This is a genomic window from Acidovorax sp. GW835-FHT14G06, assembly GCF_058793595.1.
In genome coordinates this window covers 1-55353 of sequence record NZ_JBXAGA010000014.1, presented here as the reverse complement: position 1 = coordinate 55353, position 55353 = coordinate 1, and the positions used below count along the sequence as shown (strand labels likewise).

Here is a 55353-nt window from a genome sequence, read left to right as displayed (position 1 = left end):
AGCAATGGCTGACGAAAAGCGGGTGTTCTGGCCCGAAACATCGGTTTAGACTGCGGCCTCCACACAAACCCAGAGGAGACCGCCATGACAAAACAATGGCAACTGCGAGCGGCCGGCATGGTCCTGGCGCTGGCGGCCAGTGCAGCCAGCCATGCCCAGATCCTGATCGGCCAGACGGCAGGCTTCAGCGGCCAGGTAGCAGCCGGCGTGAAGGAAACCACGGACGGCGCGCTGCTGTACATCGACGCCATCAACGCCAAAGGCGGTGTCAATGGCCAAAAGATCGAACTGATCTCCCTGGATGACAAGTTCGACCCCAAGCTGGCGGCGGAAAACGCCCGCACGCTGATCGAAGACAAGAACGTCTCGGCCCTGTTCCTCAACCGGGGCACCCCCCACACCGAGGCCATCCTGCCGCTGCTGGACAAGCACGGCGTGGTGCTGGTGGCGCCTTCCACCGGCGCGATGGTGCTGCACCAGCCGGTGCGCAAATACATCTTCAATGTGCGCGCCACCTACCAGCGAGAGGCTGAAAAGGCGATCACCCACCTGGCGTCCATGGGCATCACCCGCGTGGCGCTGGTGTACGCGGACGACAGCTTTGGCGCCGACGGCATTCAGGGCGCACAGAAGGGCCTGGCGACCGCCAAGCTGACGGCGGTGGTGTCCGAAAAGTTCGACCGCGCCAAGCCCGACTTCACCCCCATCGCTGCCAAGGTAACCAAGGCCGATGCGCAGGCAGTGCTGATGGTGGCCTCGGGCTCTGCGGTGGTGGATGCCACCACCGCACTGCGCACGGCGGGCTCGGCCGCGCAGATCGTGACGCTGTCCAACAATGCCTCCAGCGGCTTCATCAAAAGCCTGGGGGCCAACGCGCGGGGCGTGATCGTGACCCAGGTGTTCCCCAACGAACGGGCCGTGACCTACCCGATGGTGAAGGAAGCCCAGGAACTGGCCAAGACCAAGGGGCTCACCGAAATCAGCCCCGCCATGCTGGAAGGCTTTGCCGCCGCCAAGGTGCTGGTGGAAGGCCTCAAGCGCGCGGGCCCCAAGCCCACCCGCGAGAAGATCCAGGTCGCACTGGAGAGCATCAAGAAGCTGGACCTGGGCGGTCTGGAGGTGAACTTCAGCCCCGAGGACCACACCGGGCTGGATTTTGCCGACCTGTCCATCATCGGCACGGACGGGCGCTTCCGCCGCTGAGAGGTCCTCATCGCGCTACGGGTGATGGACCCACCACCCGCTCCACCCTGGCGCAGGTGGTGAGCCCCTGCCACCGGGCCTACGCGTTTTTACAGTTGTCCCGCGCGGGGGCGTCCCTACACTCGGGCGCTCCACACGCAGGAGATAACCCCATGAAGAAGATTGGCCTGGCCGGCGCGTTCTGCGCCCTGGCCGCAGCCCTGGGCATCGGTTCAGCCCACGCACAGATCCTCATTGGCCAGACGGTGGGCATCACCGGATCGGCCGCGGCCACCGTGGCCGAGTCCATGCAGGGCGCAGCCCTCTACATCGACCATGTCAACGCCAGGGGCGGGGTCGGCGGGCAGAAGGTAGAGGTGCTGTCACTGGACGACAAGTTCGACCCCAAGCTGACCCTGGACAACACCCGCACGCTGATCGAACAAAAAGGTGTCATCGGCCTGTTCATGACCCGTGGCACGCCCCACACCCAGGGCATCATCCCGGTGCTGGAGCAGCATGGCGTGCCGCTGGTGGGCCCATCCACCGGGGCGATTGCGCTGCACCAGCCAGTGAGCAAATACGTGTTCAACGTGCGTGCGCCCTACCAGCGCGAAGTGACCAAGGCCATCTCGCACCTGCACACACTGGGCATCCAGCGCATTGGCGTGGTGCATGTGGACGACACATTTGGCGCCGACGGGCTGGCCGGCGCACAGGCGGGGTTCAAGGCAAACAACATCGAAGCGCTGTTCATCGAAAAATTTGACCGCACCAAGCCCGACTACAGCGCCATCGCGCCCCGCGTGGCCGGCAAGCAGCCCCAGGCCGTGATTTTCATCGGCACCGGTGCGGCGGTGGTTGATGGCATCAAGGCCTTGCGCGCCGCGGGCGTTGCCGGCCAGATCGTCACGCTGTCCAACAACGCGTCAGGCGGCTTTGTGAAGGCGCTGGGCGACCAGGCCCGGGGCGTGGTGGTGACGCAGGTGTTCCCGTCCGAGCGCTCGCTCAACTACCCCGTGATCAAGGAGGCCATCGACCTGGCCAAGGCCAGGAACATCGGGGACCTGACGCCCGCCATGCTGGAAGGTTTTGTGAGCGCCAAGGTGTTGGTCGAAGGCCTCAAGCGCGCGGGCGCCAAGCCCGACCGCGCCAAGCTGCATGCGGGGTTGGAGAGCATCCACAAGTGGGACCTGGGCGGGCTGGAGCTGAGCTACAGTCCCACCGACCACAGCGGGCTGGACTTCTCCGACCTGTCCATCATCGGCACGGACGGCCGCTTCAAGCGCTGACACGGCACAGGCGCCCCGCGCCACACGAAGACAAGACACCAAAAAAAGGCCCTGCCAGCAATCGCTGGCAGGGCCTTTGTCATGCCGGGCAGTGCGCTTATTGCGCGCTGGCAGCCGATGCGGGGGCAGCAGCTGGCGCAGGTGCCGCTGCGGGCGCGGCCGCACTGGCGGGTGTCTCGGGGGCATGCACCGCATCGGCACCGTGTTTTTCACCGCCCATGTCGGCCTTGTCGCCCGCCGTGATGATCACGTACATCGACAAGGCGGCAAACAAGACGAAGCCAACAACAATCTTCCACATATCAATATCTCCTGGGATGGGTTTGTTCAATCAAGGGGCCTGGCTGACGCGCAGGGTTGTGGGTTGTACTGGTGCGCGGCACAAGCCCCTTGATGGAACACAGGGCCCGACCCTTGCGGGGCGGGCCCTGTACACCGGTCAGTAACGATCAGTCGTTGGCGTAGATGTCCACGTCCTTGGTTTCCTTGATGAACAGGCCACCAATCACTACCGTGGCACCGGCGATGATGATGGGGTACCACAGGCCGTTGTACATGTTGCCGGTCTGGGCCACGATGGCAAACGCCGTGGTGGGCAGCAGGCCGCCGAACCAGCCGTTACCAATGTGGTACGGCAGGGACATGGACGTGTAGCGGATGCGGGTGGGGAACATTTCCACCAGCATGGCGGCGATGGGGCCGTACACCATGGTCACCAGCAACACCAGGTAGGTCAGGATGATGGTGACCATCACCTTGTCGATACGGGCAGGGTCTGCCTTGGTGGGGTAGCCCGCAGCCTTCAGGGCATCGGCCACAGCCTTCTTGAACTCGCCATCTTTCTTCTTGGCTTCGTCAGCGGGCAGGCCCTTGCTGGTGTACGAGGCGATGACGGTTTCACCGATCTTGATGGAGGCGGGGGTGCCCGCGGCGCCCACGGCGTTCTCGTAGCTCACTGAGGCGCCAGCCAGCACCTGCTTGGCGATGTCGCACGAGCTGGTGAACTTGGTGGTACCTGTGGGGTTGAACTGGAACGAGCATTCCTTGGGGTCTGCCGTCACGATCACCTGATTCTTGGCCTGGGCTTCAGCCAGGGCAGGGTTGGCCGCCTTGGTCAGTGCGCCAAACACGGGGAAGTAGGTCAGCGCGGCCAGCAGGCAGCCTGCCAGGATGATGGGCTTGCGGCCAATCTTGTCCGACAGCGAACCGAAGACGATGAAGAACGGCGTGCCAATCAGCAGCGACACGGCCACAAAGATGTTGGCAGTGGCGCCATCGACCTTCAGTGCTTGCGTCAGGAAGAACAGCGCATAGAACTGGCCCGAGTACCAGACCACAGCCTGGCCTGCCGTCAGGCCTACCAGTGCCAAGATCACGATCTTCAGGTTCTTCCACTGGCCGAAGGACTCGGTCAGCGGGGCCTTGGAAGTCTTGCCCTCGGCCTTCATCTTCTGGAACGCAGGCGACTCATTCATCGACAGACGGATCCAGACCGAGATGGCCAGCAGCAGGATCGATACGATGAACGGAATGCGCCAGCCCCAATCACCAAAGGCTTCTTCGCCCAGCACGGTGCGGGTGCCCAGGATCACCATCAGCGACAGGAACAGGCCCAGCGTGGCGGTGGTCTGGATCCAGGCGGTGTAGGCGCCGCGCTTGCCGTGCGGTGCGTGCTCGGCCACATAGGTGGCAGCACCGCCGTATTCACCGCCCAGTGCCAGGCCTTGCAGCAGGCGCAGGGCAATCAGGATGACGGGAGCGGCCACACCGATGGACGCGTAGGTCGGCAAGATGCCCACGATGAAGGTGGACAGGCCCATGATCAGGATGGTGACCAGGAACGTGTACTTGCGGCCGATCATGTCGCCCAGGCGGCCGAAGAAGATGGCGCCGAAGGGACGAACAATGAAGCCCGCCGCAAACGCCAGCAGCGCGAAGATGAACGCCGAACCGGCATCCAGACCGCTGAAGAACTGCTTGGCGATGATGGCTGCGAGCGAGCCGTACAGGTAAAAGTCGTACCACTCGAAAACGGTGCCGAGCGACGAGGCGAAGATGACCTTCCTCTCTTCGGGCGACATCGGCCGCGGTGCGGGATGAACAGTTGCCATGGTGTGTGTCTCCTATTGGTGTTACAGACCGCACTGCGGCGGGCTGCACGCATTCTTGGAGATGGCACTGACCACCCTCTGACGCGAAACCAACAAGAGCTTTCATCAAACTGACCGCTCTCTGACAACTTAGGGTGAAACCCGCATCACCCCTTTCAGCATCCGGAAATTACTCAGGGCTTGCCGGGTAAACCCGATGGGAGCTGGCTGACAGCGTCCCAGGCGGGGCCGTCGAACCAGGCGTCGCCATCGAGGTAGGCACGCAGCATGGGCAGGCCGTCCAGCCCCCAGAACAGCTTGCCGTCCACACCGAACGCGGGCACGCCAAACACACCGGCTGCTTGCGCGGCTTCGGTGTTGGCACGCAGCAAGGCCTTGGGGCCGTCGCTGTTCACGTCCTGCCCGGGGCGCACCTGCTCCGCCAGCGCCTCGGCCAGCGTGGCCAGGCGCGCAGGGTCCAGCGCGTCGGCGCCGCCTTGCCACACGTGCAGCAACACCGTGCCCGCCACGTAGCGGTTGATGCTGCCGTCGTCGCTGCAGGCCAGGGCCTGGCGCAGCAGGGGCAGCGGGTTGAACGGGTGGCGCGCAGGCATCTGCAGTGGCGTGCCTTGCGCATGGCCCAGCCAGGTCACATGGCGGTAGGTCCAGTCGCGCTTGGGGGCAATGCCCGCAGGGCCGGGGTTGCCGTGCTGCTGCAGCAGGGCACCCAGCAGCACGGGCTGGTAGGTCACGCTGTAGGTCAGCCCTTCCAGCACCTCGGGCAAGCGCTCAAACGCCAGCCAGGCATAGGGGGAAATGAAGTCCAGGTAGAACGTGATGCGCTTCATGCCTCGGTCTCCGGCACGGGCCATGCAATGCCGGCGCGTTGCAACAACTGCGCCCAGATGGCGCGCCGCTGCGGAGCGTCGGCACGCGACCAGGCGCGGATTTCATCCAGCGTGCGAAAGCAGCCTTCGCAGTGGCTGCGGTCGGGCGTCATGCGGCACACCGAAATGCAGGGCGAAGGCACTGGCTCGGCACTTTTGGGGTCAAATTGGCCGGTAGCGCTAGTCTCTTTTGCCTTGGCAGCTAGCAAATCAATAGCATTCATGAGGCCGCCTGGGGCGCAGACGCGTCCGCCACCGGTGCTTGCACCACGTCCACGACGGGTGCGCCCGTCAGGCGCTGCAGGTCGCTGGGGTGCAAGGGGAACACACCGTGGGGGTGGCCTGCTGCGGCCCACACCACGTCAAAGCGCAGCAGGTCCTGGTCGATGAGCGTGACGGGCGGCGTGGCATGCGCCACGGGCGACACGCCGCCAATCGAGAAGCCGGTGCGCGATTTCACAAACTCGGCATCGGCCCGGCCGATCTTGCCGCCCACATGGGCTTCCACCTTTTTCTCGTCCACGCGGCGGTCGCCCGAGGTAACCACCAGCACCGCAGCATCGTCGCTCTTGCGCCGGAAGATGATGCTCTTGGCCACCTGCCCCACCAGGATGCCCAGCGCATCGGCGGCCTGCTGTGCGGTGCGTGCGGCATCGTCCAGCATCTGCGGCAGGTGCGGGTGGCCGCGCCGCTGCAGTTCGGCAGCCACACGCTGTACGCCCTCGGGCAGGTTCTTCAGTTCGGCTCCACACATTCGCGTTGTCTCCAGCAGGTCCACAGGGGGGGCGTGATTCGGTCGGGTCTCCCTCCATTTTGCCGCGCGCCATGGCCTCCCTGGCACCCCGGCCCGCATGTCCCTGCACGGCGCTCCGGCACCGGGGCCAAATCCGGCCACTTTACAAACAGGAAATGTGTGCGCCCCACAATGCGCTGAACCTTCCCAACCCTACCGCTCCCACGCCCATGAACGATGCTGCGTTGTCCCCGCTGTGCCCGAGCCTGCCCGCGACCTCCCCTGCCAACACTGTGCCGGGCCGCCCCGCCCTCGGGGCATTGCCATGCCGGGGAGCGTTGCTGGGGCTGCTGCTGATCGCGGGCATCTTGTCCGGCTGCAGCAAACCCAACGAGGCCCCCGCACCGGCCAAGGCTGCCCCTGAAGTGGGCGTGGTCACGCTCAAGCAGCAAAGCCAGCAGCTCGAAGCCGCCCTGCCCGGCCGCACCCGCGCCTCGCTCACGGCCGAGGTGAGGCCCCAGGTGTCGGGCATTCTGCAAAAGCGCCTGTTCACCGAAGGGATGCTGGTGCGCCAAGGCCAGCCGCTGTACCAGATCGATGACGCCTCGCTGCGGGCCACCGAAGCCAGCGCTCAGGCAGCCCTGGCCAAGGCCGAGGCCACAGCGCGCACCCAGGAGGCCACGGCCAAGCGCAACGCGGAGCTGGTGAAGATCGACGCCATCAGCCAGCAGGCCTTTGAAGAAAGCCAGGCCGCCGCAGCCCAGTCGCGCTCCGACGTGGCCGTGGCCCAGGCCAACCTGGCTACCGCCCGCATCAACCTCAAGTACAGCCGCATCGAGGCACCGATCAGTGGACGCACCAGCCTGTCCAACGTGACGCCGGGGGCACTGGTCACGGCCAACCAGGCCGATGCGCTGACCTCCATCGTCCAGCTTGATCCGATGTACGTGGACTTCACCCAGTCCACCACCGAGCTGATGCAGTTGCAGCGGGACTGGGACGCTGGCCGCTTCCAGAAGGTCGAGGGCGACAAGATCCCCGTGCGCATCCGCCTGGATGACGGCACCGAGTACGCGCAACGCGGCCAGCTGCAGTTTGCCGGCGTGATCGTGAACGCCACCACCGGCACCGTCACGCTGCGCGCCGTGGTGCCCAACCCCAAAGGCACGCTGATGCCCGGCATGTACGTACAGGCGCTGCTGCCCACCGGGCTCGCGCCCGAAGCGCTGCTGGTGCCCCAGCAGGCCGTGACCCGCGACCTCACCGGCAAGCCCAGCGTGCTGGTGGTCAAGGACGGCGATGTGGTGGAAAAACGCCCGATCAGCATCGACCGGGCGGTGGGCAACCAGTGGCTGCTGCAAGGCGGGCTGGCTGCCGGCGAGCGCGTTGTGACCGAAGGGTTCCAGCGCGTCAAACCGGGCGACAAGGTGCGCGCGGTGGAGGTGGACCCCAAAGCACCCGCCAAGGGCCGCAAGGGAGCCCCAGGCGCCGACGCACCGCCCGCTGCAGGTGCCGCGCCCGCCTCGGCCCCTGCCCCAGCGGCCTCCCGCTGAGCACGAAGGACGCAGCACATGGCTCAGTTCTTTATCAACCGGCCCATTTTTGCCTGGGTCATCGCCATCATCATCATGCTGGGCGGTGCGCTGTCCATCGTCACGCTGCCGCTGGAGCAGTACCCCGACATCGCTCCGCCACGCGTGACCATCGGCTCGCAATACACCGGCGCCTCGGCCGAGACGGTCGAAAACTCGGTCACGCAGATCATCGAGCAGCAGCTCAAGGGCATCGACAACATGCTCTACATGAGCTCGACCTCGGATGCCTCGGGCCGCTCGCGCACCACGCTCACCTTCGCGCCCGGCACCAACATCGACGTGGCGCAGGTGCAGGTGCAAAACAAGCTGCAGGCCGCCACCAACCGCCTGCCCGACGCCGTCAAGAGCCGGGGAGTGTTCGTCAACAAGGGCGGGCAGGACTTCCTGGTCACTTACAGCTTCTTCTCCAAAGACCCCTCGATGAGCGCCGTGGACATCGGCGACTTCCTGACCAGCAGCCTGGTGGACGTGATCGGCCGCATCGACGGTGTCGGTGACGTGACGGTGTTCGGCACCAACTACGCCATGCGCATCTGGATGGACCCGGCCAAGATGGAGAAGTACGCGCTGATGCCGTCGGACCTGGTCAATGCGCTCAACGCCCAGAACGCCCAGGTGTCTGCCGGCCAGCTGGGCGCCCTGCCGGCGGTGTCCGACCAGCAGCTCAACGCCACCATCACTGCCCGCACCAAGCTCAAGACGGTGGAGCAGTTCGAGGCCATCGTGCTCAAGTCGGCGCTCGATGGCTCAGTGGTCACCGTCAAGGACGTGGCCCGCGTGGAGCTGGGCGCCGAGAACCTGACCGTGAAGGCCAAGCTCAATGGCATGCCCGGTGCGGGCATGGGCATCGTGCTGGCCGACGGCGCCAACGCCATGCAGGTGGCCGATGCCATTGCCGCCAAGCTGGCCGAGCTCAAGCCCTACTTTCCCAACCAGATCGACTACTTCGTGAGCTCGGACTCCACGCCCTTCGTGCGCGCGTCCATCAAGGAAGTGGTCAGCGCACTGGGCGAAGCCATGATCCTGGTGGTGATCGTGATGTTCGTGTTTTTGCAGAACTTCCGCGCCACGCTGTTCCCCGCCATTGCCGTGCCGGTGGTGCTGCTGGGCACCTTCGGGGTGCTGTCGCTGGCGGGGTATTCGATCAACACGCTGACCATGTTTGCCATGGTGCTGGCCATCGGCCTGCTGGTGGACGATGCGATCGTGGTGGTCGAAAACGTCGAGCGGGTGATGCACGAGACCGGCCAGTCGGCCAAGGAGGCCACCCGCCAGTCCATGCGCGAAATCACGCCCGCCCTGGTGGGCATCGGGGTCACGCTGTCAGCGGTGTTCGTGCCCATGGCGTTCTTTGGCGGCTCCACGGGCGTGATCTACCGGCAGTTCTCCATCACCATCGTGGCAGCCATGGCGCTGTCGGTGTTTGTGGCGCTGACCCTCACCCCGGCGCTGTGCGCCACGCTGCTCAAGCCCGCAGCCGCGTCTGCCGGGCATGACCGGCCCATCCGGCGCGGCCTGCTAGGCCTGAACGACCGGTTCTTCCGCTGGTTCAACCACCATTTCGACGCCACCTCGGCACGCTACCAGGGCACGGTGGCCTACACGCTGCGCCGCACCAAGCGCATGGTGCTGATCTTTCTGGCGGTGTGTGGCGTGGTGTGGCTGCTCATGGCGCGCCTACCCACATCCTTCCTGCCCGACGAAGACCAGGGCTTCCTGTACGTGAACGTGAACCTGCCCTCGGGCGCCGCCGATGCGCGGCTGCAGAGCGTGCTGGACCAGGTGCGCGACTACTTTGCGCAGCAGCCCGATGTGCTGAGCTTCTACCAGGTCTCGGGCATCAACGGAGACCAGGCCTCGGCCCGCGGCTTTGTGCGCCTCAAGCCCTGGGAAGACCGTACGCTGCCCAACCAGGCCGCCGCGCAGATTGCCTACAAGGCCACGCGCGACCTGGCCTCCATCCGCGATGCGCGGGTGCTGGTCGTCATGCCGCCGGCCGTGCGGGGCCTGGGCTCCAGCTCGGGCTTCAACTTCGTGATCAAGGACATGAACGGCCTCGGCCACCAGGCGTTGCTGGCGGCCACCAACACCTTCCTGACCGAGGCGCGCAAGCGGCCCGAACTGACCAACCTGCGCATGACCAACCTGGAAGATGCCAGCGAGCTGCGCCTGGAGATCGACGACCGCAAGGCCGCCGCGCTCGGGCTGTCGTACAACGACATCAACAGCGTGCTCTCCAGCGCCATTGGCGGCACCTACGTGAACGACTTCCTGAACAACGAACGGGTCAAGCGCGTGTACATCCAGGGCGACGCTCCGGCGCGCATGCTGCCGCAGGACGTGGCGCGCTGGAGCGTGCGCAACAGCAAGGGCGAGATGGTGCCGTTTGGCGCGTTCTCCACCAGCTACTGGGCCTACGGCTCGCCGCAGCTGCTGCGCTACAACGGCAACCCGGCGTACGAGCTGGAAGGCCGCGCCGCACCAGGCGTTAGCTCGGGCGCAGCCATGAAGATCGTGGAAGACATCCTGCGCACGCTGCCTCCCGGCATTGGCTACGAGTGGACGGGCGCCTCGCTGCAAGAACGCCAGTCGGGCGCCCAAGCCCCCATGCTGTACGCGATCTCGATCCTCTTCGTGTTCCTGTGCCTGGCGGCTCTGTACGAGAGCTGGACCGTGCCGCTGTCGGTGATCCTGGCCGTGCCGCTGGGTGTGGTGGGGGCGCTCGCCGCCACCTACACCCGGGGCCTCACCAACGACGTGTACTTTCAGGTGGGGCTGCTGACCACGGTGGGGCTGGCGTCCAAAAACGCGATCCTGATCGTGGAGTTTGCTGTGCAGCTGCAGGAGCAGGGCAAGAACCTGTTTGACGCCATCGTCGCGGCCGTGCGCCTGCGCCTGCGGCCCATCCTGATGACCTCGCTGGCGTTCGGCTTCGGGGTGATCCCGCTGGCCATCGGCACCGGCGCGGGTGCAGGCGGTCGGGTGGCCATCGGTACCGCCGTGCTGGGCGGCATGCTGGCTTCCACCGTGCTGGGCATCTTCCTGGTGCCGGTGTTCTTCCTGCTGATCCGCCGCTGGTTCAAGAGCCGGTCGCGCAGCGAAGACAACGCACCGCCACCGCCTGCCACCACCCTAGCGCACCCCACTCAGGAGAGCGCAGCATGACGCGCCCACCCTTTTCGCCACGCCGCCAGCGCCGGACTGCCGCCATCGCTGCAGCCCTGGCCACCACCGCACTGATCGCGGGCTGCAACCTGGCCCCCGTGCACCAGACCACCGCCCTGCCGGTGCCTGACACCTTGGGCACCACCAGCGGACAGCCGGCCGTGGCCAGCGATGCTAGCCTGCAGGCGGCAGCGGCGCTGGGCTGGGTGCAGGCCCAGCCGCTGCGCGATGTCATTGCCCTCGCGCTGTCGAACAACCGCGACCTGCGCGTGGCCGTCGAGACCATCGAACGGGCCCGCGCCCAGTACGGCATCACCCGCGCCGACTTGTTGCCCAGCGTCACCGCGCAGGCGCAGGCCAGCCGCGCGCGCACCGCCGCCGGCATGAGCAGCGCCACAGCCGCTGCGCAGGTGGCCACGCAGTACACGGCACAACTGGGGTTTGCCAGTTACGAGATCGACTTCTGGGGCCGCGTGCGCAACCTCAACGAGGCAGCGCTGCAGCAGTTTCTGCAGAGCCAGCAGAACCAGCGCAACATCCAGACGGGCCTGATCGCCGATGTGGCCAACGCCTGGCTCACCCTGGCCGCCGACGAAGCCCGGCTGCAACTGGCGCGCGACACCCTGGCCAGCCGCGAAAAGGCCTATGCGCTGACCGAACGCATCCACGCCATCGGCTCCACATCGGGACTGGTGCTGGCCCAGGCGCAGACCACGGTGGACGCGGCACGCGGCGATGTGGCGACCTACCTGGCGCAGGTGGAGCGCGACCGCAACGCACTGCAATTGCTGGTGGGCGGCCCGGTGCCTGCGGCCCTGTGGCCCACCGCCAGCACGCTGCGTGCTGACGCGCAGGCCCCGGCGGTCTTGCAGCCCGTGCCGGTGCCGCTGGCGTCCAACGTGCTGCTCGCCCGGCCCGACGTGCAGGCCGCCGAAAATGCCCTGCGCGCCAGCGAAGCGAACATCGGCGCTGCGCGGGCGGCCCTGTTCCCCACCATCAGCCTCACGGCCAATGTAGGCACTGGCAGCCGCGAGCTGGATGGCCTGTTTGGTGCAGGCAGCGGCACCTGGAGCTTTGTGCCGCTGGTCCGCCTGCCCATCTTCGACGCCGGCCGCAACCGCGCCAACGTGCAGGTGGCCGAGGCCAACCAGCGCATCGCGGTGGCCCAGTACGAAAAGGCTGTGCAGACCGCGTTCCGCGAGACCGCCGATGTGCTGGCCGACCGCGCGCAGTGGGACGAGCGCATTGCCGCACAGACGCGGCTGGTGGCCTCCACCCAGAAAGCGTTCGACCTGTCGGAGGCGCGTTTCAAGGCCGGGGTGGACAACTACCTCACGGTACTGGATGCGCAGCGCAGCCTGTATGCGGCGCAGCAGACCCTCATCGGTCTGCGCCAGGCCGAGCAGGTCAACCGCGTGACGCTCTGGAAAGTGCTGGGAGGCACCCCGGACGCCGGTTGACGACGGCCGGGTGCAGAGGGATCAACAGTCAGCCCGCGCGCTTGGTCAGCAAGGCATTGGCCGCGCGTGAGTTGGGCTTGCGATCCAGGAAGCCGCTGATGTAGGCCCCGGCATCGATGAGGAGATCCAGGTCGATGCCGGTCTCAATGCCCATGCCGTGCAGCATGTAGACCACATCCTCGGTCGCCACGTTGCCGGTGGCGCCCTTGGCATAAGGGCAGCCGCCCAGACCCGCCACGGACGACTGGAAGTTCCACACGCCCAGTTCCAGCGCGGCGAGCGTATTGGACAGTGCCTGTCCGTAGGTGTCGTGGAAGTGGCCCGACACATCGTCAATGCCAAAGTGCTGCAGCGTCGCCTCCAGCGCCTTCTGCACCTTGCGCGGGGTGCCCACACCAATGGTGTCAGCCACATCCACGCGCTGCACGCCAATGCCCTGGAGCAAGCCAGCCAGGTAGGCCACGCGCTCAGGGGCAATGTCGCCTTCGTACGGGCAGCCCACGGTGCAGCTCATGGCGCCGCGCACACGGATGCCGGCGGCCAATGCTGCCTCCACTACCGGGGCAAAACGCTCGATGCTCTCGGCAATGCTGCAGTTGATGTTGCGCTGGCTGAAGGCCTCGCTGGCGGAGCCGAAGACAACGATCTCGTCGGGCTGGTCCAGCACGGCCGCCTCAAAGCCCTTGAGGTTGGGCGTGAGCACCGAATACGCCACGCCTGGCTGGCGGGTGATGCCCCTCATCACCTCGTGGTTGTCGGCCATCTGCGGCACCCACTTGGGGCTGACGTAGCTGGTGACTTCGATCTCTTTCAGGCCGGCCTGCTGCAGGCGGTGCACCAGCTCGATCTTGACGGCGGCGGGCACCGGGGTCTTTTCGTTCTGCAGGCCGTCGCGGGGGCCAACGTCGATGAGGCGGACACGGGAGGGAATGCTCATGGGGCTACCAAGTGGTGGATCAAGGAATGCCGCCATTGTCTCGCCACCGCCTCCACAGGGCCACCCCATATCGTGCCAGACCATTCGCCGGACGCGCCATCAGCCAGCCCGAGTGTGATCACCCTCAACCTCCTGCCGCAGCAAGGCCACCATGGCCTGCGCCGCCAGCGACAGCGGCCGCCCGCGCAGCGTGATCAGCCCGATGGGCCGGTGCAGCACGGGCGCCTTGAGCGGGCGTGTGACCACCTCGGGCCGGCGCACCACCTGGGCGGCCAGCTCGGGCAGCGCGCTCACACCCAGCCCCGCCGCCACCATGGCCGCAATGGTGGCCAGGTGCTCCACCTCGTAGCGGGGTTCAAAGCGGATGCGATGCGTCAGCAAGGCCTCTTGCGCGTACTGCCGCACGCTGGTGCCCGCAGGCATGGAGATGTGGTGCAGCTCGGCCACCTCGGCCCAGGCGATGGCACCCCGCCCACGGGCCAGGGTGTGCGTGCGCTGCATCAGCAGCACAAACCGATCGGACACCAGCGGGGTGTAGTCCAGATCCGCATAGGCGGGGTTGGCGGCGGTGAGGGCAAAGTCCACGCGCCCGGCACGCACCATGTCAAACGCCGGGCCCGCCAGGCTGTCGATCAGCTCCATCTGCACGCCCGGGTGCTGTGTGGCGAACCGGGCAAACGCGCGGGGTACGGCCCCGGCTGCCAGCGACGGCAGCGCCGCCAGCGCAATGCGACCCACCTGCAGCTGCGCCACCTCCTGCACGCGGCGCACGGTCTCCTCCATCTGGTGGCGCAGAAACCGCGCCTGCTCGGCAAACACCTCGCCCGCCAGCGTGAGCTGCACGGTGCGCGTGGTGCGCTCAAACAGGCGCACGTCCAGCATCTCCTCCAGCCGCGCCACCGTGCCCGACACGGCCGACTGCGACAGGTGCATCTGCAAGGCTGTGCGCCGAAAGCTCAGCGTCTCGGCCAGGGAGAGGAACACATCCACCTCGCGGGCGGACCAATTGATCTTCATAGCCGATCAGTCTATCGAAAAAGACGTCTGGACCGCGCAATGCAGGCCCCCTAGACTGAATTCAAGGCAAGCACACCGCTTGAGCAAATTGAGAAGAACAAGGAGACACGATGGAGAACAGTTCGCCGCGCAACGCACGCACCGTGGTGGTGGGCGGAGGCACCATGGGGGCCGATGTGGCTGTGGTGCTAGCCCGGGGCGGCGCGCAGGTCACGGTGGTGGACCCCCACGCCGCACGCCGCGACTACCTGTTGCCCCACATTGCACAAGAGCTTGCCGCCGCAGGCCAGGCCACCCATGCCGGCGCGGTGCAGGTATGCGCCAGCCTGCAGGACGTTGACTGGAACGGCGTGGTGCTGGTGGTCGAATGCATCACCGAGCAACTGGCCGCCAAGCAAAAGCTGTTTGCCCTGCTGGAAACCGTAGCGCCCCCCAATGCCGTGCTGGCCAGCAACAGCTCGGGCTTTCCCATTAGCGCCATCGCGCAGGGCCTGGCCACGGCCCAGCGCATGCTGGGCCTCCACTTCTTCATGCCCGCGCACTTGGTACCGCTGGTGGAGGTGGTACTGGGCGAGCGCAGCGACCCGGAGCTGGGCACCTGGCTGCACGCCTTCATGCGCGGCTGCGGCAGCGTGCCGGTGCTGGTCAAGAAGGACAAGCCGGGCTTTCTGGCCAACCGCATGCAGCACGCCCTGTCGCGCGAGGCGTTTGCGCTCATCGACGAAGGCATTGCCTCGCCCGAGGACGTGGACGCCGCCGTGCGCTTCGGCTTCGGTTTCCGGTTCCTCGCTGCAGGCCCGGTGCTGCAGCGCGACCATGCAGGCATTGAGGTGCACACCGCCGCCGCAGCCACCATGTACCCCACGCTGTCCAACACGGACGTGCCCGCCCAGGCCTTGCGCGACAAGGTGGCCCAGGGCCAGCTCGGCATGAAGACCGGCAAGGGCTTTTTCGACTGGCCCGAAGACCGCAAGCTGGCCGAGCGCGCGCGCTACGACACTCTGCTGCGCCAGGGCCTGGCCCTGCTGGCCAGCGAGCTGCCCACCATCGAGGCCCCCACCAATACCTCATCGACTGACACCCCATCGACCACCGGAGCCCGCGCATGAGTGCATCGCCCGCCACCTCCAGCCAGTGGGCCGACCCACTGATCGTGACCGTGGCGCCCAACGGCGCCTACAAGCAGCCTGCCGACCATCTGGCCGTGCCCATCACACCGGCCACGCTGGCCACCACGGCCAAGGCCTGCCTGGACGCGGGAGCGGCCATGCTGCACATGCACATCCGCGACGCGCAAGGCCGCCACAGCCTTGATGTGGAGGGCTACCGCGAGGCGCAGCGCGTGGTGCGCCAGGCTGTGGGCGACGCGATGGTCATCCAGATCACCAGCGAAGCCGCAGGCGTGTACCAGGCCCCCGCGCAGATCGCCATGGTGGAGGCCCTGCAACCCGAGGCCGTGTCCATCGGCCTGCGCGAAATCGACAAGCCCGAGATCGGCGAAGCCGGTTTGCAGCGCTTCTTTTCAGACCTGGCGCAGCGCCGCACCATGGTGCAGGTCATCCTGTACGACGTGGCCGACCTGCGCCGCTGGCAGGCCTTGCGCGCCAGTGGCGTGGTGCCCGATGCGCCGTGGTTCCTGCTGTTTGTGCTGGGCCGCTACAGCGCGGGGCAGACCTCCAGCCCGCGCGATCTGCTGCCCTTCCTGGCTGCCCACGAAGGCCCGGAGCCCTGGGCCGTGTGCGCCTTTGGTGCTGCAGAAAACACCTGTATCACTGCCGCCACACTGTTTGGAGGACATGCGCGGGTCGGCTTTGAAAACAACCTGCTGTGCAAGGACGGCAGCGTGGCCCCCGACAACACCGCGCTGGTGCGCCAGGCCGTCGATGCCGCCGCCGCGCTGGGCCGCCCGCTGGCCACCGCAGCCGATATCCGGCAGCGTTTTGGCGCAGGCTGAGCTGCTCCGCCCGACAGCGCGCCCTATCCATTGACATCAACCCGCAGCAGACGGGCTTTATCCATCCCCCAGGAGACAGACATGCAACACCGCCCAATTTCCTCGCGCATGCCCCGCGCCACCCGCCGCACCGTGCTGCACGCAGCCCTTGCCGTCCCCCTGGCCCTAGGCCTGGCGGGCCAGGCCGCCGCACAGTCGACCGCCACCGCTTTCCCCAGCAAGACCATCCGCTTTGTGGTGCCCTACCCACCCGGTGGCCCCACCGACCTGATGGCCCGCATGCTGCAGCCCGAGCTGCAAAGCCGCCTGGGCGTGACCGTGGTGGTAGACAACAAGGGCGGTGCTGGTGGCAACACGGGCAGCGCCGAGGTCGCCAAGCAGGCACCAGCCGACGGCCACACCCTGCTGCTGGCCGCCAGCGGCCCGATGGCGGTCAACCCGTCGCTGTACGCCAGCATGCCGTTCAACCCGCTGACCGATCTGGCGCCGGTGATCCAGCTGTCGGCGTTCCCGTTGGTGCTCGAAGTGCACCCCTCGCTGGGCGTCAAGACACTGGCCGAGTTCCTGGCCATGGCCAAGGCCGGCAAGCCAGTGCTGAGCTACGCGTCTGCCGGTAACGGCACACCTCAGCACCTGGCGGGCGAGCTGTTCAACACCACGGCGGGCGTGAAGATGGGGCATATCCCTTACCGGGGCGCAGGCCCCGCGCTCAACGACCTGATCGGCGGGCAAGTGAACGTGATGTTCGACATCGTCGGCAGCTCGTTACCCCACATCCAGGCGGGCAAACTCATCCCGCTGGCCGTCACGTCGAGCGAGCGTGCCAAGGTCCTGCCCAACGTACCCACCATGGCCGAGGCTGGCATTGCGGGCTACCAGATCACGGGCTGGCACGGCATTGCAGTGCGCGCAGGCACACCGCAGGCCACCATCGACAAGCTCAACGCCACGGTCAACGCCATCGTCAAGGAGCCCGCCTTCCGCGCCAAATGGGAAGCCATCGGCACGCCGGTGGTGGCGGGCAGCGCGGCCGACTTCGGTGCACTGATCAAGGCCGACGCGCAGCGCCTGGGCAAGCTGGTGCGCGATGCTGGCGTGACAGTGGATTGAACACCGCGCGTCGGGGTTCTCTGGCTCAGTAGCCGCGTGCGGGGTTCACCACACCCGCCACGGCCTCGCCGTGCTGCAGTGCCACCATCTTGCGCGCAATCTGCGCAATGCTTTCGTCGCGCAGCGTGCGCGCCGAAGTGTGGGGCGTGATGGTGATGCGTGGGTGGTTCCAAAATACGTGGCCTGCGGGCAGCGGCTCGGTGCGGAACACATCGAGCGTGGCACCCGCCACGTGGCCGCCGCCTACGGCGGCGATCAAGTCTTCGTCCACCAGGTGCGCGCCGCGCGCTACATTGATCACGTAAGCGCCGGGCAACAGGCGGGCGAGCGTGTCTTTGTTGATGACGTTGGTCGTGTCAGGTGTGAGGGGCAGCAGGTTGACCAGCACGCGGCTGGCGGCCAGAAAGTCGTTGAACTGCTCCGCACCCGTGAAGGCGCGCACACCATCGATGGCCTTGGGGCTGCGGCTCCAGCCGTTGATGGGAAAGTCAAACAGTGCCAGCGTCTTGGCCACACGTTCGCCCAGTACGCCCAGGCCCATCACGCCGATGGGGAAATCGCTGCGCATTCGGGGCTTGCGGTAGCCCCAACGGCCGGCGGCCATGTCAGCCTCGTAGCCATCAAACTCCCGAAAGTGGCGGATGACCGCATGGCTCACGTACTCGGCCATCTGCACGGCCATGCCCGCATCGTCCAGCCGCACCACCAATACATGGGGTGGCAGGCGCAGCTTGAGCAACCCATCCACACCCGCGCCGATGTTGAATAGCGCCTTGAGGCCCGGCTGCTCGTCCATGAACTGCTGGGGCGGCGCCCAGACCACGGCGTAGTCGGCCTGCGGCGCGCCCGGTTGCCACACGGAAACATCAGCGCCAGGCAATGCGGCGGACAGGCCCTGGAGCCAAGGGTCGGCCTTGGTGTCGGTACAGCAAAAAGTGATTTTCATGGCGCCTAAGGGTAGCCGCATCGGGCACCTCGCGCTGTCACCTGCAGGGCGCCCTGGAGCCGATCAGGCCTTTTCGGCCGCCACCAGCTTGAGCAGCTCGGCCCCTTCGGTGACCTGGTCGCCGGGCGCGTACAGCAGCTCCTGCACCACACCGTCGGCCGGGGCGGCGATGGTGTGCTCCATCTTCATGGCCTCCATCACCGCCAGAGGCTGGCCTTTGGCGACCTTGTCGCCCGCCTTCACGGCGAACGACACCACCTTGCCGGGCATGGGGGCGGTGAGGCGCCCACCTTCAGCTGCGGCCTCGCCCGCGTGGGCCAGCAGGTCGATGGCGGTGATCTGCGTGGCGCCCAGCGGGGTGAACACGTGGTCTACCTCACCTTGCGCATAGACCGCGGCGCGCGTGCGCTGGCCGGCAAACTGCAGTTCAATGCCTTCGGCCTTAGCGGAAAACACCAGCGGTCCGGCCACGGCGTGCTCTCCCTCACCCACCGTCAGGTGCAGGCTGCCGCCACGCTCGTAGTTCAGCCAGGCCTTGGCATGTTCGCCACCAAACTCAAACTCAAACCGGCGCTGCACCACACCATGCGTGTGGAAACCATCGCGGCGGCTGAACGGGTCCACGCCTTCGGTGGCGCGCTCATTCAGCAAGGTCTGCGCCACGGCAGCTGCGGAAGCCAGCGGCAGGCCGACGGGCTCCTGGTGGAACAGCACGGCCTGTTCGCGTGGGATGAGCGCGGTATCGAGCTGCGCACGGGCAAACGAATCGGTGCGTGCCACGCGGCGCAAAAACTGCACGTTGGTTGCCAGGCCCACGATGTGGGTCTGGGCCAGCGCCTCGTCCAGCCGCGCCAACGCCTGTTCGCGCGTGTCGCCGTGCACGATGAGCTTGGCCACCATGGAGTCGTAGAACGGGCTGATCGCATCGCCCTGTCGCACGCCGGAATCCACGCGCACCGCGCCTCTTTCAAACGTCACGCAATCGGGCAGCGCATACACATTGAGCGCACCGGTCGCGGGCAGGAAGTTATTGTCGGGGTTCTCGGCACAGATGCGGGCCTCGATGGCGTGGCCTGTGATGCGCAGGTCTTGCTGCTGGAGCGGCAAGGGCTCGCCCGACGCTACACGCAGCTGCCACTCCACCAGGTCGAGGCCGGTGATCGCCTCGGTCACAGGGTGCTCCACCTGCAGGCGGGTGTTCATCTCCATGAAGTAGAACTTCATCTGCTCGGGCGCGTCGTAGCCGCCGGGCTGCTCGACGATGAACTCCACGGTGCCCGCGCCCACGTAGTTCACAACCTTGGCAGCGGCCACAGCGGCCTCGCCCATGCGGGCGCGCAGCTCCGGCGTCATGCCTGGCGCAGGCGCTTCCTCCAGCACCTTCTGGTGGCGGCGCTGCACGGAGCAATCGCGCTCAAACAGGTACACACAGTTGCCGTGCGTGTCGCCAAACACCTGTATCTCGATGTGGCGCGGGCGCTGCACGTACTTCTCCACCAGCACCGCGTCGTCACCAAAGCTGTTGATGGCCTCGCGCTTGCAGGAGTCGAGCGCCGCCGCAAAGTCCTCGGCGTTGTCCACGGCGCGCATGCCCTTGCCGCCACCGCCGGCGCTGGCCTTGATGAGCACGGGATAGCCAATACGGTCCGCCTCGCGTTGCAGCAGCGCCGGGTCCTGGTCAGCACCGTGGTAGCCGGGCACCAGGGGCACCTGTGCCTGCTCCATGAGGCGCTTGGACTCGGCCTTCAGCCCCATGGCATTGATGGCGCTGGCGGGGGGGCCAATGAAAACCAGGCCCGCGTCGGCACAGGCCTTGGCGAAGTCTTCGTTCTCGCTCAGAAAACCGTAGCCAGGGTGGATGGCCTGCGCACCCGTGGCCTTGGCGGCCTCGATGATGCGCTCCCAGCGCAGGTAGCTGTCCTTGGGCGTGCTGCCGCCGATGTGCACGGCCTCGTCGCACACGGCCACGTGTTTGGCGTTGGCGTCGGCGTCGGAGTACACGGCGACGGTTTTCACGCCCAGGCGCTTGGCGGTCGCTGCGACACGGCAAGCGATCTCGCCACGGTTTGCAATAAGGATCTTGTTGAACATGTTTAAGCCACCTTGGCAGAACCAGAAAAGAAAGAGGACAAGCGCCGCACGACGGCGCGCAGAAACTTGAACAGCACCACCAGCAGCAGCACCGACACGACCACCATCACCACCAGCGCGATGCCAAAGGCCACCGGGTGCTGCGTGGCCAGCCAGACCACGGCCACCACCAGGCCGTCTTCAAAGAACGACAGCCCCCAGTTGGAAAACGGCTCGGGCGAAGTGTTCACCGCAGCGCGCGTGGTCATCTTGGTGGCCAAGGCCGTGGCAGAGAGCGAGCCGCCCAGCAGTCCCGCCACCACGGCCATGGTCGCGTTGTCGGCACCGAACACGCCGTAGGCCAACGCAGCGCCCGCAGGTACGCGGATGAAGGCATGGATGGCATCCCAGGCGCTGTCCACCCAGGGCACCTTGTCGGCAAAAAACTCCACCATCAGCATGAAGCCGCTGACCATCAGCACCAGCGGGTGCTGCAGCATCGCGAGGCCGGGCGGCAGGGGCATCCAGCCCAGCACACCCATCATGCCGACGAGGAACACCACCGCATACAGCCGAAACCCGCTGGCCCAGCCCAGTGCGGCGGCCAGCGCCAGCAGGCTGGGCATGTCGAGCTTCGCAGTTGCTGTGGCTGCCGCGTCGCCCACGGCGCGCGCGGTGCCGCCATCCACATGCAGCCCCAGCGTGTGGAGCCACTGCACGATGTTGAACCAGAGGGTGTCCATGGCCTGCTTGTACTGATCAGCCCAACCAGGCAGGTTTGCGCTTGTTGAGGAACGACTGCACGCCTTCCATGCCCTCATCGCTGGCACGGATGTCGGCAATGCCCTGCACCGTGGCGGCAATCAGCCCGGCATTGATTTCGCGCTCTGCCACATCCATCACCAGCTTCTTGCACACGCGCACAGCGTTGGGGCTGGCGCTGGTCAGGGCCTTGAGCAGTTCGTCCACCTTGGTGTCGAGCTGGTCTGCGACCACGACCTCATGCACAAAGCCAATGCGCAAGGCTTCGGCCGCGCCAAAACGCTCAGCGGTGAGGAAGTACCGGTGCGCAGCACGTGCGCCCATGGCACGGATCACATAGGGGCTGATGGTGGCGGGGATGAGCCCCAGCTTCACCTCGCTGAGGCAAAAGCCTGCCGTGTCCACGGCCACGGCCATGTCGCACGCGGCCACCAAGCCCATGCCACCGGCGTACACATCGCCCTGCACGCGGGCGATGGTTGGCTTGGGGCATTCGTAGATCACGCGCAGCATCTCGGCCAACTTTCCCGCGTCGGCGATGTTCTCGTCGCGCGTGTAGTCGGCCATGCGGCGCATCCAGTTGAGGTTGGCACCGGCGCAAAAGGCAGGGCCTTCTGCGGCGAGCACCACGGCGCGCACGTCGGCACGCCCTCCGACTTCCAGAAAGGCCGCAGTGATCTCGGCGATGACTTCATCGCTGAAGGCGTTGCGAATCTCAGGCTGCGTGAGCGTGATGCGCGCCATGGCGCCTTGGTAAGTGATTTGCAGGTTGCTGCTCATGGGATGGTTCCGGCCTGTTCGGCCTGCAGGAAATAGACAAGGTCCAACTCAGGGCAGGGCTGGCCCAGGGCGGTCAGTGCGGCCGTGATCTGGCCCCGGTGGTGGGTGCCATGGTTGAACACATGGGCCAGGGTGGCGGCAAAGGGCAGAGATGCCGCCGTGCCGCGCATGGTGGTGTAGTCCAGCGTGCCGCTCCAGCGCTCGGCAGGCCAGGTTGCGATCAGCGGAGCCCAACGGGCCGCACCTTCTTGCAGGCGCAGCGCGAGTGCCTTCCGGTCAGCCTCCACTTCAGCATCCAGCGCTACTTTGGGCGAGGTGCCTTGCGAGAACCGCACAAACCACAGCAAATGCTCGCCCACGAGCAGATGGTTGAGCGTGCTGTGGATGCTGCGAAAGAACAGACCCACATCGCGCCGGTAGTCTGCCTCCTGCAAGGTGTCCACGACATCAAGGAGGCGGTCCGTGGCCCACTGGTTGTAGCGTGCAAGCTGGCTGAAATGCTGGATGGGGTTCATGGCGCCTTCCGCGTGCCCAGCACCCGGCTCCAGAACGATTGCAGGGCGGCCAGCGACTTTGCGCGCGCCTGCAGGTTACCGCCCTGGTGCACCCCCTGTACTGAGGTACCGTTAGGCACATCGCCGCGCAGACGCACGGGCGCTGTGCCGTCAAAGCCGTGGTAGCTGCCCTCGTACACATGCACGGTGACATCGCTGCCCGCGCGAGCCTGGAGTGTGGCGGCCCAGTCCACGCAAGGTTGGGCCGGGGTCCAGTCGTCCAGTGCGCCCAGTTGCATCAGCAGCGGAACACTCTCTGCCACGGCCTGGCGTTTGAGCAAAGGCCCGCAGCCAGGGTAGAAGACCGCCGCGCCAGCCAGTGGCGGCTCGCCCTCTTGGAGGTCGGAGTGTCGCTGCACCAGCAGATTCAACGTCGTGGTGCCGCCGTTGGACCAGCCCATCACGCCGATGCGCTGCGCATCCACGCCGGGCTGTGCGGCCAGCCACACCAGGGCAGCGCGCGCATCCTGCGCGCGATCGTTCACGCCCAGAGTGCGGTCGCGGTAGCGGGTTTGGCACACGTCATGCAGCCCGCGCGATCCGAAACTGTCGGGCATCAGCACGGCATAGCCTGCGGCATGCAGCGTCTCGGCGGTTTCCCTGTAGCGGGAAGACAGCACACCCGTCTTGGCATACAGACCACCACAGCCATGCAGCGCCAGCACGGCCGGCTGTGCGGACGCAGTGGCATGCACTGATGGCTGGGGCGCAGGCCACCAATGGGCACGCAGCACGGCGCCGGAAGGCAAAGGCAACTCCACCTGCTGCAGCACTACAGGCGCCTCAGCGGCCGGCTGGGCCCATGCAGCACCAGCGCAGGCACCGGCCAGGACCAACGCGGCGAAGGCCTTGCGGGGGAAGAGGTGGGTGGCAAACGTCATGGCACCCAGGTCAACGCCCAGCAGGGGTTGGGAACCCGTTCGTATCCAGAAATTCGGAAACGGCGGGCTGCCACACTTGCGGGAAACGCGTGAAAAGGGAGTGCCCATCTTCACCATGCGGAGGGAACTGCACAAAGCCCGCCTTGCCCCCCGCCTTGGTGAACGCGGCATGCCACTGGCGCGGCAACTGGGGGCCGAAGTACATGTCGTTTTCGGTGTAGATCCACAGCATGGGCACCTTGGCCTGCGCACCGTAGGTCTGAAAGGTGCGCTCCAGCGCAGGCTGCGAGCAGGGGTTCTGGGGCCGGCCCTTGGGGTCACCGCCACTGCCGCCTGCAAAGTTGATGGCCGCCACCACACCGGGCGGATTCATCGCGGCCAAGGCCACCGTGCTGGCGCCACCGAACGACTGCCCGACCACCAGCACCCTGTCGGGCGCAACGTCGGGCCGCTGGCGCACGGCGTTCAGGGCGGCAAGCATTTGCACGGCAGCAGCGTCGAACCCTGGCGGGTAGTTGCGGTTGTTGCAGGCCCCCGTGTCCTCCACATCCTCACCACCGCTCACGCCATAGCCCACGCGGGTCGGCACGGCCACCACAAAGCCACGGCGCAGCAGGTAGCGCGACGCATCGGTGTAGCGCGCCCGCCCCAGGCTAGCCCGGCCTTGCGCATCCGGTGCGCGACCGTGGTTGATGAGCGCAATCGGCGCAGGCCGGGGGTTGGTGTCGTCGGACCAGACCGTCACGCGGATGTCTTGAGCGATCTGCTTGCCCCAGGGGTTTTTGACCTGCACAGGCACATCGATCTGCTCCTCCACCACCCGTGCATGCGCGGCACCGGCCAGCACCGCCAACGCCACACCCCAAGCCCATCCACAAGACACGCGCATCTCTGCAGCCCCTTACATGCGGAAAAGGCCGAACTTGGTGTCTTCGATCGGCGCGTTGCGCGTGGCGGCCAGCCCCAGCGCGAGCACACGGCGGGTGTCGGCCGGGTCGATCACGCCGTCGTCCCACAGGCGCGCGGTGGCGTAGTAAGGGTGGCCCTGGTCTTCGTACTGGCGGCGGATGGGGGCCTTGAAGGCTTCTTCTTCCTCCATGCTCCACTGGCCGCCTTTGCCTTCGATGCCATCGCGCTTCACGGTGGCCAGTACACCGGCCGCCTGCTCGCCGCCCATCACGCTGATGCGCGCGTTGGGCCACATCCACAGGAAGCGCGGCGAGTACGCGCGGCCGCACATGCCGTAGTTGCCCGCGCCAAAGCTGCCGCCGATGATGATGGTGAACTTGGGCACGCTGGCCGTGGCTACGGCCGTGACCATCTTGGCGCCGTTGCGGGCAATGCCTTCGTTCTCGTACTTGCGCCCGACCATGAAGCCGGTGATGTTCTGCAGGAACACCAGCGGGATCTTGCGCTGGCAGCACAGTTCGATGAAGTGCGCGCCTTTCAGGGCCGACTCGCTGAACAGAATGCCGTTGTTGGCGATGATGCCGACCATCATCCCTTCGATGCGCGCAAAACCTGTGACCAGCGTGGTGCCGTAGCGTGCCTTGAACTCGTCGAACTCGCTGCCGTCCACGATGCGCGCAATGATCTCTCGCACATCGAACGGCTTGCGCGTGTCCACGGGAATCACGCCGTACAGATCCTCTGCTGCAAATTTAGGAGCTACCGGTGCATGATCTGCGGGCGCCTGCGGTTTGTTTTTATTCAAATTGCGCACTGCATTGCGTGCCAGTTGCAGCGCGTGCATGTCGTTCTGCGCCAGGTGGTCAGCCACACCCGACAGGCGCGTGTGCACGTCGCCGCCGCCCAGGTCTTCCGCCGTGACGACCTCGCCCGTAGCGGCCTTGACCAGCGGCGGGCCACCCAGAAAGATGGTGCCCTGGTTCTTGACGATGATCGATTCATCGCTCATCGCGGGCACGTAGGCGCCGCCCGCCGTACAGCTGCCCATGACTACCGCGATCTGCGAGATGCCCATGGCGCTCATGTTGGCCTGGTTGAAGAAGATGCGGCCGAAGTGGTCGCGGTCAGGAAAGACTTCGTCTTGATTAGGCAGGTTGGCACCGCCGGAGTCCACCAGGTAAATACAAGGCAGGTGGTTCTGCTGCGCCACCTCTTGTGCACGCAGGTGCTTCTTGACGGTGAGCGGGTAGTAGGTGCCGCCCTTCACCGTGGCGTCGTTGCACACGATCATGCAGTCCACACCACTCACGCGGCCAATGCCTGCAATGAGCCCCGCGCTGGGCGCGTCGTTGTTGTACATGTTGAGCGCGGCCAGCGGCGCGAGTTCGAGGAACGGCGTACCCGGGTCCAGCAGCATCTGCACGCGCTCGCGCGGCAGCAGCTTGCCGCGTGCGGTGTGCTTGGCGCGGGCCGCCTCGCCGCCGCCCTGGGCGACCTTGTCGAGCTGGGCGCGCAGGTCATCCACCAGCGTGCGCATGGCCGCGGCGTTGGCCAGGAAGTCCGCCGAGCGGGCGTTGAGTTGGGTGTCGAGAATGGTCATACGGTGTTGCTCTTTCAAGCGGTCTTTTGTTCTTCCAGACCCAGTTGGTCCTTCATCTCATCGCGGATCTTGAACTTCTGGATCTTGCCCGTCACCGTCATCGGAAAGCTGGTGACAAAGCGGATGTAACGCGGCACCTTGTAGTGCGCGATCTGGCCCTTGCAGAAGGCGCGGATGTCGTCCTCGGTGGGTTGGGTGCCGGGCTTGGCGATGATCCAGGCGCAGAGTTCTTCGCCGTACTTCTGGTCGGGCACGCCCACCACCTGTACATCCTGCACCTGCGGGTGGCGGTACAAAAACTCTTCAATCTCGCGTGGGTAGATGTTCTCGCCACCACGGATCACCATGTCCTTGATGCGGCCGACGATGTTCACGTAGCCCTCGGCATCCATGGTGGCCAGGTCACCGGTGTGCATCCAGCCGCCTTCGTCAATCGCCTCGCGGGTCTTGGCCGGGTCGCCCCAATAGCCGTGCATGACGGAATAGCCCTTGGTGCAGAACTCGCCCCGCTGGCCGATGGGCACCACGGCACCGGTGTCCGGGTCCACGATTTGGATCTCCAGGTGCGGCTGCACCTGGCCCACGGTGGAGACGCGCTTGTCCAGCGGCGTGTCGGTGCTGCTCTGGCAGCTCACGGGGCTGGTCTCGGTCATGCCATAAGCAATGGTGATCTCGCGCAGGTTCATCTGCTCCACCACACGCTTCATCACCTCGGTGGGGCATGGCGAGCCGGCCATGATGCCGGTGCGCAGGGTGCTGAGGTTGAACTCGGCAAAACGCGGGTGGTCCAGCTCGGCGATGAACATGGTGGGCACGCCGTGCAGGCCGGTGCAGCGCTCATCCTGCACCGTCTGCAGCACCGTCAGCGGGTCGAACCCATCGTTGGGGTAGACGATGGCAGAGCCATGCGTGAGGCAGGCCAGGTTGCCCAGCACCATGCCAAAGCAGTGGTACAGCGGCACGGGGATGCACAGCCGGTCTTCGGGCGTGAGCTTCATGCACTCGCCGATGAAGAAACCGTTGTTCAGGATATTGCGGTGCGTGAGCGTGGCGCCCTTGGGGAAGCCCGTGGTGCCGCTGGTGAACTGGATGTTGATGGGGTCGGTGGCCTTGAGCGAGCCCGCCACCTGGGCCAGACGCGGGTCGGCCGCGTTGCCGCGTGCCAGCAGGTCGGTAAAGCGCAGCAGGCCAGGCTCGTCGGCGCCCTGCCCCGCTTGGTCGATCCACACCACGGTGTTCAGGTGGGGCAGCTTCACGGAGCCCAGCTGGCCCGGCTGCTGGTGGTGCCACTCGGGCGCCAGCTCGCGCAGCATGCCCAGGTAGTCGCTGGTCTTGAACCGCGCCATGGTCACCAGCAGCTTGCAGCCCACCTTGTTCAGCGCGTATTCGACCTCGGACGTGCGGTACGCCGGGTTGATGTTGACCAGCACCAGACCCACCTGTGCGGTGGCCAGCTGCATCAGCACCCATTCGGCATTGTTGTGCGACCAGATGCCCACGCGGTCGCCAGGGGTGAGCCCCATGCCCAGCAGCGCGCTGGCAAGGCGTTGCGCCTCGGCCTGCAGTTGGGCGTAGGTGGAGCGGCGGCCCTGGTGCACGCTGACCAGCGCCTCGCGGTCGGGCTGGCGAGCCACCATGTCGGCAAAAAAGGCGCCGATGGTCTGCTCGATCAGGGGAACATCGGTGGCGCCACGGGCGTAACTGTCCACCAGTGGTGCGGGGTTTGTTGAGGCTGCACTCGTCACGGGGGTTGTCTCCTCTGTCATCCAGCCCTGCGCCATGGGTGGTCTGCGGGCGGCGATCCGTAAGCATAGAAGCCCGAACACCCGGCGGGTGGACACAATGGTTGCAAATCGTGCCATGGCTGGCACACTCTGTGGCGTGAAGACCACCGCCCCCACCGACCACCGTCTCCCAGCCACACCATCTGCCTTCGCCGCCACGCCCATCGCACCTGCAGCCACGCCGATCGCCTTCGTGCGTGCCATTGCTCTGGCGTACGAGCAACGCGGCCTGAGCCCCGAACGTGCCCTGGCCCAGGCACAGATTGCGCCGCAGCTGCTGCGCGATGACAGTGCCCGCATCACCGCCTGGCAGATGGAGCAGATCTCCGACGCCGCCATGCAGGAGCTGGACGACGAAGCCCTGGGCTGGTTCAGCCGCCGCCTGCCCTGGGGCAGCTACGGCATGCTGGCGCGCGCCAGCATCAGCTCGCCCACGCTGCAGGTGGCCCTGGCCCGCTGGTGCCGCCACCATGGGCTGCTGGCGGACGACATTGCCCTGCACCTCACCACCCAAGGCGACACCGCCACCCTGGCCATCACCGAGGCCCGCGACCTGGGCGTGCTGCGCGAGTTCTGCCTGGTATCCGTGCTGCGTAACGCCCACGGCCTGGCCTGCTGGATGGTGGACTCGCGCATTCCGCTCATTGCCGCAGAATTTACCTTTGATGCGCCCCCGCACTCTGATGCGTATGCCGTGCTGTTCCGAGGCCCCGTCACCTTCCACGCGCCACGCACCGCCATCCACTTCGACGCCCGCTACCTGCACCTGCCCCTGCGCCGCGACGAGCAGGCCCTGCGCCAGATGCTGCAACACGCCCTGCCCCTGACGGTGCTGCACTACCGCCGCGACCGCCTGCTGGTGCAGCGCGTGCGCCAGCTGCTGGCCGCGCCCCTGCCGGGGCAACCGGCCCACGCCCTGCCCCAGCACAGCGCCGAATCGCTGGCCGCGCTGCTGCATGTGTCACCGCGTACGCTACACCGGCAACTGAAGGAAGAAGGAGCCACGCTGCAAGGCCTGAAAGACGAGGTGCGCCGCACCCGCGCGGTGGAGCTGCTGCACCGCACGCAAAGGCCAATCAAGCAGGTGGCCGAGGCGGCGGGGTTTGAGAACGAGAAGAGTTTTATCCGGGCGTTCCGCGGGTGGACGGGGCAGTCGCCGGCGGAGTTTCGGAGAGTGGTGCGGGTGCCGTAGGCGTGAGCAGAAAACAGATTGAATGGGGTCGATCCGCTGGATGCTTTTCTATTTACATCCCAGAACAAGCGCCTGTGTAAGAGAGCATCTTCACCAGCCCGACGCCAGACACCATTCAAACCAAGTTCCAACGCGACTCGAATGACGGCGAAAGCACCAGAACCCTGGTGCTGTGTTTGTCGCTTTTTCTAAACCCCAGAGTTGGCATGCACAGTCCGTCGCAAGTCCTCGCTGGGGGTGGCTTCAAAGTGCCTCAGGTAGTCGCGACTGAACTGCGAAGAACTCTCGTATCCCACTGCAAACGCCGCACCGGATACGTTGTGCTCCCCGCCTATCAACAGGCGACGCGCCTCCAGTAGCCGCAGCTGCTTCTGGTACTGCAACGGACTGAGACCCGTGATCTCCCGAAAGCTGCGATTCAGACTGGCGCGGCTCATCCCGCAGGCCACGCCGACATCCTCGACCTTGAATGACCTGTCAAAGTTCTGACCAATCCAGCCGATGGCTTTTCGCACCTTCGGCAATGCTCCCTTGGCACTTGCAATCTGGCGCAACAGCTTTCCATGCGGACCTGACAACAGCCGATACAGCAGTTCTCGCTCAAGCAGGGGGGCAAGAACCGGGACATCCTGCGGCCGCCCCATAAGCACCAGGGAACGGGCCAAAACATCCTCCAGCTCCCGGTTCATGGGTGCAGTCGATAGCCCAAATTCGCTACTTTCGCCATCACTCGAAACAGGCATGGACAGGATCAATTCATTGAGTAGCACCGGATCCAAAACCAGCGTCAGAGCGACATAGGGCCGTTGCTGGGCATCACTGTAGACCTGCCCCATCAGCGGCAGATCCAGCGCGCTAACCAGATAGTGGCCCGCCTCGTAGCGCAGCACCTTGTCACCGAAGGAGACGCGTTTGCTTCCTTGCAGGATGAAACACGCCATGGCGCGGTACTGGCAGGCGTTCTCACTTTCCTGTCCTTGATCGACATGTAACTCGATGCGGGGAATGTTCGACTTCAAAGTACCGGGTTGGATGCAGCGCAACACACTTTCCAGCGGGCTCGAAAGATGGGTGTCCATGGGTGGCTCGGCGGGTATCACGGTGGTTGAGTCAATCGTGCAAGAGAACAAGCGCATCGGGCAAGCCCTGAAAAGCGCTTCGCCCTAAATTGTGAGCTCTTGGCGATATCCGCCATTTCAAGCACAGAAATGAAGTGAGTTCAGTTATGACATCAAAAATTGCTCTGATTACCGGCGCGAGCCGTGGGCTTGGCCGCAACATGGCCCTGCATCTGGCCGAGCGGGACATCGGCATTGTCGGCACCTATCGTACGGGCCAGGATGAGGCAGCTGCGCTTCAGCGACAGATTGAAGAAAGCGGCGGCAAGGCGGTGATGCTCCGGCTGGATGTGGCTGACACCGCGTCCTTTCCCGCATTCGGCGAAGCAGTCCGTGCGTCCTTGCAGGATCGCTTTCAGCGCCCCCGTTTTGACTACCTCGTCAACAACGCTGGCATAGGCTTGCATGCCCCGTTCGCCGAAACGACCGAAGCACAGTTCGACGCACTCGTGGACGCCCATCTGCGCGCACCGCTGTTCCTGACACAGCAGCTGCTACCACTTCTCGAAGGCGGCGGCAGCATCCTGAACATGTCAACGGGCTTCACGCGTTTCACGCTGCCCGGCTACAGCGTGTACGCGGCGGTCAAGGCCGCCGTCGAAGTGTTGACACGCTACATGGCCGTCGAACTGGGCGAGCGCCGCATCCGGGTGAACACGATCGCGCCGGGCGCCATCGCAACCGACTTCATGGGCGGCGCGGTGCGTGATAACGAAGGAGTCAATGCCTACGTAGCTCAAGGTATCGCCCTGGGACGCGTGGGCCAGCCTGATGACATCGGGAGAGCCGTGGCGGCCATTCTTTCGAGCGACTTAGCCTGGGCCAATGGCACGTCGTTCGATGTGTCGGGCGGGCAGCTGCTGTAGGTGGACAGCGCGTCGCATTTCACAACCAAACCACCGGGAGAAGTTCAATGAAGTTTGCGCTGTTGGCAATGGCTGTCGCCTTTTTTTCACCGACGGTTTGGTCGCAGACCTGCAGCACGCCGAGCGAGGCAGAGCATCGAAAGTTGCGAACACCCATCGAAACCGTCACCGCCTTCAGCGCTGCCTTCCCGAAGGACAACGGAACCTCTGCAATTCGGCAATGGTTCACCCCAAGAACCGTCTGGGTCAATGAAGGCGTATCGACAACAACAGGTATCGAAGAGGCACAGGCGTTTCTCAATCGCCCCGGCAAATCATCCGACATCTCCGCTGTTCATTTCGACATGCTTGCCATCGCTGCGGATGGCAATCGTGTGCTGACCGAGCGACTCGACCGCTTCGTCCGCGCTGATGGGAGTTCCGTCGCCGCCGTGAAGGTGATGGGTATCTTCGAGGTAGAGGGCGATTGCATCGTCGCTTGGCGGGACTACTTTGACGTCAACTTTTCCAAAAAGATATCGAATACACAGAAATAGGCTCAACAGCCGTCAGAAGCCCCAGAGCAGAAATCAAGGAAGGTTTCGTCGAGCAACGCGCTAACTGTGCATGACTTCGCCCATCATTCCTAAACCACCTATGTCAACCTCTGCACTCAGCCTCATCAGCCACCCTCTCTGCCCATTCGTACAGCGCGCCGCTATCGTGCTGCTGGAAAAGGGCATTCCCTTCACCAGGATTGACGTGGACCTTTCGGCAAAGCCTGCTTGGTTCCTGGCGATGTCTCCGACCAGCAAAGTGCCCTTGCTCAAAATCCATGACCACAACGGTACGCACAAGGTGTTGTTCGAAAGCATGGCCATCTGCGAGTATCTGGAAGAGACACAGGCCGGTGCACCGCTGCACCCTGGCGACCCACTGGTACGCGCGCAACACCGTGCCTGGATCGAGTTTGGATCGGCGACTCTGGCCGATGCCTGGGGTTACTTGAATGCCAAGGATTCCACCGCAGCCGGCATGAAAGCCGTGGCTTTCAGGGACAAGCTTGACCGTATGGAAGACGCGCTCGGTACTGGCCCTTACTTTGGAGGAGACCAGTTCAGCATGGTAGACGCCGTGTTCGCTCCCGTATTTCGCTATTTTGAAGGGCTGGCGCCTGAAAAAAATGCAGCGATCTTTGAGGGAATGCCGAAGATAGGTGCTTGGCGCTACAGCCTCGCAGTGCGGCCCAGTGTGATCGCTGCGGCACCTTCTGAATATGCAGCGCTTTTTCACGCCCACTTGCAGCGATACGATTCTTGGTTGGCACCGTAATAGCTATCCCGCTCTGCACAACACGGCTCACCAGAAGACTGCCCGGCAGTACTTTCACCAACGTCCTCGCTTCTGACCACCGTGCGTCGCAAGCTAAGCTAAGGACAGTCACAGTCACGCGTACACGCACCCATGCTCCATCTCCACCACTGCATCAGCGCCCGCTCCTTCCGCCCCCTGTGGATGCTCGAAGAGCTGCAACTGCCCTACCAGCTCCACATGCTGCCCTTCCCGCCCCGCGCCAAGGCCCGGTGGTTTCTGGACGAGAACCCGCTGGGCACGGTGCCGCTGCTGGTGCAGGGCGATGTCCGCATGACCGAATCGGCGGCCATGTGCCAGTACCTGGCCGCCACGCACCCCGACGCAGGGCTGGATGTGGCGCCCACGCACCCGGCGTATGGCGCGTACCTGAACTGGCTGCACATGAGCGATGCGACGCTGACCTTTCCGCAGACGCTGGTGCTGCGCTATGGCCGGTTTGAGACCGCAGAGCGCAAGCAGCCGCAGGTGGTGGAGGACTACAGCCGCTGGTTTCTGGCCCGGCTGCGCGCGGTGGAAACGGCCCTGACCCACAGCGGCAGCGAGCACTTGTGCGCGGGCCGATTCACGGCGGCGGATGTGGCGGTGGGGTATGCATTGCTGCTGGCGCAGCACCTGGGGCTGGCGCCGCAGTTTGGGCCCGCTACGCAAGCGTATTGGCAGCGGCTGCAGCAGCGGCCGGGCTACCAGCGCGCGATGGAAGTGCAGGTGCGGGCGGCAGAGGAACAGGCCGTGCCCACGACCCCGGCGCCGGATACGCGGCCCTGAGCGCTCCCCCAGAGCCCCTGAGCGCGCGCCCTCAGTCCTTGGCCTGCAGCCCCGCTGGCGGTGCATGCGGCGCATGGGGCTCGGGGCTGAGCAGCGATTGCACCAGCGCCCGGAACTCGGGCGAGTGGCGCAGCACGCTGCCGCCCGCCTCGATGAGGTCGGTGACTTCTTCCGACGTGATCGAGAACGCCGTGGGCACCTGCAGCAGGCGGCGGCGCGCAATGTCGTCGGGGGCGTCGCGCAGGTTGACGGGAATGACATGGATCTCTGCCTCGGGCGCGAACACGTCGTTGGCACCGGTAGGGCCTGACGCCAGCGAGCGCTGCCATTGGCGTGTGATGTCGCGCAAGAACTCTTGCGTCTCGCGCGTAGCGCGGGCGCCGGTGCCAAACAGCAGGGCATCCACCACCTGCGCCATGTTGGGCACCTTGTCGCTCATGTCGATGTTGACCGAGGGGTCGCGCTCGGCGTTCACCGTGATCAGCACCAGCTTGCGGATGGTGGCAGGCGGTATGCCAACCTCGCTGAAGGTCTGGCGCAGGCCGCCATTGGCCAGGGCGCGGTCCAGCAGGCGCTGCACCCCCAGGTTGTCGGCCAGGCCGCCATCGACCAGATGGATGTAGGGCTTTCGTTGCGCATCCACATAGCTCAGTTCATGGGCGCGATTGAGCCGTACGCGGTAGTCGCCCCCCGCCGCCCCTGCGACCGCTGGGGAGGGACGATCGGGGCACTGGTCGGCGTAGTTCTTGAGCGTCATCGGGCTCAGCAGCAGCGGCACCGCCGACGAGGCCGCCACGGCGAACGACAGCGGCACCTTGCGCAGGTCCGAGCAGATCAGCGAAAACTGCTCCCAGGTGAACTCAAAGCCGGTGCCCAGCGACATGTCGGTGGCGGTGATGAACAGCTGCGGGTGGCGCGGGCGCCGCTCCAAGTCGCCAAAGGTGAGGTCGCCATATAGCTCGTCCAGCCGTCGCGCCAGCAGGTGCGAGCGGCCCAGCCAGGGGGAGGTCAGGTCGATAAGATTGCCCGGGCGCAGCGCCTGGGTGATGAGGCTGTTCTGGAAGTTCTGGCGCAGAAAGTCCTGCTCAAAGCGTGGCAGCCCCTCAATGCCATGCGCCGCAAAGTAGGCCGCCACAATGCTGCCGCCCGACACACCGCTGACCACATCGGTGGCGTCCAGCAAGGTGGTGGGGTTGCCGTTCCACACAAACCGCGTTTGCTGCAGCTCGGTCAGCACGCCATAGCCAAACGCGGCGGCCCGCGCCCCACCGCCTGACAGCGTGACGGCCACGAGGATGGTCGGGTCGCGCTCGGACTTGCGCACAGGGATGTTCTGATCGCCCGCAGGCAGGGGTTCGTTGATCCAGGGTTTGACCGACGAACAGCCCGCCAGCAGCGCCAGGGCGGCGGCCACTGCCGTGTGCTTCATGGCCCGCGCGAAGGTGTTCATCGCCATGTCCCTTTTTTCTGTGCACCCGTGTCAGCAGCCGAGAAAAGCGGGCAGCTCGGCCATGCTGCGAAACACGTGGTGCGCCCCTGCCGCCCGCAGCGCGGCCCCATCGTCCAGCGGGGCGTAAGCAAACACGGTGGCCCCGGCAGCCACACCGGCGGTAACGCCGGTCACGGTGTCCTCGACCACCGCACAGCGCGTGGGCGCGGCCTGCAGCGCTGCCGCGGCGGCAAGGTACACGTCGGGCGCGGGCTTGGTGGCGGGCATCTCGTGGCCGCTGAAGATGCGGCCCGCAAAGTACGGCGCCAGGCCCACCTTGGCCAGCTGCATCTCGACTTTGAAACGGTCGGCCCCCGAGGCACAGGCAATGCGCCCGCCATGGTGGGCGTGCACACGCTCGACAGCGCCGTGGATGTGCTCGATGGCGGTGAGCTGCGCCTCCAGCGCGGCATTGCGGCGCGCGTAGAAGGCGGACATCCATTCGTCGGTCAGCGGACGGCCCGTGTAGTGCTCAATGCGCGCGGCCTCGCTGCGCACCATCTTGCCGATGAAGAGGCGCATGCACTCATCCGGCGTCAGCACCCACCCGGCCTCGGCCAGCATGTCGCGCAGCACGCCGTTGGTGATGGGCTCGCTGTCCACCAGCACGCCGTCGCAGTCAAACAGGATTGCTTCAAATTTCATAGCTATCAAGGTATATTGCACTAGCGCTTGAGGTGGTTTTTGCTTGAATTTCAGCCATGCAGGTCTCCATCGACATACAACCAGCGCCCACCGTCGCGCACAAAACGACTGGTCTCGTGCAGGCGCACGGCGCGGCCACCGACGCGGTAGCGGGCCACGAACTCGACCACTGCGTGGTCGGCATCGGTGGCGACGTATCGGCGCACGTCCAGCCCAAGCCATTTGGCTCCTGCATCAAAGTCGAGCGTGGCCGGGCGCGTGCTGGCGTGCCAAGTGGCCTGCAGGTAGTCGGCCCGCTCGCACGCAAAGGCGGTGTAGCGCGATCGCATGAGGCTTTCTGCATCAGGGGCAGCGATTACATCGGCCCCGGGTGCAGGGACATAGCGGCCGCAGCAACTGGCGAAGGGCAGGTGCGATGTACCTTTGCCCTTGCTGCCACCCGGGCCCGCAGGCGCCAGGCGCCCGCAGGGGCAGGGGTCGTTAGGCTGTGGCAAAGGCATCGTGACGTCTCTCAGCGCAAGGCACCAAACACCTTGCGCGCGATGGCGCTGCCTGCAGCAGCCGGGTCCTGGCGAATGCGACGCTCTTCCTCGCCGATCATGAGGTACAGGCCATCCAGCGTCTTGCCGGTCACGTACTGCGCCAGGTTGGCGTCTTCGGCCTTCAGCAAGCCAAAACTCGCGGCCTTGCCCGCGAAGGCGTTGTATTTCTGCGTGAGGCCGACTTTCTCCGTGGCCTCGTTCACCACGGGCAGAAAGCGCTGGCCCAGTGGCGTGCGCGTCTTGTCGGCAAAAAAGGCGGTCACCGAGTTATCGCCTCCGGTGAGGATGTTCTTGGCGTCGGTCACCGTCATGTTCTGCACCGCGCCCACCAGCAGGTCCTTGCCCATGGGCACGGCCGCTTCGGCGGCGCGGTTGATGGACACCACCAGCTCATCGATGCGCTTGCCCTGGCCCAGCGACTTCATCACCTTGGCGGCGTCGTCCAAGTAGCCGGGCAGGCCGATGCGCACCTTGGGGTTGCCCAGAAACCCGTCGTTGCGGCCCAGCAGCGACACCGCCGCCTGCGCCCCCTGGGTCAGCGCGGCCTTGAGGCCGCTGGAGGCGTCGGCATTGGTGAGATCGCCCAGCGACAGCGCCCAGGCGTGCTGCGCGGTGGCGCACAGCAGCGCCCCCATGAGGCTGGTTTGGTGGAATTGGCGGCGTTGCATGGGGCGGTACTTTCGATGGGGGCAGCAGAGGAGGCCCGCTCGGCCGCCACTGCAATGAGGGCGCACTGTGCCGGAGCCGTGCGGGGGATTGCCCGGGATTTTCGCTCAGCGAATGAGGGGCAAGCCGCAGGCCGTAGACTGGCCCCACCCAAGCATCCAACAAGGAACCTTGCAATGTGGCAAATGAGTGTGCCGTGGTGGGAGTTTGTGCTGCGCGGCGTGGTGGTGTACCTGTTCTTGCTGGTGTTCATGCGCCTGTCGGGCAAGCGGCAGACAGGGCAGTACGAGCCGTTTGACCTGATCCTGCTGCTGATCCTGTCGAACGCGGTGCAGAACTCGATGAACGCGGGCGACAACTCGCTCGTGGGCGGGCTGATCTCTGCCAGCACGCTAATGCTGCTGCACGTGGCGCTGGCGCGGCTGGCGTTTCACTTCCCGCGCATCGGGCGCTGGGTGGACGGCAAGGCCCAGGTGCTGATCCACCAGGGCGAGCTGAACCAGGCGCTGATGCGCAAGGAGCTGCTGACCCGCGACGACGTGGAGGCGGCACTGCGTGCCGGTGGCTGCCTGCATGCGCACGAGGTGGAACGCGCCACCATCGAGACCAACGGGCAGATCACCGTGGTGCTGCGCCGCCGTGGCGAAGAGGGCTGAGCCGCCCGCGCCCACACCAACAATCTGCGCCCCCATAGGCCCTCACAACACACGCGACCCGATATGACTGCACTGAACGTTCTGGGCACCATGCTGATGCCCTGCTCCTACGACCCGCTGACCGGCTACTACCGCGATGGCTGCTGCAACACCGACGAGCACGACCACGGCACCCACGTGATCTGCGCACGCATGACACAGGCGTTTCTGGACTTCTCGCTGTCGCGGGGCAATGACCTCATCACCCCCCGGCCCGAGTACCGGTTTGCAGGACTCAAGGCCAACAACCGCTGGTGCCTGTGCGCCCTGCGCTGGAAGGAAGCCTACGAGGCGGGTGTGGCCCCGCCGGTGATCCTGGAATGCACCCATGCCCGCGCGCTGGAGTTTGTGACGCTGGTGCAGTTGCAGAGCGCGGCGCTGTCGAGCAGCTGACCGTTCTGACAAGCGCGGTGGCGCACCCCGGGCCGGGTGTGCCACCCCTTGCACCCTACCTCTGTCGGGTTGCCGGTGATTGGCTGCACGGCGAAAGATCAGGACTTTGTGCTCCTCACTTTCGCTGCACATGCGGCCACACCCGTCACCATGACCATCACCCTTCCTGCCCAGCAGCGGCGCGCGCGTGCCGCTGCGTCTCTGCCCACATCCTCCACCCCGCTGCGCCTGTGCGCGGTCAGCGCGGCCATGGCCGCTGCCGTGCTGCTGAGCGGCTGCGAGACCACCAACATGCGCATGGGCAGCGCCGACGCCAAGACCGTGGCCACCGGCAGCGCTGCGGGCGGTGCCTCCACCGGCGCCAGCGACTCGCTGGAGCGTTGCGAAAGCCCGCTGGGCACCGTCTCCCTGATCGAAAACCAGCAGGCCGGCTGGTACACCATCCTGCGCGACCAATACCGCCTGCCACCCACCGCCAACCTGCTGCGTCTGCTGGTGCAGCAGTCCAACTGCTTTGTGGTGGTGGAGCGTGGCGCAGCCGGCATGAACGCGATGACGCGCGAGCGCGCGTTGATGCAGTCGGGCGAAATGCGACAAGGCAGCCAGTATGGCCAGGGCCAGATGGTGGCCTCGGACTATGGCCTGTCACCCGAAATCGTGTTCCAGAACAACAACGCAGGCGGTGCCTCTGCATCGCTGGGCGGCCTGGTCGGTGGCCGTGCGGGTGGCTTGCTGGCAGCCATCGGCGGCAACATGAACACCAAGGAGGCCAGCGCTCTGCTCACGCTCATCGACAACCGCTCTGGCGTGCAGGTGGCTGCGTCGGAAGGCAGTGCCGCCAAGACCGACTTTGGTGTCATGGGGCAACTGCTGGGCGGCTCGGGCGGCGCGCGCATGGGGGGCTACTCCAACACGGCAGAAGGCAAGGTGATTGCTGCCGCCTTCATGGATGCGTTCAACCAGATGGTGCAGTCGCTGCGCAACTATCGTGCCCAGACGGTGAAGGGCCAGGGCCTGGGGGGTGGCGGGCGGCTGAGTGTGGACGGCGCCGCGCCACCCTCGCAGACATCGGCCGTGCGTGCTGCCGCGCAAAGCAATGGAGCCACCGCAGGACTTTCGCTGCGCGATGCGCAGGCGCGTCTGAATGAGCTGGGCTACAACGCGGGCACGCCTGATGGCGCCATGGGCGGCAAGACCACCGCAGCGCTGCGCGCCTTTCAGAAGGACAAAGGGCTGCCCACATCCGGGCGGCTGGATGCGGCCACAGCGGCTGAACTTGCTCGCTGAAGCCTGAGGGATGCCCCGGGGACACCGGGGCGGGTGGCACTGCAGCCATGGGCGCACTCCAGCACAAAGCGGATCACATCCGATCAAAGAAAAGCCCCCGCAGCAACTTCGTTCGCTGCGGGGACTTTGGGTTGATTGGGGGGCCGTACAGCCCCCAGCACTCAGTTTTGCGTGTAGCAGGTCCTGGCGGGCAAAACGGTGTCCACGTAGCTCTCCACGCTGGCCGCTGTCGGGAACGCGGTGGGTATCTGATCGCCAAAGATGCACAGGCGGGGCCCCTTGCGTGCCCAGACAGCGCGCGATGTCAGGCCCGACGGCTGGGTCCACAGCCCCCAGAACGCGGTCAGCGTGGCCGTGCTGCCGTTGCGGTCGAACGCCACATTGCCCACATCGGTCAGCGGACCTGCGACGGTGCCCGTGCCGGAACAGCTGGCGTCGGCATAGGTCACCACACCGATCTGCCCCGTCACGCGGGTGTCGCTCTGGCGGGTGATGCGCCACAGCGAGCGTCCCCAGGTTCCTGGCCGCACCACCACGCACAGCTCCTGCTTCCAGTCGCCCTCTGGCAGCCCCAGCGCCGCCGTCGCGCAGCTCACGTCCACCGAACTCACATTGGCCGACCCTACCGTGCCCGTTCCGTTGCGCACCGTGCAGCTCTGGCCCGAAGGCTGCGTGCGCACCGTGATGGCGTAGGCCGTGCCACCCGCCAGTGCCGTGCCGAACGTGAAGCCGCCGTTGCTGGAGACCGACAGATCGTCGCGCCCGTTGTTCTGCAACGCCACCGCGCTACCCGCCAGGCCGCTGACCGAGCCGCCCACCGTGTAGGTGGCAGCCGCCAGGTTTTCGCAGCGCACCTGCACGTTGCTCACGTTGGCAGTGGCTGTGCCGGTGCCTTCCGTCACCGTGCAGCGCTGCCCGCTGGGCTGGGTCTTCACGGTGACGGCATAGGCAATGCCGTTGTCCAGGCGCGTGGCGAACACGAAGTTGCCATTGGCATTCACGGTCAGGTCGTCCTTGCCGGCGTTCTGCAGCGTCACCGTTTTGCCAGCCCCCAGACCGCTGACCGCGCCGCCGATACTGAATGCGCCAGCGCTGGGCGGAGGCGTGCCGTTGTCGTCATCACCACCGCCACAACCCACCAGCAAGGCGGCAGCCAGGCCCAGGGGGGCCCAGCGGAAGATAGGTCGTGCAGAGTGCCAGGTGCGCCCGGCACCCGTTGCGCTGGCTTGTCGTGTCATGAACAGAAACCTCGTGATGGTGAATGGTGCGCGGATTCTGTACAGCACCCCATCCCGGGCGAAACCCTACGCTGGTAGGGTTTGCGCGCCGTCCATCCTGCTGAACACTTGGCAGAATTTGCCCGCAGGCATACCTTCTGGCACCGGCATTCCGCCGGGTTGCGCCCCCCTCCACCACCGCATGTCCTCCACCTCTCATTACGCGCTCATCCTTGACGACCATCCGTTGGTGGCACACGGCATGGCCGAATTCCTGCGCGCACGACTGCCGCAGATGGACGTGGTGGTGGCCGCAGGGGCAAACGACCTTCTGCGCTGGGTGGACACGCGGGGCACACCGGCCATCGCGCTCATCGACTTCTGGCTGGCAGAAGGCGCCGCCGTGGGCCTGATCGCCCAGGTGCGCAACCACTGCCCCGGAATGCCCATCGCGGTGATCAGTGGCGACGATGACCCCGCCGTGATGGACCAGGCCCGGCAGGCAGGCGCGCAGGGCTTCATCCACAAACAAGCAGCGCCGGAAACCTTCGGGCTGGCGGTGGAGGCCTTGCTGAGCGGGCTGGTCTGGTTTGAGCCGGGCCATCCGGGCAGCCAGCCGCTGCGCAGCCGCGACCTGCCGGTGACACCGGCCGAGCTGGGCCTGTCTGCACGGCAGGGCCAGATCCTTGCGCTGGTGCTGCAGGGGCTGCCCAACAAGCGCATTGCATCGCAGCTGGATATTGCAGAGAGCACCGTGAAGGAGCACGTGACGGGCATCCTGGAGCGGCTGCGGGTGCGCACACGGGTCGAGGCTATCACCCTGCTGCGCGGGCGGCGGCTGGAGCTGCCCTGATGCGCCTCGCCCGGGCTGTGGTGCTGGTCGCGGCCTTGTGCTTGCAGACAGCGTTGCCCGCAAGGGCGCAGGCACTGAACCCGGACCTGGCCGAGCTGGACCGGCTGCAGAACCTGTCGCAACGCAACAGCGCCGAGGCCGTGCAGGCGCTGCAGGCCGCCGCGGCGCGCTTTGCCAACGCGGCCGATGCCACGACCCGGCGCACTTACTTGGCGGCGCTGACAGACGCGGCCTTCGAGACCGGGCAGGCGACGGTGGTGACCGAGGGCATTGCGCAGCTGAAGGCGCTCGCCGCTGCGCAGAAAGATCCGTCGTCGCAGGTGCTGGCCGTCTGCTTCGAGGCCCGGCAACTGGCCGTGGCGGGAAAAACACGCGCCGGACTGGACGCACTGGCGCGCGAAGCGGTAGCCGCCGAGCGCGCACCCGACCCCTGGGTGCGCTGGCTCTACCACCTGACGCTGGGCGCCCTGCACAGCGGCAACGGCCAGTTCGAAACGGCGATGACCCACCTGCTGCGCAGCCTGGAACTCTCACGCACGCTGCCACGCCAGGCAGCCACGTCTGAGTTGCGGTCGCGCACCCACCTGGAGCTGCTGCACTTCGACATGAAGAACCCGGACCGGGCGCTGCAAACCATCCGCGAGGCGTTGCCCCTGGCCGAAAAGCTGGACGCCCGGCAGGCGCTGGGCTGGCTGCACCTGCACCGTGGCAATGTGGAAAACGTGCAGGGCAACCTCGACACCGCCGTGGCCGCCTACCGGCAGTCCCTGCAGATCGCCCGCGCTGGAGGGCTCACCGGGCTCCAGGCCACGGCGCTGAACAACCTGGGCGACGTCCTGCTGCAGCGCAAGGCGTATGCCGCGGCCGAGCCCGTGATGCGCGAGGCCCTGGCCGCGTACCGCAATGCACACGAGCTGAACGGGGCCGCAATGGCGCAAGCCAATCTGGGCTTTGCACTCATGGGCCAGGGCCGCATTGCGGCCGGCGTGCACGAGGTGGAGGCGGGTATCCGGTTTGTGCAAGAAGCGGGCTCCCTGCCCATGGAAGAGCAGTTGCTGGGCGAGCTGTCGCGCATGTACGAGCAAGCCGACCTGTACCGCGAGGCCATGGCCACCACCCGCAAGCAGCAAGCGCTGGCCAAGGAGCTGTTCCACACCGAGCGCGACCAGGCCGTGACGACCTTGCAGGAGCGCTTTGACAGCGCTGAACGGCAGCGCCAGATCGAGCAGCTGGCGCAGGCCAATCGGGTGCAGGATGCCGAGCTGCGCGTGCGCCGCATGCAGCAGATCGGACTGGCGGCTGTGGTGGCACTGGCACTGCTTGCGGCGGGCGCCAGCTTCTGGCTGTACCGCCGCACGCGCACTGCCAATGAGGCCCTGGCCGCAGCCCGGCGCCAGGCGGAAGGCGCCCTGACCGAGAAAAACCTGTTCCTCGCCACCGCCAGCCACGACCTGCGCCAGCCCGTGCACGCCATGTCCTTGATGGTGGAGGCGATCAACCTGCGCAATACCGACCCGGTCCTGCGCCCGCTGGTGGCCGACCTGCGCACCAGCATGCTGGCCATGAGCCAGCTGTTCAATGCGCTGCTGGACCTGTCGCGCCTGGAGTCGGGGCAGCCGCTGGGCCACAAAGCCGCCGTTGACCTTGGCGCGCTGCTGGCGGACGTTGTGCGCCTCTTCCGCGAGCAAGCCAGCCTCGGCGGCCTGACCCTGCGGCTGCGGCTGCCGCGCCGTGGCGCCACCGTGTGGGCCGAGCCGGTGCTGCTGCGCCAGGCGCTGGCGAACCTGGTGCAGAACGCCATCCGCTACACACCGCAGGGCAAGGTGCTGGTGAGCGCACGCGCACGCGGCGGTGACTGGCTGGTGGAGGTGCGGGACACGGGCATTGGCATCGCCCCCGCCGATCAGGCCCGGGTGTTCAGCCCCTACTACCGGGGAGCGCGAGCCGACCAGATGGACGACGCGGGGCACGGCCTGGGCTTGGCAGTGGTGGCGCGCTGCGCCGAGCAGTTGGGGGCGGCGTACGGCGTACGTTCGCTGGCGGGACAGGGGTCGCGCTTCTGGCTGCGGCTGCCAGCCCATGTGACACCCGATGCAGGCGCGTCCACCGCCCCCGCAGCGGCACACCGCCAGTCCATCGTGGACCGCCCGCTGCAGGGCCAGTGCCTGGTGCTGGACGATGACCCCCAGGTGCTCAAGGCCTGGCGCGCCATGCTCGAAGCCTGGGGCGTGACGGCAGCCTATGCCACCACCGGGGCCGAAGCCCATGGCCGGCTGGACGAAGGCCTGGTGCCAGATGCCATCTTCTGCGACCAGCGACTGCGCTCGGGCGAGAGCGGCTTTGACCTCCTGCGCACGCTGCTGGCCCGCTGCCCTGCCGCCCGGGGTGCGATGGTCAGCGGCGAGTTCGACGCCCCCGCATTGCGGGACGCAGAAGACGAGGGCTACCTGGTGCTGCGCAAGCCCGTGAACCCTGCAGAACTGCACGCTGTGCTGGCGCAGTGGCTGGCCCCCAGCAACAGGCGGCAGGACCAGAGCGCGGTTCCTTTCCCATAAGCACAGTCAGCTACTTTTTCAATAGCGCGGCAGTACACCTACCGGTGTCTTTCGAAGCCCCGGCCGCCGCAGAACGTGCGGTTGTTGCCTGCGGCCTGCTCAGGCAAAGGCAGGTATCACGGCACCGGTCGTCTGCCAGCGGTGCACCGCCCGTCTGCCCGCTGCACGCGGCGATCACGCAGCCCCCTACCATCCGCAGCCAACGACCAGCGACACCGACACGCTGGCAAGTCATATGAGGAGGGAGCCACGCCATGACCGCTACCGGGACCACCCCACCGCCCGGCCAGCCCCGCTGGCTGTACCAGGCGCAGGATGCGCAAGGCCGCCCCACCGAGGGCTTCGTGCATGCCCAGACGGCCGAAGAAGCCATGCAGGCCATTGCGGCGCTGCAGCAGCCCCCGCTGACCCAGGTGCAGCTGCACACCTCGGGGCTGTATGCCCGTGCGATGACCGAGATGGCGGACGACGCACTGGGCACCCTGGACGTGAAGGCACTGCGCCAGCTGGCGCGCGACCAGATCGAAGCCCAGGAGAACCCCGGCCTGTGGACCACGCTGCGCCAGCTGCTGCGCAACAACCGCACCTGGCTGCTGGTGTGCGCGGCCCTGGTGGCGCTGGCCGTGTGGCGCCAGTGGAGCGCGTGGGCGCAAGGGATTCTGGTGCTGGCCATGCTGGCGCCGCTGGGGGTGTTTGCCTACATGCACCAGTTTCAGCGCATGTACCAGCAGATGCTGCACGCGCACGCCACGGGCGACCTGCCCCGCCTGGACGTACTGGCCCAGCGGCTGGCACGCGCCGCCGAACGGCATGCATTCTTGCGACAGCCCGCCTGGGACGCAGCCGTGCGCATGGCCTGGTTCGAGGCGCGCGCCGAAGGGGTGGACGCCTCCATCCTGCGCTTGCGCATCCACCCCATGCGCCCGGCGGACGAAGGCGAATTCTTGGCCCGCATCTATACCTTGCCCCTGGCCACGGGCGACCATGCGGGCTTTACCGCCCGCCTGCGCGAGCTGATGGCGCAGCGGCCGGGAGAGCCCACTTTGCAGTTGGACCTGGCCCTGGGTGAGGCCCGCGCGGGCCACACCGACGAAGCGCAGCGCCTCGTGGACACGCTGCAGCCCGCCCTGCTGCCACCCCACGGGCAAGCGTTCATCGACTGGGTGCGGGGCATGATTGCGCTGCGCGACCCGGCCCGGGCGGGCGAGGCCGCCAGCCACCTGGGCAAGGCGTGTGAGCAATTTCTGGGGCTGGTGCGCAAGGCCCCGGGCGCCTGGCCCTCACTGGCCGTGTGCACCTGCGACTACGCGCTGGCCTTGGCCTGGAGCGGGCGCGCCGAAATGGGGCGCACCGTGTTTGCCAGCGTGCAGCCGGTGGCCCGGCACCACGCCGAGCCCGAGCGTCTGGCGCTGCTGGAGCGCGAGTTGCGCCTCAGGGGCTGAGCGTTTTTTGAGCTGCGCCCGAAAGGCGGGCAAAAGGCGGGCCGAGAAACCTGACTCGCAGGCTCAAGCCAGCGCGCGCTGGATGATGATCTTCTGCACGTCGCTCGTGCCTTCGTAGATCTGGCACACGCGCACGTCGCGGTAGATGCGCTCCACCGGGAAGTCGTTCACCACGCCGTAGCCGCCCAGCGTCTGGATGGCGGCGCTGCACACGCGCTCGGCCATTTCGCTGGCAAACAGCTTGGCCATGGCGGCTTCCTTCAGGCAGGGCTTTCCGGCATCGCGCAGCGCGGCCGCGTGCCAGATGAGCTGGCGCGCGGCCTCGATCTGCGTGGCGCAATCGGCCAGGCGGAAACCCACGGCCTGGTGGTTGAAGATGGCGGTGCCGAAGCTTTCGCGCTCTTTGGAATACGCCAGCGCCGCGTCGAACGCGCTGCGCGCCATGCCCACGCTCTGCGCGGCGATGCCGATGCGGCCGCCTTCGAGCGCGCCCAGGGCGATCTTGTAGCCCTCGCCCTCGGCGCCAATCAGGTTCTCGGCCGGGATGCGGCAGTTGTCGAAGTTGATCTGTGCCGTGTCGCTGCTGTGCTGGCCCAGCTTGTCTTCCAGCCGCGCCACCACATAGCCCGGGTTGCTGGTGGGCACGAGGAATGCGCTCATGCCCTTCTTGCCCGCGCCCTTGTCGGTCACCGCGATGACGATGGCCGCATGGCCGTTCTTGCCGCTGGTGATGAACTGCTTGACGCCGTTGATCACGTATTCGTCGCCCTGCTTCACCGCCGTGGTGCGCAGGGCGGAAGCATCAGAGCCCACATGCGGCTCGGTCAGGCAAAACGCGCCCAGCATCTCGCCACGTGCCAGGGGTGTGAGCCAGTCGCGCTTTTGCTGCGCGTTGCCGTAGCGCATGAGGATGGCGTTGACCGGGCAGTTGGTCACGCTGATGGCGGTGCTGGTGCCGCCATCACCGGCGGCGATCTCTTCGAGCACCAGCGCGAGCGTGAGGTAGTCGAGGTGGGCACCGCCAAACTCTTCGGGCACGCAGATGCCATACGCGCCCAGCGCGGCCAAGCCCTGGTGGGCCTCCTTGGGGAAGTGGTGTTCCTTGTCCCAGCGTGCGGCATTCGGCCACAGCTCGGTTTGCGCAAAGTCGCGCACCGCGTCGCGGATCATTTCCTGGTCTTGGGTCAGCAGCATGGGAGTGTCTCCAGAGTCGTTGTTCAAAAATTCGGGGGCTTAGTGGCTTGCGGACTACCAGTGGGCAGCGCGGCGGCCGTCGTAGTGCAGCAGGCGGCCCTTGTCGGCAGCGGTCACGCTGGCCAGCGTGCTGCGCAGGCCGCGCACACTGTCTTCGACCGTCAGCGGCGCACCGCCGCCGCCCATGTCGGTCTGCACCCAGCCGGGGTCGATGGTGACCAGCGTGGCGCCGGGGTAGTCGTGCTGCGCGGCGGCCACGGCCATGTTCAGCGCGGCCTTGCTGGTGCGGTACAGCCACGAGCCGCTGTTCGGCACGCTGCCGATCTGCGACATGGACGAGGACAGAAACGCAAACACGCCGCCCGCCTCCGCCACCAGGGGCGCCACCTGCGGAATGGCCTGCATGGCGCCCAGCACGTTGGTGTGCATGACGGCATCAAAGTCTTGCTGCGTGGGTGGGGTGAGCGCGTTGGGGCGGCGGATGACACCGGCCACATACAGCGCCAGGTCCAGCTTTTCGCCGTCAAGCTGCCAGGCCAGGCCGCTCACGCTGGCGGGGTTGGCCACATCCACGGTGAGCACCTCGGCGCCCAGCGCCAGCAAGCGCTCGCGGCCGGCGTCGTCGCGCACGGTGGCGATCACGCGGCGCCCGGCGTCGGTGTACTGGCGCACCAGCTCCAGGCCGATGCCCCGGGACGCGCCCATCACGAGTATGGAGTTCATTTTCAAGCCCAATATGCCGCAAGCGCTAGTGAATCATGCGCCAACAGCTATCAATTCAGGAGTAAACAAAACAGCGACATCCACTCAGGCAGACAGGTAGCCGGCGTACTCGAAATAGCCCGACCACGCGGGGTCGTACGCCACCTTCAGCTCCAGCGATGCCGCCTCGTCGCGCAGCAGCAGGGGCGCCAGCGTCTGCTTGGCCAGTTGCTCGTCGCTCACGTAGTACAGCGCCTGCCGGCGGCCCGCGCGCATCAGCGTCAGCACCAGAATGCCCAGCTGCGGCACTTGGAGCAGCGTGGCGGCTTGCTCGTGCAGGTCTTGCACGGCAGTCAGTGTGTCGCTGTAGGGCACCGCCAGGTCCACGGTGAGGGCATAGGCCAGGTCGGCCCGCATGGCCACAGCGTTGGCACTGGTGTTGACCATGACCACGCCGGTCTCGGGCGCGTCTTCGCTGTCGATGTCGTCAGCGGGCAGTTCGTTGCTGTCCTCGTCGATGGGGCAGTCAAACTGCAGTTCCAGCCCGTCCCATTCGGCATCGCCCGTGGGAAAGTGGCCGGTGTGGCCCAAGGTGTCGGTCCAGTAGCGGTCGAACACCGGGGGCAGCTGGCTCAGCGGCACCCAAGGTGTATGGGTATCGCCGGGCTCGCCCACAAAGTCCACCGCGCCCACCTTCACGGCAAAGTCGTACTCGCCCAGCACATGGTCGAGCATGATGAACGCCATGTTGCGCGCGTGGTCCTGGTAGTCGCTGGGGATCTCGCGGCCAAAGCGGATCTCCAGCGCCGCCTGCCCGCCATCCTGCTCCAGCGCCACCAGCACTTCGGACGTGGCCAGCTCAAAGCCTTCCATGCCGATGGGAAAGTCCGGCTGCGTGGTGCGCTCGCGAAACGCGCGCACGCGGTAGTGCGGCAGCGCGGGTGCGGCCGCCACCACCTGCGCCAGCAACGGAAACCGCTCGATGCTGCCGTGGGCCGTGACGATGAGGTCCACCACGGCATCGGCATCGTCGCCGGACATCTCCAGCGCCAGGCCTTCCAGGTGCTGATCTATCAGCGCATTGGCCGCCCCCACACGCTCGCGCAGCGGCTGGGCCTGGAGCGATGCCTGGGCATCGGAAAACGCGCGCCAGAAGGCGCCGATGGCGGGAGAGGGGGTGGTCATCGCGGTCCTTGTACAAAGTCGGGAATCATCCCATCTCCAGCCAGCGGCCTCAGACGAGTTCCAGCGCCACGGCCGTGGCCTCGCCACCGCCGATGCACAGGGTGGCCAGGCCCTTGGTCAGGCCGCGCGCCTTGAGTGCATGGATCAGCGTGACCATGATGCGCGCACCGCTGGCGCCGATGGGGTGGCCCAGTGCGCAGGCGCCGCCGTTGACGTTGACCTTGTCGTGGGGCAGGTCCAATTCCTTCATCAACGCCATGGGCACAACGGCAAAGGCTTCGTTGATCTCCCACAGCTGCACGTCGCCCACTTGCCAGCCGGCCTTGGCGAGTGCCTTTTGTGTGGCGCCCAGGGGGGCGGTGGCAAACCACTCGGGCTCTTGTGCGTGCGTGGCGTGACTCACGATGCGGGCCAGGGGCTTGGCGCCCAGCTTCTTGGCCGTGGACTCGCGCATCATCACCAGCGCGGCAGCGCCGTCGTTGATGCTGGAGCTGGACGCGGCGGTGATGGTGCCGTCCTTCTTGAACGCGGGCTTCAAGGTGGCGATCTTCTCGAGCTTGACCTTGCCCGGGCCTTCGTCCACCGACACCACGGTCTCGCCCGCACGGGTCTTGACGGTGACGGGCACGATCTCGGCCGCGAAGGCGCCCGACTCGGTGGCGGCCTTGGCACGCTGCACGCTGGCGGTGGCAAATGCGTCCTGCTGTTCGCGCGTGAAGCTGTATTTGGCCGCGCAGTCTTCACCAAAGGTGCCCATGCTGCGACCCGCTTCGTACGCGTCTTCCAGGCCGTCGAGCATCATGTGGTCGAAGATGCGGTCATGGCCCAGGCGGTAGCCGCCCCGGCCCTTTTGCAGCAGGTAGGGGGCGTTGGTCATGCTTTCCATGCCGCCGGCCACCATCACGTCGTGCGTGCCGGCCAGCAGCATGTCGTGCGCCATCATCGCGGCCTTCATGCCCGAGCCGCACATCTTGCTGAGCGTGACGGCGCCCGCGCCCTTGGGCAGGCCGCCTTTGAACGCGGCCTGGCGTGCAGGCGCCTGGCCCTGGCCGGCCATCAGGCAGTTGCCAAACAGCACTTCGCCCACGGCGTCGGGCGAGACACCGGCACGCTCGATGGCGGCCTTGATGGCGGCACCACCCAGGTCGTGCGCGGACAGGCTGGAGAAGTCGCCTTGCAGCGAGCCCATGGGGGTGCGCGCGGCGCCGACGATGACGATGGGGTCTTGGGTGAATGCAGACATGGTGATGGTCTCCTGTGAACGGTTTGAATGGAAAGACGGGGTTAAATCAGAGGGGCGAACGGGCCGACGCGCTCCGTACAAAGCGCCGATCTGCGTCATAGGGAAAGACGTCAAACATGTGCCCCGCGCGGATGCGCTCCTGGTGTGACTGCCAGAAGGCGGCATCGAGCAGGTCGGCGTGGTGCTGCATGAACACCTCGCGCACAGCGTCGTTGCCCAGCAGGAAGGGGCCAAAGGTTTCGGGAAACACATCGCGCGGGCCCACGCTGTACCAGACCTCGCCGCTCATCTCTTCTTCCTCGTTGCGCGGCGTGGGCACGCGGCGGAAGTTGCAGTCGGTGAGGTATTCGATCTCGTCGTAGTCGTAAAACACGACCTTACCGTTGCGCGTGACGCCAAAGTTCTTCCAGAGCATGTCGCCGGGGAAGATGTTGGCGGCCACCAGGTCCTTGATGGCGTTGCCATACTCGATGACGCTGTGCTCCATCTGCTGGCGCGCGCGCGGGTCAGACAGGCCGGTGTCGAAGGCTTCCTGCAGGTAGATGTTGAGCGGGATCATGCGCCGCTCGATATAGAGGTGCTTGATGATCACCTCAGTCTGGCCGTCGCCGTCGCGGTCGCTGATTTCGAGCTGGCTGGGGGCGAACTTCTCGATCTCTGCAATGAGTGCATCGTCGAAGCGGTCACGCGGGAAGGCGACTTCGCTGTACTCCAGCGTGTCTGCCATGCGGCCCACGCGGTCGTGCTGCTTGACCAGCAGGTACTTGGCCTTGACCTGCTCACGTGTGGTTTCCTTCTGGTGCGGGAAGTAGTCCTTGATGAGCTTGAACACGAACGGGAAGCTCGGCAGGTCGAACACCAGCATCACCATGCCCTTGATGCCAGGCGCGATGCGGAACTGGTCGCTGGAGTGCTTCAGGTGGTACAGAAAGTCGCGGTAGAACAGCGTCTTGCCCTGCTTGGCCAGGCCCAGCGCGTTGTAGATCTCGGCGCGCGGCTTGCGCGGCATGAGGCTGCGCAAAAACTGCACGTAGGCGCTGGGCACCTCCATGTCCACCATGAAGTAAGCGCGGGCAAAGCTGAACAGCATCTGCATGTCGTCTTCGCCGAACAGCGCGGCATCGATGTACAGCTTGCCGCTGTCGTCGTGCAGGATGGGCAGCGCAAACGGCACCTCGTTGAAGCCGTTGATGATCTTGCCCACCACATACGCGCCCTTGTTGCGAAAGAACAGGCTGGTGAGCACCTGGATCTGGAAGTTGGTGCGCAGCCTCACCTTGTCGAGCCGGCTGCGCATGGCGCCCACCACGCAAGCGGTGTCACGCTGCAGGTCGGCAAATTCGCGCTGCAGCTGGAAGTTCTCGACGATGGTCTGGAACGTTTCGCCCAGCGTGTCCCGCGACGGGTAGTAGGCGCGGTAGGTGGGGCGCGCGGCGGGCTCGTCGTTCTCGATGTATTCGGTGCTGACCGCGGGCCGCACAAAGATGAAGTCGTTGTGAAAATGCGTGCGGTGCAGGATCTTGGTGGTGACCGAATTGAAGAAGGTCTCGGCCAATTCGGGCTGATGGTGATTGACCAACAGGCCGATGTAATGCAGCTTCACCTGGTGCCATACGTCCATGGGCTGGCCACCTGCGCCAAACTCCTTTTCGAGGCGCCGCACGCACTCTTTCACCCGCAGGTCGTAGAACTCGATGCGCTCGCGCTGCGCCCGCTGCTGACCATGCCAGTCGCCGGTTTCAAAGCGGTGCTTGGCCCGCGCGGACTCCGTGCGGAACAGCCGGTAATGCCGGTTGAAGCCATCCATCATGGCCTTGGCAATACCGTAGGCTTGGGGTGCATCAAGGCGTTGCGGGAACATGGTGGCAGGCTTCTTGGCTTCTTTGTCAGCGCAACCGTCGTTCGGCAGGCACAGCGCCGGTCGGCTTACTGCCGCCGGGTCGCGGCCACCCCGGCGATTGCCGCCTTGTACAGCGACTCCAGGCCTTCGGTGCTGTCCACGGACATATGCAGGTTGTTGATGAGCCCATCCTTAAGGCCGTAGCACCAGCCATGCAGTGTGACCTTCTGGCCCCGGCCCCAGGCATCCAGCATTACGGTGGTCTGTGCAATGTTCACCACCTGCTCGATGGCGTTGAGCTCGCACAAAACGTCATGGCGCCATTCGGGTGCGGTAGCGGCGATCAGGTCACGGTGGCGGTCGCGCACATCGGTCACATGGCGGATCCAGTTGTCCGCTAGGCCAACCCGCGTACCCTCCAGAGCGGCCAGTACGCCGCCGCAGCCATAGTGCCCCACCACCATCAGGTGCTCCACCTGCAGCTGGTCCACCGCGTACTGGATGGTAGACAGGCAGTTGAGGTCCGTAGGCACCACGACGTTGGCCACATTGCGGTGCACAAACACTTCGCCCGGCTCCAGCCCGGTGATCTGGTTGGCTGGCACCCGGCTGTCGGAACAGCCGATCCACATGTATTTGGGCTTTTGCTGCGCCAGCAAGCTGGTGAAGAAGCCAGGCCGCTCCCGCTCCATCTGGGCCGCCCAGGCGCGGTTGTGGACAAACAGGTCGTCGATGGAAGAAGGCATGGGGTCCTTGGTATGTGAGGGTTGGTCAGTCAGTCTTCGCAGGTCAGCAGGTTTCGGCAAACAGCTCGCGGCCGATCAACATGCGGCGAATCTCGCTGGTTCCCGCACCAATCTCGTACAGCTTGGCATCGCGCCAGAGGCGGCCCAGCGGGTACTCGTTGATATAGCCGTTGCCACCATAGATCTGCACGCCTTCGCCTGCCATCCAGGTGGCTTTCTCGGCACACCAGAGGATCACGCTGGCGCAGTCCTTGCGGACTTGGCGCACGTGGTCGGTGCCGAGCATGTCGAGGTTCTTGGCCACAGTGTAGGCAAACGAGCGGCCCGCTTGCAGCACGGTGTACATGTCGGCCACCTTGCCCTGGATGAGCTGGAACTCGCCAATGCTCTGGCCGAACTGCTTGCGGTCGTGAATGTAAGGGATCACGTTGTCCATCACGGACTGCATGATGCCCAGCGGGCCGCCAGTCAGCACCGCACGTTCGTAGTCCAGACCACTCATCAGCACCTTGGCGCCCTGATTCAGGCCGCCCAGCACGTTCTCAGCCGGCACTTCGACGTCCTGGAACACCAGCTCGCCCGTGTGGCTGCCGCGCATGCCCAGCTTGTCGAGCTTCTGCGCAATCGAAAAGCCCTTCATGCCCTTCTCAATCAGGAAGGCGGTCACACCGCGCGCGCCCAACTCAGGCTCGGTCTTGGCGTAGACCACCAGGGTGTCGGCATCAGGACCGTTGGTGATCCACATCTTGCTGCCATTAAGCAGGTAGTAGCCACCCTTGTCCTCGGCCTTGAGCTTCATGCTGATCACGTCCGAGCCCGCGCCGGGCTCACTCATGGCCAGCGCGCCCACGTGCTCGCCGCTGATGAGCTTGGGCAGGTACTTGGCCTTTTGTGCCTCGTTGCCGTTGCGGTTGATCTGATTCACACACAGGTTGCTGTGGGCGCCATAGGACAAGCCCACCGAGGCACTGGCGCGGGAGATTTCTTCCATCGCCACCATGTGGGCGAGGTAGCCCATGGCGGCGCCGCCATATTGCTCGGACACCGTGATGCCGAGCACGCCCAGGTCACCCATCTTGCGCCACAGATCCATGGGGAACTGGTCGTTGCGGTCGATTTCTGCCGCGCGGGGGGCAATCTCCGCCTGCGCGAAGTCGCGCACGGCATCGCGCAGGGCGTCGATGTCTTCGCCCAGTTGAAAGTTGAGGCCAGGAAGGTTGGCAGGGATGCTCATGGGGTTGTCTCCTCAAAAAAGGTAATGGAATGGGCCGGATTCAGCCCTGGATGCTGTCGCGTCCGGTGACCGCCATAAGAGTGCATCCCATGGTGGCGACCAGCTTTTCTTGTCTGCCGTCGATGGCGAAGGCGCGGCCTTCACACACGGTGATGGTGCGGCCGGGCTTCAGCACCCGCCCTTCCATGCGAAATCGCTCGCCCTTGGCAGGGGCCAGCAAGTTGATCTTGAACTCGATGGTGAGCACGGCAGCGTCGGCCGCCATCAAGGTGAAACCGGCATATCCACACGCAGAATCTAGCGCAGTGGCCACCATGCCCGCATGGAGAAATCCATGCTGCTGGGTCAGCCCAAGCGCCCAAGGGAGTTCGATGTCCACGGCACCCGGCGTCACAAGGCCCAGCGAGGCACCCAGGGTCTGCATGGCTCCCTGGCGCGCAAAACTGGCGCGTACGCGGTCGGCAAAGTCGGTGCAACGCGGCTCAAGGGGGGGCGTGCTCACAACAGTCTCCTGATTTACGTTTACGTAAACGTCAATTATGAATCAATTTTGCTTTTCTACCTTGGCCAGTAGCGTGCGCGCCTCTTCTTCGTGCTCGCGCACCTCTTCCAGGTTGGCCTGTAAATCGGCCATCTGCTCTTCGAGCTGCTTGCGATGCACCACCAACACGTCGAGGAATTTGCGCAGCTGAACGCCGGTGTCACGGGGGCTGTCGTAAAGGTCGATGATCTCCTTGGCTTCCGTCAGTGAGAGGCCCAGGCGCTTGGCCCGCAGCGTCAGTCGCAGCCGGGTGCGGTCGCGCGCGCTGTACACGCGATTGCGTCCTGCAGACCCAGTGCGCTCAGGCTGCAGTAAGCCCATGTCTTCATAAAAACGGATCGCCCGGGTGGTGAGATCGAACTCTTTGGCGAGGTCACTGATGGTGTAAGTGTTGGCCATGGTGGGTGCTGCACACAGCAGTATCGGTTTCGCAAATGAGACAGCCCGGTGGCGGCAGCTCCCTACAATGCATCGAATGCATGACGTTTACGTTAACGTCAATGCTAACCCATCAGACCTTCGCCATGAATCCACTCGAACACCAGATCCACTACCCGCTCGGCGACGCGCTCCCTCCCGAGGGCGGCTCCATAGTGGTCGCGCCGGGAGTCCACTGGATTCGCATGGGTCTTCCCTTCGCACTGGATCACATCAATCTGTGGCTGCTGCGCGACCGACAACCGGGCGCTGGCGGTGTGACACTAGACGGGTGGACAGTGGTGGATTGCTGCATCGACAGCGCTGCGACCCGTGCACAGTGGGAGCAGATTTTTGTGAATTGTCTGGGTGGCTTGCCCATCTTGCGTGTCATCGTGACCCACATGCATCCAGACCATATCGGTCTCGCCCATTGGCTGTGCGAGCGGTGGGGGGTGCAATTGTGGATCAGTGCCACCGACTACAACGTGGCTCGGGTCGCTGTTTATGACCCGCAAGGGTTTGGCGGCGAAGCAGGGGCGGACTTCTATGCCCTGCACGGTGCGCAAGACCCTTCCTTTTTGGCCCATGTACGTGGGCGGGCATCGTATTTTCCGACCCTTGTGCCCGCGCTGCCGCCCCGCTTTCGCCGAATCATGGATGGAGACACGCTGAACATTGGGGGCCGAGGATGGCGTTGCATCAGCGGTTATGGACATGCGCCCGAGCACATGGCGCTGTTCTGTGCTGAATTGACCACGCTGATCAGCGGTGACATGGTGCTACCGCGCATCTCGACCAATGTCAGTGTCCATGCCAGCGAGCCCGAAGCCAATCCGCTGCAATTGTTTTTGACTTCGCTGTTGCGGTACCTGGACCTGCCGGAAAGCACATTGGTGCTCCCATCGCATGGCAAGCCGTTCACGGGATTGGCCACGCGCATTGCGCAGCTGCAGAACCACCACCACGAGCGGCTGGCGGATATCTTGCTGGCAGCCCAAGACAATGCGCTGAGCGCTGCAGATACCCTGCCAATTCTCTTTCAACGCAAGCTGGACACCCATCAGATGACTTTTGCTATGGGTGAGGCGCTGGCGCATCTGCACCATCTGTGGATGGATGGGAAATTGGAGCGGTTTCTCGATCAGGCCGGGGTTCAGAGATTTCACGTACTGAACGGTGGAGGCGGATAAACGCATCCGATCCGCAATGATCCTGTGTGATCAGTTGCTCGTCGCGTCGCGGTGCGCTGAAGCTACTCACACGGCGTGACTTGAGATGGTGCGCACGCCTGGTCGGGACAAGTAATCTGAGATGGGTTGGGAGGGCTGTTGAAGCCGAAAGCATTGAGCAGTCCGCTGTTGTAGTTAATGCGTTTTGGCTGTCCCAAAGCAAAAAACCCCAGTCTTTGTAGACTGGGGTTTTCTGGGCTGTAAGAGCCTGACGATGACCTACTTTCACACGG

General features: G+C 65.7%; 51 protein-coding genes. 20 read left to right on the top strand and 31 right to left on the bottom strand.

What is annotated here, in order from left to right:
• Positions 1 to 117: 117 nt before the first annotated feature.
• Together AC1Q64_RS21605 and AC1Q64_RS21600 are read left to right on the top strand one after the other, a co-directional pair.
• Positions 118 to 1203 carry an ABC transporter substrate-binding protein gene (locus AC1Q64_RS21605; RefSeq protein ID WP_291438376.1) on the top strand — a complete coding sequence of 362 codons (1086 nt, stop codon included), beginning with the start codon at positions 118 to 120 and terminating at the stop codon, positions 1201 to 1203.
• 152 nt (positions 1204 to 1355) lie between these two features.
• On the top strand, positions 1356 to 2474 hold the full coding sequence (locus AC1Q64_RS21600; protein WP_492252777.1) for an ABC transporter substrate-binding protein: 1119 nt from the start codon (positions 1356 to 1358) through the stop codon (positions 2472 to 2474).
• Positions 2475 to 2571: 97 nt separating this feature from the next.
• Here AC1Q64_RS21600 and AC1Q64_RS21595 read toward each other — a convergent pair whose 3' ends face one another.
• The 5 genes from AC1Q64_RS21595 to AC1Q64_RS21575 all read right to left on the bottom strand — a co-directional run bounded on the left by AC1Q64_RS21595 (position 2572) and on the right by AC1Q64_RS21575 (position 6205).
• The gene (locus tag AC1Q64_RS21595) at positions 2572 to 2775 is read right to left on the bottom strand and encodes a hypothetical protein (protein WP_291438374.1); all 204 of its coding nucleotides are present in this window, start codon (positions 2773 to 2775) and stop codon (positions 2572 to 2574) included.
• A gap of 148 nt (positions 2776 to 2923) precedes the next feature.
• Positions 2924 to 4585 carry an MFS transporter gene (locus AC1Q64_RS21590; RefSeq protein ID WP_492252776.1) on the bottom strand — a complete coding sequence of 554 codons (1662 nt, stop codon included), beginning with the start codon at positions 4583 to 4585 and terminating at the stop codon, positions 2924 to 2926.
• A 173-nt stretch (positions 4586 to 4758) separates the two neighbouring features.
• Positions 4759 to 5412, bottom strand: coding sequence for a 2-hydroxychromene-2-carboxylate isomerase (locus tag AC1Q64_RS21585; RefSeq protein ID WP_492252775.1), 654 nt, complete (start codon positions 5410 to 5412; stop codon positions 4759 to 4761).
• Entirely contained in the window at positions 5409 to 5675 is a 267-nt protein-coding gene (locus AC1Q64_RS21580; protein WP_015015746.1) for a DUF1289 domain-containing protein, read from the bottom strand. The genes AC1Q64_RS21585 and AC1Q64_RS21580 overlap by 4 nt, the downstream gene beginning before the upstream one ends.
• Complete coding sequence (locus tag AC1Q64_RS21575; RefSeq protein WP_056743801.1) at positions 5672 to 6205, bottom strand: YbaK/EbsC family protein; 534 nt, start codon at positions 6203 to 6205, stop codon at positions 5672 to 5674. Before AC1Q64_RS21575 ends, AC1Q64_RS21580 begins: the two co-directional genes overlap by 4 nt.
• A gap of 209 nt (positions 6206 to 6414) precedes the next feature.
• Here AC1Q64_RS21575 and AC1Q64_RS21570 point away from each other — a divergent pair, with 209 nt between their 5' ends.
• The 3 genes from AC1Q64_RS21570 to AC1Q64_RS21560 are packed head-to-tail and all read left to right on the top strand — an operon-like array spanning position 6415 to position 12404.
• The gene (locus tag AC1Q64_RS21570; RefSeq protein WP_492252808.1) at positions 6415 to 7737 is read left to right on the top strand and encodes an efflux RND transporter periplasmic adaptor subunit; all 1323 of its coding nucleotides are present in this window, start codon (positions 6415 to 6417) and stop codon (positions 7735 to 7737) included.
• Between the two features lie 18 nt (positions 7738 to 7755).
• On the top strand, positions 7756 to 10944 hold the full coding sequence (locus tag AC1Q64_RS21565) for an efflux RND transporter permease subunit (protein WP_492252774.1): 3189 nt from the start codon (positions 7756 to 7758) through the stop codon (positions 10942 to 10944).
• Positions 10941 to 12404 (top strand): efflux transporter outer membrane subunit, encoded by a 1464-nt coding sequence (locus tag AC1Q64_RS21560; protein ID WP_492252773.1) that lies wholly within the window; start codon positions 10941 to 10943, stop codon positions 12402 to 12404. The genes AC1Q64_RS21565 and AC1Q64_RS21560 overlap by 4 nt, the downstream gene beginning before the upstream one ends.
• Positions 12405 to 12432: 28 nt before the next feature.
• On the opposite strand, the gene AC1Q64_RS21555 is transcribed toward AC1Q64_RS21560, so the two are convergent.
• Positions 12433 to 13341: a hydroxymethylglutaryl-CoA lyase gene (locus tag AC1Q64_RS21555; RefSeq protein WP_492252772.1), complete on the bottom strand. Its 909-nt coding sequence runs from the start codon at positions 13339 to 13341 to the stop codon at positions 12433 to 12435.
• Positions 13342 to 13440: 99 nt separating this feature from the next.
• Positions 13441 to 14358, bottom strand: a complete 918-nt coding sequence (locus AC1Q64_RS21550) for a LysR family transcriptional regulator (protein WP_099729225.1) — start codon at positions 14356 to 14358, stop codon at positions 13441 to 13443.
• Between the two features lie 110 nt (positions 14359 to 14468).
• On the opposite strand from AC1Q64_RS21550, the gene AC1Q64_RS21545 reads away from it, so the two are divergent.
• From AC1Q64_RS21545 to AC1Q64_RS21535, 3 genes are all read left to right on the top strand, one after another.
• A complete protein-coding gene (locus AC1Q64_RS21545) occupies positions 14469 to 15467 on the top strand; it encodes a 3-hydroxyacyl-CoA dehydrogenase family protein (RefSeq protein WP_492252771.1) in 999 nt (332 codons plus the stop codon).
• A complete protein-coding gene (locus AC1Q64_RS21540; protein ID WP_492252770.1) occupies positions 15464 to 16312 on the top strand; it encodes a beta-keto acid cleavage family enzyme in 849 nt (282 codons plus the stop codon). The genes AC1Q64_RS21545 and AC1Q64_RS21540 overlap by 4 nt, the downstream gene beginning before the upstream one ends.
• Positions 16313 to 16393: 81 nt before the next feature.
• Positions 16394 to 17422: a Bug family tripartite tricarboxylate transporter substrate binding protein gene (locus AC1Q64_RS21535; protein WP_492252769.1), complete on the top strand. Its 1029-nt coding sequence runs from the start codon at positions 16394 to 16396 to the stop codon at positions 17420 to 17422.
• A 25-nt stretch (positions 17423 to 17447) separates the two neighbouring features.
• Here the strand turns inward: AC1Q64_RS21535 and AC1Q64_RS21530 are convergent, their stop codons facing one another.
• From AC1Q64_RS21530 to AC1Q64_RS21490, 9 genes are all read right to left on the bottom strand, one after another.
• Positions 17448 to 18368 carry a 2-hydroxyacid dehydrogenase gene (locus AC1Q64_RS21530; protein WP_492252768.1) on the bottom strand — a complete coding sequence of 307 codons (921 nt, stop codon included), beginning with the start codon at positions 18366 to 18368 and terminating at the stop codon, positions 17448 to 17450.
• A gap of 63 nt (positions 18369 to 18431) precedes the next feature.
• On the bottom strand, positions 18432 to 20459 hold the full coding sequence (locus AC1Q64_RS21525) for an acetyl/propionyl/methylcrotonyl-CoA carboxylase subunit alpha (RefSeq protein ID WP_492252767.1): 2028 nt from the start codon (positions 20457 to 20459) through the stop codon (positions 18432 to 18434).
• 2 nt (positions 20460 to 20461) lie between these two features.
• Complete coding sequence (locus tag AC1Q64_RS21520; protein ID WP_492252766.1) at positions 20462 to 21181, bottom strand: DUF4126 domain-containing protein; 720 nt, start codon at positions 21179 to 21181, stop codon at positions 20462 to 20464.
• Positions 21182 to 21197: 16 nt separating this feature from the next.
• On the bottom strand, positions 21198 to 21980 hold the full coding sequence (locus tag AC1Q64_RS21515) for an enoyl-CoA hydratase/isomerase family protein (protein WP_492252765.1): 783 nt from the start codon (positions 21978 to 21980) through the stop codon (positions 21198 to 21200).
• The gene (locus AC1Q64_RS21510) at positions 21977 to 22495 is read right to left on the bottom strand and encodes a DinB family protein (protein WP_291438684.1); all 519 of its coding nucleotides are present in this window, start codon (positions 22493 to 22495) and stop codon (positions 21977 to 21979) included. Before AC1Q64_RS21510 ends, AC1Q64_RS21515 begins: the two co-directional genes overlap by 4 nt.
• Positions 22492 to 23415, bottom strand: a complete 924-nt coding sequence (locus AC1Q64_RS21505; RefSeq protein WP_492252764.1) for a dienelactone hydrolase family protein — start codon at positions 23413 to 23415, stop codon at positions 22492 to 22494. The genes AC1Q64_RS21510 and AC1Q64_RS21505 overlap by 4 nt, the downstream gene beginning before the upstream one ends.
• A gap of 10 nt (positions 23416 to 23425) precedes the next feature.
• Complete coding sequence (locus AC1Q64_RS21500) at positions 23426 to 24298, bottom strand: alpha/beta hydrolase family protein (RefSeq protein WP_492252763.1); 873 nt, start codon at positions 24296 to 24298, stop codon at positions 23426 to 23428.
• Between the two features lie 18 nt (positions 24299 to 24316).
• Positions 24317 to 25924 (bottom strand): carboxyl transferase domain-containing protein, encoded by a 1608-nt coding sequence (locus AC1Q64_RS21495; RefSeq protein ID WP_492252762.1) that lies wholly within the window; start codon positions 25922 to 25924, stop codon positions 24317 to 24319.
• A 14-nt stretch (positions 25925 to 25938) separates the two neighbouring features.
• On the bottom strand, positions 25939 to 27690 hold the full coding sequence (locus AC1Q64_RS21490) for an AMP-binding protein (RefSeq protein WP_492252761.1): 1752 nt from the start codon (positions 27688 to 27690) through the stop codon (positions 25939 to 25941).
• Between the two features lie 94 nt (positions 27691 to 27784).
• Between AC1Q64_RS21490 and AC1Q64_RS21485 the strand changes: the two genes are divergently transcribed.
• The gene (locus AC1Q64_RS21485; RefSeq protein ID WP_492252760.1) at positions 27785 to 28900 is read left to right on the top strand and encodes an AraC family transcriptional regulator; all 1116 of its coding nucleotides are present in this window, start codon (positions 27785 to 27787) and stop codon (positions 28898 to 28900) included.
• A gap of 188 nt (positions 28901 to 29088) precedes the next feature.
• Here AC1Q64_RS21485 and AC1Q64_RS21480 read toward each other — a convergent pair whose 3' ends face one another.
• On the bottom strand, positions 29089 to 29979 hold the full coding sequence (locus AC1Q64_RS21480) for an AraC family transcriptional regulator (protein WP_492252759.1): 891 nt from the start codon (positions 29977 to 29979) through the stop codon (positions 29089 to 29091).
• A gap of 146 nt (positions 29980 to 30125) precedes the next feature.
• Here AC1Q64_RS21480 and AC1Q64_RS21475 point away from each other — a divergent pair, with 146 nt between their 5' ends.
• The 4 genes from AC1Q64_RS21475 to AC1Q64_RS21460 all read left to right on the top strand — a co-directional run bounded on the left by AC1Q64_RS21475 (position 30126) and on the right by AC1Q64_RS21460 (position 33002).
• A complete protein-coding gene (locus tag AC1Q64_RS21475; protein ID WP_492252758.1) occupies positions 30126 to 30884 on the top strand; it encodes an SDR family NAD(P)-dependent oxidoreductase in 759 nt (252 codons plus the stop codon).
• 47 nt (positions 30885 to 30931) lie between these two features.
• On the top strand, positions 30932 to 31420 hold the full coding sequence (locus tag AC1Q64_RS21470) for a limonene-1,2-epoxide hydrolase family protein (protein WP_492252757.1): 489 nt from the start codon (positions 30932 to 30934) through the stop codon (positions 31418 to 31420).
• Between the two features lie 100 nt (positions 31421 to 31520).
• Entirely contained in the window at positions 31521 to 32195 is a 675-nt protein-coding gene (locus AC1Q64_RS21465) for a glutathione S-transferase family protein (RefSeq protein WP_492252756.1), read from the top strand.
• A 132-nt stretch (positions 32196 to 32327) separates the two neighbouring features.
• On the top strand, positions 32328 to 33002 hold the full coding sequence (locus AC1Q64_RS21460) for a glutathione S-transferase family protein (protein WP_492252755.1): 675 nt from the start codon (positions 32328 to 32330) through the stop codon (positions 33000 to 33002).
• A 31-nt stretch (positions 33003 to 33033) separates the two neighbouring features.
• On the opposite strand, the gene AC1Q64_RS21455 is transcribed toward AC1Q64_RS21460, so the two are convergent.
• From AC1Q64_RS21455 to AC1Q64_RS21440, 4 genes are read right to left on the bottom strand one after another with little or no spacing between them, the layout of a single operon-like run.
• Positions 33034 to 34458, bottom strand: a complete 1425-nt coding sequence (locus AC1Q64_RS21455) for a patatin-like phospholipase family protein (protein ID WP_492252754.1) — start codon at positions 34456 to 34458, stop codon at positions 33034 to 33036.
• Between the two features lie 24 nt (positions 34459 to 34482).
• Positions 34483 to 35136: an HAD family hydrolase gene (locus tag AC1Q64_RS21450; RefSeq protein WP_492252753.1), complete on the bottom strand. Its 654-nt coding sequence runs from the start codon at positions 35134 to 35136 to the stop codon at positions 34483 to 34485.
• Between the two features lie 50 nt (positions 35137 to 35186).
• Positions 35187 to 35636 carry a YchJ family protein gene (locus AC1Q64_RS21445; protein WP_492252752.1) on the bottom strand — a complete coding sequence of 150 codons (450 nt, stop codon included), beginning with the start codon at positions 35634 to 35636 and terminating at the stop codon, positions 35187 to 35189.
• An 11-nt stretch (positions 35637 to 35647) separates the two neighbouring features.
• Entirely contained in the window at positions 35648 to 36346 is a 699-nt protein-coding gene (locus AC1Q64_RS21440; protein WP_492252751.1) for a DUF4197 domain-containing protein, read from the bottom strand.
• A 174-nt stretch (positions 36347 to 36520) separates the two neighbouring features.
• On the opposite strand from AC1Q64_RS21440, the gene AC1Q64_RS21435 reads away from it, so the two are divergent.
• The 3 genes from AC1Q64_RS21435 to AC1Q64_RS21425 all read left to right on the top strand — a co-directional run bounded on the left by AC1Q64_RS21435 (position 36521) and on the right by AC1Q64_RS21425 (position 38719).
• Positions 36521 to 37000, top strand: coding sequence for a DUF421 domain-containing protein (locus AC1Q64_RS21435; protein ID WP_056057813.1), 480 nt, complete (start codon positions 36521 to 36523; stop codon positions 36998 to 37000).
• Between the two features lie 63 nt (positions 37001 to 37063).
• Entirely contained in the window at positions 37064 to 37432 is a 369-nt protein-coding gene (locus tag AC1Q64_RS21430) for a DUF2237 family protein (protein ID WP_492252750.1), read from the top strand.
• Positions 37433 to 37681: 249 nt separating this feature from the next.
• Positions 37682 to 38719, top strand: coding sequence for a peptidoglycan-binding protein (locus AC1Q64_RS21425; protein WP_492252807.1), 1038 nt, complete (start codon positions 37682 to 37684; stop codon positions 38717 to 38719).
• A gap of 161 nt (positions 38720 to 38880) precedes the next feature.
• Here AC1Q64_RS21425 and AC1Q64_RS21420 read toward each other — a convergent pair whose 3' ends face one another.
• On the bottom strand, positions 38881 to 39957 hold the full coding sequence (locus tag AC1Q64_RS21420; protein WP_492252749.1) for a hypothetical protein: 1077 nt from the start codon (positions 39955 to 39957) through the stop codon (positions 38881 to 38883).
• Between the two features lie 181 nt (positions 39958 to 40138).
• Between AC1Q64_RS21420 and AC1Q64_RS21415 the strand changes: the two genes are divergently transcribed.
• The 3 genes from AC1Q64_RS21415 (at position 40139) to AC1Q64_RS21405 (ending at position 44786) form a co-directional block, all read left to right on the top strand.
• Entirely contained in the window at positions 40139 to 40789 is a 651-nt protein-coding gene (locus tag AC1Q64_RS21415; protein WP_056743754.1) for a LuxR C-terminal-related transcriptional regulator, read from the top strand.
• On the top strand, positions 40789 to 43344 hold the full coding sequence (locus AC1Q64_RS21410; RefSeq protein ID WP_492252748.1) for a sensor histidine kinase: 2556 nt from the start codon (positions 40789 to 40791) through the stop codon (positions 43342 to 43344). The genes AC1Q64_RS21415 and AC1Q64_RS21410 overlap by 1 nt, the downstream gene beginning before the upstream one ends.
• A 254-nt stretch (positions 43345 to 43598) precedes the next feature.
• Complete coding sequence (locus AC1Q64_RS21405; protein WP_492252747.1) at positions 43599 to 44786, top strand: hypothetical protein; 1188 nt, start codon at positions 43599 to 43601, stop codon at positions 44784 to 44786.
• Positions 44787 to 44849: 63 nt separating this feature from the next.
• Here the strand turns inward: AC1Q64_RS21405 and AC1Q64_RS21400 are convergent, their stop codons facing one another.
• The 9 genes from AC1Q64_RS21400 to AC1Q64_RS21360 all read right to left on the bottom strand — a co-directional run bounded on the left by AC1Q64_RS21400 (position 44850) and on the right by AC1Q64_RS21360 (position 53870).
• Positions 44850 to 45980, bottom strand: coding sequence for an acyl-CoA dehydrogenase family protein (locus AC1Q64_RS21400; protein ID WP_492252746.1), 1131 nt, complete (start codon positions 45978 to 45980; stop codon positions 44850 to 44852).
• A gap of 54 nt (positions 45981 to 46034) precedes the next feature.
• Positions 46035 to 46703, bottom strand: a complete 669-nt coding sequence (locus AC1Q64_RS21395; protein WP_492252745.1) for an SDR family oxidoreductase — start codon at positions 46701 to 46703, stop codon at positions 46035 to 46037.
• An 84-nt stretch (positions 46704 to 46787) separates the two neighbouring features.
• The gene (locus AC1Q64_RS21390) at positions 46788 to 47867 is read right to left on the bottom strand and encodes a DUF695 domain-containing protein (protein WP_492252744.1); all 1080 of its coding nucleotides are present in this window, start codon (positions 47865 to 47867) and stop codon (positions 46788 to 46790) included.
• Between the two features lie 49 nt (positions 47868 to 47916).
• On the bottom strand, positions 47917 to 49110 hold the full coding sequence (locus tag AC1Q64_RS21385) for an acetyl-CoA C-acyltransferase (RefSeq protein ID WP_492252743.1): 1194 nt from the start codon (positions 49108 to 49110) through the stop codon (positions 47917 to 47919).
• A 46-nt stretch (positions 49111 to 49156) separates the two neighbouring features.
• Positions 49157 to 50971, bottom strand: coding sequence for a bifunctional isocitrate dehydrogenase kinase/phosphatase (gene aceK, locus AC1Q64_RS21380; protein WP_492252742.1), 1815 nt, complete (start codon positions 50969 to 50971; stop codon positions 49157 to 49159).
• Positions 50972 to 51036: 65 nt separating this feature from the next.
• On the bottom strand, positions 51037 to 51696 hold the full coding sequence (gene can, locus AC1Q64_RS21375; protein WP_291439421.1) for a carbonate dehydratase: 660 nt from the start codon (positions 51694 to 51696) through the stop codon (positions 51037 to 51039).
• 43 nt (positions 51697 to 51739) lie between these two features.
• The gene (locus tag AC1Q64_RS21370) at positions 51740 to 52930 is read right to left on the bottom strand and encodes an isovaleryl-CoA dehydrogenase (RefSeq protein ID WP_291439419.1); all 1191 of its coding nucleotides are present in this window, start codon (positions 52928 to 52930) and stop codon (positions 51740 to 51742) included.
• A gap of 40 nt (positions 52931 to 52970) precedes the next feature.
• Positions 52971 to 53432 carry a PaaI family thioesterase gene (locus AC1Q64_RS21365; protein ID WP_291439417.1) on the bottom strand — a complete coding sequence of 154 codons (462 nt, stop codon included), beginning with the start codon at positions 53430 to 53432 and terminating at the stop codon, positions 52971 to 52973.
• A 42-nt stretch (positions 53433 to 53474) separates the two neighbouring features.
• Positions 53475 to 53870: a MerR family transcriptional regulator gene (locus AC1Q64_RS21360; protein WP_176887134.1), complete on the bottom strand. Its 396-nt coding sequence runs from the start codon at positions 53868 to 53870 to the stop codon at positions 53475 to 53477.
• Between the two features lie 125 nt (positions 53871 to 53995).
• Between AC1Q64_RS21360 and AC1Q64_RS21355 the strand changes: the two genes are divergently transcribed.
• Entirely contained in the window at positions 53996 to 55081 is a 1086-nt protein-coding gene (locus AC1Q64_RS21355; RefSeq protein ID WP_492252741.1) for an MBL fold metallo-hydrolase, read from the top strand.
• Positions 55082 to 55353 lie beyond the last annotated feature (272 nt).

Excerpts from the sequence above, each read along its gene's own strand:
- AC1Q64_RS21480 (WP_492252759.1), bottom strand. The coding sequence starts at position 29,979 with ATGGACACCCATCTTTCGAGCCCGCTGGAAAGTGTGTTGCGCTGCATC.
- AC1Q64_RS21595 (WP_291438374.1), bottom strand. The coding sequence starts at position 2,775 with ATGTGGAAGATTGTTGTTGGCTTCGTCTTGTTTGCCGCCTTGTCGATG.
- AC1Q64_RS21510 (WP_291438684.1), bottom strand. The coding sequence starts at position 22,495 with ATGAACCCCATCCAGCATTTCAGCCAGCTTGCACGCTACAACCAGTGG.
- can (WP_291439421.1), bottom strand. The coding sequence starts at position 51,696 with ATGCCTTCTTCCATCGACGACCTGTTTGTCCACAACCGCGCCTGGGCG.
- AC1Q64_RS21575 (WP_056743801.1), bottom strand. The coding sequence starts at position 6,205 with ATGTGTGGAGCCGAACTGAAGAACCTGCCCGAGGGCGTACAGCGTGTG.
- AC1Q64_RS21435 (WP_056057813.1), top strand. The coding sequence starts at position 36,521 with ATGTGGCAAATGAGTGTGCCGTGGTGGGAGTTTGTGCTGCGCGGCGTG.
- AC1Q64_RS21360 (WP_176887134.1), bottom strand. The coding sequence starts at position 53,870 with ATGGCCAACACTTACACCATCAGTGACCTCGCCAAAGAGTTCGATCTC.
- AC1Q64_RS21505 (WP_492252764.1), bottom strand. The coding sequence starts at position 23,415 with ATGACGTTTGCCACCCACCTCTTCCCCCGCAAGGCCTTCGCCGCGTTG.
- AC1Q64_RS21470 (WP_492252757.1), top strand. The coding sequence starts at position 30,932 with ATGAAGTTTGCGCTGTTGGCAATGGCTGTCGCCTTTTTTTCACCGACG.
- AC1Q64_RS21450 (WP_492252753.1), bottom strand. The coding sequence starts at position 35,136 with ATGAAATTTGAAGCAATCCTGTTTGACTGCGACGGCGTGCTGGTGGAC.
- AC1Q64_RS21585 (WP_492252775.1), bottom strand. The coding sequence starts at position 5,412 with ATGAAGCGCATCACGTTCTACCTGGACTTCATTTCCCCCTATGCCTGG.
- AC1Q64_RS21405 (WP_492252747.1), top strand. The coding sequence starts at position 43,599 with ATGACCGCTACCGGGACCACCCCACCGCCCGGCCAGCCCCGCTGGCTG.
- AC1Q64_RS21445 (WP_492252752.1), bottom strand. The coding sequence starts at position 35,636 with ATGCCTTTGCCACAGCCTAACGACCCCTGCCCCTGCGGGCGCCTGGCG.
- AC1Q64_RS21570 (WP_492252808.1), top strand. The coding sequence starts at position 6,415 with ATGAACGATGCTGCGTTGTCCCCGCTGTGCCCGAGCCTGCCCGCGACC.
- AC1Q64_RS21515 (WP_492252765.1), bottom strand. The coding sequence starts at position 21,980 with ATGAGCAGCAACCTGCAAATCACTTACCAAGGCGCCATGGCGCGCATC.
- AC1Q64_RS21565 (WP_492252774.1), top strand. The coding sequence starts at position 7,756 with ATGGCTCAGTTCTTTATCAACCGGCCCATTTTTGCCTGGGTCATCGCC.
- AC1Q64_RS21475 (WP_492252758.1), top strand. The coding sequence starts at position 30,126 with ATGACATCAAAAATTGCTCTGATTACCGGCGCGAGCCGTGGGCTTGGC.
- aceK (WP_492252742.1), bottom strand. The coding sequence starts at position 50,971 with ATGTTCCCGCAACGCCTTGATGCACCCCAAGCCTACGGTATTGCCAAG.
- AC1Q64_RS21430 (WP_492252750.1), top strand. The coding sequence starts at position 37,064 with ATGACTGCACTGAACGTTCTGGGCACCATGCTGATGCCCTGCTCCTAC.
- AC1Q64_RS21460 (WP_492252755.1), top strand. The coding sequence starts at position 32,328 with ATGCTCCATCTCCACCACTGCATCAGCGCCCGCTCCTTCCGCCCCCTG.
- AC1Q64_RS21580 (WP_015015746.1), bottom strand. The coding sequence starts at position 5,675 with ATGAATGCTATTGATTTGCTAGCTGCCAAGGCAAAAGAGACTAGCGCT.
- AC1Q64_RS21545 (WP_492252771.1), top strand. The coding sequence starts at position 14,469 with ATGGAGAACAGTTCGCCGCGCAACGCACGCACCGTGGTGGTGGGCGGA.
- AC1Q64_RS21370 (WP_291439419.1), bottom strand. The coding sequence starts at position 52,930 with ATGAGCATCCCTGCCAACCTTCCTGGCCTCAACTTTCAACTGGGCGAA.
- AC1Q64_RS21540 (WP_492252770.1), top strand. The coding sequence starts at position 15,464 with ATGAGTGCATCGCCCGCCACCTCCAGCCAGTGGGCCGACCCACTGATC.
- AC1Q64_RS21495 (WP_492252762.1), bottom strand. The coding sequence starts at position 25,924 with ATGACCATTCTCGACACCCAACTCAACGCCCGCTCGGCGGACTTCCTG.
- AC1Q64_RS21420 (WP_492252749.1), bottom strand. The coding sequence starts at position 39,957 with ATGACACGACAAGCCAGCGCAACGGGTGCCGGGCGCACCTGGCACTCT.
- AC1Q64_RS21530 (WP_492252768.1), bottom strand. The coding sequence starts at position 18,368 with ATGAAAATCACTTTTTGCTGTACCGACACCAAGGCCGACCCTTGGCTC.
- AC1Q64_RS21605 (WP_291438376.1), top strand. The coding sequence starts at position 118 with ATGGTCCTGGCGCTGGCGGCCAGTGCAGCCAGCCATGCCCAGATCCTG.
- AC1Q64_RS21525 (WP_492252767.1), bottom strand. The coding sequence starts at position 20,459 with ATGTTCAACAAGATCCTTATTGCAAACCGTGGCGAGATCGCTTGCCGT.
- AC1Q64_RS21490 (WP_492252761.1), bottom strand. The coding sequence starts at position 27,690 with ATGACAGAGGAGACAACCCCCGTGACGAGTGCAGCCTCAACAAACCCC.
- AC1Q64_RS21425 (WP_492252807.1), top strand. The coding sequence starts at position 37,682 with ATGGCCGCTGCCGTGCTGCTGAGCGGCTGCGAGACCACCAACATGCGC.
- AC1Q64_RS21600 (WP_492252777.1), top strand. The coding sequence starts at position 1,356 with ATGAAGAAGATTGGCCTGGCCGGCGCGTTCTGCGCCCTGGCCGCAGCC.
- AC1Q64_RS21550 (WP_099729225.1), bottom strand. The coding sequence starts at position 14,358 with ATGAAGATCAATTGGTCCGCCCGCGAGGTGGATGTGTTCCTCTCCCTG.
- AC1Q64_RS21535 (WP_492252769.1), top strand. The coding sequence starts at position 16,394 with ATGCAACACCGCCCAATTTCCTCGCGCATGCCCCGCGCCACCCGCCGC.
- AC1Q64_RS21385 (WP_492252743.1), bottom strand. The coding sequence starts at position 49,110 with ATGTCTGCATTCACCCAAGACCCCATCGTCATCGTCGGCGCCGCGCGC.
- AC1Q64_RS21355 (WP_492252741.1), top strand. The coding sequence starts at position 53,996 with ATGAATCCACTCGAACACCAGATCCACTACCCGCTCGGCGACGCGCTC.
- AC1Q64_RS21440 (WP_492252751.1), bottom strand. The coding sequence starts at position 36,346 with ATGCAACGCCGCCAATTCCACCAAACCAGCCTCATGGGGGCGCTGCTG.
- AC1Q64_RS21400 (WP_492252746.1), bottom strand. The coding sequence starts at position 45,980 with ATGCTGCTGACCCAAGACCAGGAAATGATCCGCGACGCGGTGCGCGAC.
- AC1Q64_RS21590 (WP_492252776.1), bottom strand. The coding sequence starts at position 4,585 with ATGGCAACTGTTCATCCCGCACCGCGGCCGATGTCGCCCGAAGAGAGG.
- AC1Q64_RS21485 (WP_492252760.1), top strand. The coding sequence starts at position 27,785 with ATGGCTGGCACACTCTGTGGCGTGAAGACCACCGCCCCCACCGACCAC.
- AC1Q64_RS21465 (WP_492252756.1), top strand. The coding sequence starts at position 31,521 with ATGTCAACCTCTGCACTCAGCCTCATCAGCCACCCTCTCTGCCCATTC.
- AC1Q64_RS21390 (WP_492252744.1), bottom strand. The coding sequence starts at position 47,867 with ATGACCACCCCCTCTCCCGCCATCGGCGCCTTCTGGCGCGCGTTTTCC.
- AC1Q64_RS21410 (WP_492252748.1), top strand. The coding sequence starts at position 40,789 with ATGCGCCTCGCCCGGGCTGTGGTGCTGGTCGCGGCCTTGTGCTTGCAG.
- AC1Q64_RS21555 (WP_492252772.1), bottom strand. The coding sequence starts at position 13,341 with ATGAGCATTCCCTCCCGTGTCCGCCTCATCGACGTTGGCCCCCGCGAC.
- AC1Q64_RS21455 (WP_492252754.1), bottom strand. The coding sequence starts at position 34,458 with ATGGCGATGAACACCTTCGCGCGGGCCATGAAGCACACGGCAGTGGCC.
- AC1Q64_RS21560 (WP_492252773.1), top strand. The coding sequence starts at position 10,941 with ATGACGCGCCCACCCTTTTCGCCACGCCGCCAGCGCCGGACTGCCGCC.
- AC1Q64_RS21415 (WP_056743754.1), top strand. The coding sequence starts at position 40,139 with ATGTCCTCCACCTCTCATTACGCGCTCATCCTTGACGACCATCCGTTG.
- AC1Q64_RS21395 (WP_492252745.1), bottom strand. The coding sequence starts at position 46,703 with ATGAACTCCATACTCGTGATGGGCGCGTCCCGGGGCATCGGCCTGGAG.
- AC1Q64_RS21520 (WP_492252766.1), bottom strand. The coding sequence starts at position 21,181 with ATGGACACCCTCTGGTTCAACATCGTGCAGTGGCTCCACACGCTGGGG.